The organism is Streptomyces sp. YIM 98790, from assembly GCF_011421595.1.
Taxonomy (GTDB): domain Bacteria; phylum Actinomycetota; class Actinomycetes; order Streptomycetales; family Streptomycetaceae; genus Streptomyces.
The window spans coordinates 1-45,248 of sequence record NZ_WTLH01000028.1 but is presented as its reverse complement, the minus strand read 5'-3'; the positions used below and the strand labels follow the sequence as shown (position 1 = coordinate 45,248).

Annotated in this window: 47 protein-coding genes and 2 pseudogenes; 19 read left to right on the top strand and 30 right to left on the bottom strand. The window is 72.5% G+C overall.

Features of this window, described 5'->3' with window-relative positions; translation table 11 throughout:
- Positions 1-160: 160 nt before the first annotated feature.
- From GQS09_RS07750 to GQS09_RS07740, 3 genes are all read left to right on the top strand, one after another.
- Positions 161-997, top strand: coding sequence for a class I SAM-dependent methyltransferase (locus GQS09_RS07750; RefSeq protein WP_165985247.1), 837 nt, complete (start codon positions 161-163; stop codon positions 995-997).
- Between the two features lie 86 nt (positions 998-1,083).
- Positions 1,084-1,581, top strand: a complete 498-nt coding sequence (locus tag GQS09_RS07745; protein ID WP_165985246.1) for a hypothetical protein — start codon at positions 1,084-1,086, stop codon at positions 1,579-1,581.
- 182 nt (positions 1,582-1,763) lie between these two features.
- The gene (locus tag GQS09_RS07740; RefSeq protein ID WP_313896040.1) at positions 1,764-2,489 is read left to right on the top strand and encodes a Crp/Fnr family transcriptional regulator; all 726 of its coding nucleotides are present in this window, start codon (positions 1,764-1,766) and stop codon (positions 2,487-2,489) included.
- Here GQS09_RS07740 and GQS09_RS07735 read toward each other — a convergent pair.
- From GQS09_RS07735 to merA, 9 genes are all read right to left on the bottom strand, one after another.
- Positions 2,446-3,186, bottom strand: coding sequence for a CDP-alcohol phosphatidyltransferase family protein (locus GQS09_RS07735; protein ID WP_313896039.1), 741 nt, complete (start codon positions 3,184-3,186; stop codon positions 2,446-2,448). The two genes, GQS09_RS07740 and GQS09_RS07735, sit on opposite strands and share 44 nt — an antisense overlap.
- Entirely contained in the window at positions 3,183-3,500 is a 318-nt protein-coding gene (locus GQS09_RS07730; RefSeq protein WP_313896038.1) for a zf-HC2 domain-containing protein, read from the bottom strand. Before GQS09_RS07730 ends, GQS09_RS07735 begins: the two co-directional genes overlap by 4 nt.
- Positions 3,497-4,069: a sigma-70 family RNA polymerase sigma factor gene (locus GQS09_RS07725; protein WP_165985244.1), complete on the bottom strand. Its 573-nt coding sequence runs from the start codon at positions 4,067-4,069 to the stop codon at positions 3,497-3,499. The genes GQS09_RS07730 and GQS09_RS07725 overlap by 4 nt, the downstream gene beginning before the upstream one ends.
- A 93-nt stretch (positions 4,070-4,162) precedes the next feature.
- Positions 4,163-4,480 (bottom strand): DUF427 domain-containing protein, encoded by a 318-nt coding sequence (locus GQS09_RS07720; protein ID WP_165985243.1) that lies wholly within the window; start codon positions 4,478-4,480, stop codon positions 4,163-4,165.
- An 83-nt stretch (positions 4,481-4,563) separates the two neighbouring features.
- Complete coding sequence (locus tag GQS09_RS07715) at positions 4,564-6,423, bottom strand: glycoside hydrolase family 15 protein (protein ID WP_313896037.1); 1,860 nt, start codon at positions 6,421-6,423, stop codon at positions 4,564-4,566.
- A 157-nt stretch (positions 6,424-6,580) separates the two neighbouring features.
- Complete coding sequence (locus GQS09_RS07710) at positions 6,581-7,141, bottom strand: hypothetical protein (RefSeq protein WP_165985241.1); 561 nt, start codon at positions 7,139-7,141, stop codon at positions 6,581-6,583.
- Positions 7,138-8,832 carry a multicopper oxidase family protein gene (locus tag GQS09_RS07705; RefSeq protein ID WP_165985240.1) on the bottom strand — a complete coding sequence of 565 codons (1,695 nt, stop codon included), beginning with the start codon at positions 8,830-8,832 and terminating at the stop codon, positions 7,138-7,140. The genes GQS09_RS07710 and GQS09_RS07705 overlap by 4 nt, the downstream gene beginning before the upstream one ends.
- Positions 8,833-9,120: 288 nt before the next feature.
- Complete coding sequence (gene merB / locus GQS09_RS07700; protein ID WP_207957562.1) at positions 9,121-9,639, bottom strand: organomercurial lyase; 519 nt, start codon at positions 9,637-9,639, stop codon at positions 9,121-9,123.
- Positions 9,640-10,039: 400 nt separating this feature from the next.
- Positions 10,040-11,470, bottom strand: a complete 1,431-nt coding sequence (gene merA / locus GQS09_RS07695) for a mercury(II) reductase (protein WP_313896041.1) — start codon at positions 11,468-11,470, stop codon at positions 10,040-10,042.
- Between the two features lie 127 nt (positions 11,471-11,597).
- On the opposite strand from merA, the gene GQS09_RS07690 reads away from it, so the two are divergent.
- The 5 genes from GQS09_RS07690 to GQS09_RS07670 all read left to right on the top strand — a co-directional run bounded on the left by GQS09_RS07690 (position 11,598) and on the right by GQS09_RS07670 (position 14,859).
- Positions 11,598-11,981, top strand: coding sequence for a helix-turn-helix transcriptional regulator (locus GQS09_RS07690; RefSeq protein WP_165985238.1), 384 nt, complete (start codon positions 11,598-11,600; stop codon positions 11,979-11,981).
- A 118-nt stretch (positions 11,982-12,099) separates the two neighbouring features.
- The gene (locus GQS09_RS07685) at positions 12,100-12,606 is read left to right on the top strand and encodes a hypothetical protein (RefSeq protein ID WP_165985237.1); all 507 of its coding nucleotides are present in this window, start codon (positions 12,100-12,102) and stop codon (positions 12,604-12,606) included.
- Between the two features lie 25 nt (positions 12,607-12,631).
- Positions 12,632-13,198: a redoxin domain-containing protein gene (locus GQS09_RS07680; RefSeq protein WP_165985236.1), complete on the top strand. Its 567-nt coding sequence runs from the start codon at positions 12,632-12,634 to the stop codon at positions 13,196-13,198.
- Positions 13,199-13,206: 8 nt separating this feature from the next.
- Positions 13,207-14,094, top strand: coding sequence for a cytochrome c biogenesis CcdA family protein (locus GQS09_RS07675; RefSeq protein WP_165985235.1), 888 nt, complete (start codon positions 13,207-13,209; stop codon positions 14,092-14,094).
- Positions 14,095-14,241: 147 nt separating this feature from the next.
- Complete coding sequence (locus GQS09_RS07670) at positions 14,242-14,859, top strand: haloacid dehalogenase type II (RefSeq protein ID WP_243761200.1); 618 nt, start codon at positions 14,242-14,244, stop codon at positions 14,857-14,859.
- An 818-nt stretch (positions 14,860-15,677) separates the two neighbouring features.
- On the opposite strand, the gene GQS09_RS07665 is transcribed toward GQS09_RS07670, so the two are convergent.
- A complete protein-coding gene (locus GQS09_RS07665; RefSeq protein ID WP_279577711.1) occupies positions 15,678-16,058 on the bottom strand; it encodes a nuclear transport factor 2 family protein in 381 nt (126 codons plus the stop codon).
- A 335-nt stretch (positions 16,059-16,393) separates the two neighbouring features.
- On the opposite strand from GQS09_RS07665, the gene GQS09_RS07660 reads away from it, so the two are divergent.
- The 5 genes from GQS09_RS07660 to GQS09_RS07640 all read left to right on the top strand — a co-directional run bounded on the left by GQS09_RS07660 (position 16,394) and on the right by GQS09_RS07640 (position 19,674).
- Entirely contained in the window at positions 16,394-16,732 is a 339-nt protein-coding gene (locus tag GQS09_RS07660) for a four-helix bundle copper-binding protein (protein ID WP_165985234.1), read from the top strand.
- 154 nt (positions 16,733-16,886) lie between these two features.
- A complete protein-coding gene (locus tag GQS09_RS07655; protein ID WP_165985233.1) occupies positions 16,887-17,609 on the top strand; it encodes a deiodinase-like protein in 723 nt (240 codons plus the stop codon).
- A complete protein-coding gene (locus GQS09_RS07650; protein WP_165985232.1) occupies positions 17,606-18,211 on the top strand; it encodes a vitamin K epoxide reductase family protein in 606 nt (201 codons plus the stop codon). Before GQS09_RS07655 ends, GQS09_RS07650 begins: the two co-directional genes overlap by 4 nt.
- Before the next feature lie 225 nt (positions 18,212-18,436).
- Positions 18,437-18,940 (top strand): hypothetical protein, encoded by a 504-nt coding sequence (locus GQS09_RS07645; protein ID WP_165985231.1) that lies wholly within the window; start codon positions 18,437-18,439, stop codon positions 18,938-18,940.
- 248 nt (positions 18,941-19,188) lie between these two features.
- Complete coding sequence (locus GQS09_RS07640; RefSeq protein ID WP_165985230.1) at positions 19,189-19,674, top strand: hypothetical protein; 486 nt, start codon at positions 19,189-19,191, stop codon at positions 19,672-19,674.
- 273 nt (positions 19,675-19,947) lie between these two features.
- On the opposite strand, the gene GQS09_RS07635 is transcribed toward GQS09_RS07640, so the two are convergent.
- Positions 19,948-20,490 carry a hypothetical protein gene (locus tag GQS09_RS07635; RefSeq protein WP_165985229.1) on the bottom strand — a complete coding sequence of 181 codons (543 nt, stop codon included), beginning with the start codon at positions 20,488-20,490 and terminating at the stop codon, positions 19,948-19,950.
- Between the two features lie 424 nt (positions 20,491-20,914).
- Here GQS09_RS07635 and GQS09_RS07630 point away from each other — a divergent pair, with 424 nt between their 5' ends.
- Both GQS09_RS07630 and GQS09_RS07625 read left to right on the top strand, forming a co-directional pair.
- Positions 20,915-22,279, top strand: a complete 1,365-nt coding sequence (locus GQS09_RS07630; RefSeq protein WP_165985228.1) for an NAD(P)/FAD-dependent oxidoreductase — start codon at positions 20,915-20,917, stop codon at positions 22,277-22,279.
- A gap of 340 nt (positions 22,280-22,619) precedes the next feature.
- Positions 22,620-22,799, top strand: a pseudogene (locus tag GQS09_RS07625) (DNA-binding protein); the annotation flags it as partial.
- A gap of 67 nt (positions 22,800-22,866) precedes the next feature.
- Here the strand turns inward: GQS09_RS07625 and GQS09_RS07620 are convergent.
- From GQS09_RS07620 to GQS09_RS07610, 3 genes are all read right to left on the bottom strand, one after another.
- Positions 22,867-24,306, bottom strand: coding sequence for a hypothetical protein (locus GQS09_RS07620; protein WP_207957560.1), 1,440 nt, complete (start codon positions 24,304-24,306; stop codon positions 22,867-22,869).
- An 8-nt stretch (positions 24,307-24,314) separates the two neighbouring features.
- Positions 24,315-25,808, bottom strand: coding sequence for a DUF4365 domain-containing protein (locus GQS09_RS07615; RefSeq protein ID WP_165985226.1), 1,494 nt, complete (start codon positions 25,806-25,808; stop codon positions 24,315-24,317).
- 335 nt (positions 25,809-26,143) lie between these two features.
- Positions 26,144-28,243, bottom strand: a complete 2,100-nt coding sequence (locus GQS09_RS07610; protein WP_207957559.1) for a UvrD-helicase domain-containing protein — start codon at positions 28,241-28,243, stop codon at positions 26,144-26,146.
- 225 nt (positions 28,244-28,468) lie between these two features.
- Between GQS09_RS07610 and GQS09_RS07605 the strand changes: the two genes are divergently transcribed.
- Complete coding sequence (locus tag GQS09_RS07605) at positions 28,469-29,185, top strand: CmcI family methyltransferase (protein WP_165985224.1); 717 nt, start codon at positions 28,469-28,471, stop codon at positions 29,183-29,185.
- A gap of 116 nt (positions 29,186-29,301) precedes the next feature.
- Here the strand turns inward: GQS09_RS07605 and GQS09_RS07600 are convergent, their stop codons facing one another.
- The 9 genes and pseudogenes from GQS09_RS07600 to GQS09_RS07570 form a co-directional block, all read right to left on the bottom strand.
- Positions 29,302-29,850: a hemerythrin domain-containing protein gene (locus tag GQS09_RS07600; RefSeq protein WP_165985223.1), complete on the bottom strand. Its 549-nt coding sequence runs from the start codon at positions 29,848-29,850 to the stop codon at positions 29,302-29,304.
- 177 nt (positions 29,851-30,027) lie between these two features.
- On the bottom strand, positions 30,028-30,168 hold the full coding sequence (locus tag GQS09_RS30615; RefSeq protein WP_313896036.1) for a LuxR C-terminal-related transcriptional regulator: 141 nt from the start codon (positions 30,166-30,168) through the stop codon (positions 30,028-30,030).
- Between the two features lie 41 nt (positions 30,169-30,209).
- A complete protein-coding gene (locus GQS09_RS30610) occupies positions 30,210-30,506 on the bottom strand; it encodes a response regulator (RefSeq protein WP_313896035.1) in 297 nt (98 codons plus the stop codon).
- Positions 30,485-30,670 (bottom strand): hypothetical protein, encoded by a 186-nt coding sequence (locus tag GQS09_RS30605; RefSeq protein WP_313896034.1) that lies wholly within the window; start codon positions 30,668-30,670, stop codon positions 30,485-30,487. Before GQS09_RS30605 ends, GQS09_RS30610 begins: the two co-directional genes overlap by 22 nt.
- Positions 30,667-31,959, bottom strand: a complete 1,293-nt coding sequence (locus tag GQS09_RS07590; RefSeq protein ID WP_165985222.1) for a sensor histidine kinase — start codon at positions 31,957-31,959, stop codon at positions 30,667-30,669. The genes GQS09_RS30605 and GQS09_RS07590 overlap by 4 nt, the downstream gene beginning before the upstream one ends.
- A 28-nt stretch (positions 31,960-31,987) precedes the next feature.
- The gene (locus GQS09_RS07585; RefSeq protein ID WP_165985221.1) at positions 31,988-32,797 is read right to left on the bottom strand and encodes an ABC transporter permease; all 810 of its coding nucleotides are present in this window, start codon (positions 32,795-32,797) and stop codon (positions 31,988-31,990) included.
- Positions 32,794-33,717 (bottom strand): annotated as a pseudogene (locus GQS09_RS07580) (ABC transporter ATP-binding protein). Before GQS09_RS07580 ends, GQS09_RS07585 begins: the two are co-directional and overlap by 4 nt.
- Positions 33,718-34,064: 347 nt before the next feature.
- Positions 34,065-34,829, bottom strand: a complete 765-nt coding sequence (locus GQS09_RS07575) for a hypothetical protein (RefSeq protein WP_165985220.1) — start codon at positions 34,827-34,829, stop codon at positions 34,065-34,067.
- A 173-nt stretch (positions 34,830-35,002) separates the two neighbouring features.
- Positions 35,003-36,028, bottom strand: coding sequence for a 6-phosphofructokinase (locus tag GQS09_RS07570; protein ID WP_165985219.1), 1,026 nt, complete (start codon positions 36,026-36,028; stop codon positions 35,003-35,005).
- A gap of 751 nt (positions 36,029-36,779) precedes the next feature.
- Between GQS09_RS07570 and GQS09_RS07565 the strand changes: the two genes are divergently transcribed.
- Positions 36,780-37,535, top strand: a complete 756-nt coding sequence (locus GQS09_RS07565; protein WP_165985218.1) for a hypothetical protein — start codon at positions 36,780-36,782, stop codon at positions 37,533-37,535.
- A gap of 66 nt (positions 37,536-37,601) precedes the next feature.
- Here GQS09_RS07565 and GQS09_RS07560 read toward each other — a convergent pair whose 3' ends face one another.
- Positions 37,602-39,113: a SulP family inorganic anion transporter gene (locus tag GQS09_RS07560; protein WP_165985217.1), complete on the bottom strand. Its 1,512-nt coding sequence runs from the start codon at positions 39,111-39,113 to the stop codon at positions 37,602-37,604.
- 395 nt (positions 39,114-39,508) lie between these two features.
- On the opposite strand from GQS09_RS07560, the gene GQS09_RS07555 reads away from it, so the two are divergent.
- A complete protein-coding gene (locus GQS09_RS07555; RefSeq protein ID WP_165985216.1) occupies positions 39,509-39,946 on the top strand; it encodes a MerR family transcriptional regulator in 438 nt (145 codons plus the stop codon).
- A gap of 75 nt (positions 39,947-40,021) precedes the next feature.
- Here GQS09_RS07555 and GQS09_RS07550 read toward each other — a convergent pair whose 3' ends face one another.
- The 6 genes from GQS09_RS07550 to GQS09_RS07525 all read right to left on the bottom strand — a co-directional run bounded on the left by GQS09_RS07550 (position 40,022) and on the right by GQS09_RS07525 (position 44,582).
- Complete coding sequence (locus GQS09_RS07550) at positions 40,022-40,261, bottom strand: hypothetical protein (RefSeq protein ID WP_165985215.1); 240 nt, start codon at positions 40,259-40,261, stop codon at positions 40,022-40,024.
- Positions 40,262-40,298: 37 nt separating this feature from the next.
- Positions 40,299-40,529: a hypothetical protein gene (locus GQS09_RS07545; RefSeq protein ID WP_165985214.1), complete on the bottom strand. Its 231-nt coding sequence runs from the start codon at positions 40,527-40,529 to the stop codon at positions 40,299-40,301.
- 339 nt (positions 40,530-40,868) lie between these two features.
- Positions 40,869-41,651: a hypothetical protein gene (locus GQS09_RS07540; protein ID WP_165985213.1), complete on the bottom strand. Its 783-nt coding sequence runs from the start codon at positions 41,649-41,651 to the stop codon at positions 40,869-40,871.
- 74 nt (positions 41,652-41,725) lie between these two features.
- Positions 41,726-43,330 carry a peptide chain release factor 3 gene (locus GQS09_RS07535; RefSeq protein ID WP_165985212.1) on the bottom strand — a complete coding sequence of 535 codons (1,605 nt, stop codon included), beginning with the start codon at positions 43,328-43,330 and terminating at the stop codon, positions 41,726-41,728.
- A complete protein-coding gene (locus GQS09_RS07530) occupies positions 43,327-43,797 on the bottom strand; it encodes a MerR family transcriptional regulator (RefSeq protein WP_165985211.1) in 471 nt (156 codons plus the stop codon). The genes GQS09_RS07535 and GQS09_RS07530 overlap by 4 nt, the downstream gene beginning before the upstream one ends.
- 107 nt (positions 43,798-43,904) lie before the next feature.
- Complete coding sequence (locus GQS09_RS07525; protein WP_313896033.1) at positions 43,905-44,582, bottom strand: TetR family transcriptional regulator; 678 nt, start codon at positions 44,580-44,582, stop codon at positions 43,905-43,907.
- 163 nt (positions 44,583-44,745) lie between these two features.
- Between GQS09_RS07525 and GQS09_RS07520 the strand changes: the two genes are divergently transcribed.
- On the top strand, positions 44,746-45,248 hold a 503-nt coding region (locus tag GQS09_RS07520; RefSeq protein WP_165985210.1), incomplete at its 3' end, for an MFS transporter.

Here is a 45,248-nt window from a genome sequence, read left to right as displayed (position 1 = left end):
TTCTGCGCCTACAACTCCGCCGGCTACCGCGAACAGGTCCGGGCGCAGCAGTCCGGCGTGCCGGTCGCCGACGTCGCGCCCAACGCCCTGCCGCTGGCCGACCGCCTCACCGACACCCCCCACGGCTCCAAAACCCTGCGCGACACCCCCGGTGACGGCCATGACCACGCCTGACGCCCAGCCTGACGCCCACGCGGCCGAGCAGCTCAAGTCCTGCTGCGCCGACGCCTACGCCCGCGATGTCGTGGTCCTGCTGCTGGGGGAGTCCTACCACCCCGGCGGCACGGCGCTCACCCGCCGCCTGGCCGACGCCCTCGGCCTGGCGCCCGGCCGCCGCCTGCTGGACGTGGCGAGCGGGCGCGGCACCACCGCGCTGCTGCTCGCCGACGCCCACCGCGGGATCACCGCCCACGGGGTGGACTACTCCCCCGCCCACACCGCGCTGGCCACCGGCGCGGCCCAGGCGGCCGGGCTCGCCGACCGGGTCACCTTCGCCACCGGCGACGCCGAGCATCTGCCCTGCCCGGACGGCGCGTTCGACGCTGTGATCTGCGAGTGCGCGCTGTGCACCTTCCCGGACAAGGCGCGGGCGGCGGCCGAGTTCGCCCGGGTGCTGCGGCCCGGCGGCCGGGCCGGCATCAGCGATGTCACCGCCGACGCCGGCCGCCTGCCCCCGGATCTCACCGGCCTCGCCGCCCGTATCGCCTGTGTCGCCGACGCCCGCCCCCTGGACGAGTACGCCCGGCTGCTGGCCGCCGCCGGGCTGCGCGTGCTGCGCACCGAACGCCACGACCAGGCCCTGCTGCGCATGATCGATCAGATCGAGGCCCGGCTGAAACTGCTGGCCATGACCGCCCCCGGCAAGCTGGCCGCCGCCGGGCTGGACGGCGGCCCGCAGGCCGCCCGCCCCGCCCTGGCCGCCGCCCGCCGCGCGGTGGCCGGCGGCCACCTCGGCTACGCCCTCCTCATCGCCGAGAAACCGGCGGCAGAAGCGTGAGCGCCGTCACATTCACTGCCCTGCCCCCCTTCTAGCGTCGGAAAGGAACGGAGCGGAAACTCCCGGACCGAGGAAGGAACCTCACCATGACTGCCACCACATCCCCGACCACCGTGCACGTCTCCCCGCGCACCGCCGTCCTTCCCGTGCACGCCCTGTGGGGCGCGGCCGGCGGCCTCGTCGGCGGGATCGGCATGGGCATCTGGATGTCCGTCTCGAAGCCGATGATGGACACCGCCATGATCACCATGGTCGCCGGGCTGCTCGGCTCCACCAGCGCACTCGCCGGCTGGCTGATCCACCTGGCCATCGCCGTCAGCGCCGGGGCGGGCTTCGGCGTGCTGCTCGGCCACCTGGTGCGCGGCCCGGTGCCCGGGGTGCTGCTGGGCCTGGTCTACGGCGTGGCCTGGTGGGTGCTGGGCGCGCTGTGGATCATGCCGGCGAATATGGGCATGCCGGTCTTCGAGCTGAACGACGTGACCCGCTCCAGCCTCGGCGCCCACCTGGTCTTCGGCGCCCTGCTGGGCCTGGCCTACGCCTTCATCGCCAAGGCCATGGCCGGCGGCCGTACGGGCGGCTCGTGATGAGCGGCGACGGCACAGGAACCGGTCCGGCCCCGCGGCGTGCGGGGCCGGACCCGGCAACCGGCAGTAGCAGGCAGGAGCTGCACTACTGTCTTCCCGGACACGCGGCGACGCTGGCCGCACCGGCCTGGGGGGCGGCGCCGCCGCCCTGGGCCCCCGGACGACGCGAGGAGATCAACCAGGTGAACGCAGCCCTGGACCCCGCCGGGCAGGGAGAGGACCCGGACCGCACCTGGTGCATGTCCGAGGTGGACATCTTCCGCGACCTCGACGAGACGGAGATGGCCGCCATCTCGGAAGCGGCGCCCATGAAGACCTACGCCGCCGGCGAACTGCTGCACACCCCGCACCAGCCGGTCGAGACACTGTTCATCCTCAAACGCGGACGGATCCGCATCTTCCGCGTCTCCGCCGACGGCCGAGCCCTGACCTGCGCCATCATCACCCCCGGCACCATCTTCGGCGAGATGATCCTGCTCGGGCAGCGGATGTACGACAACTTCGCCGAAGCCCTGGAGGAGGTCACGGTGTGCGTGATGTCCCGGGCCGACGTGCAGCGGTTCCTGCTGGCCGCCGCCCGCATCACCGCCATCCTCGGCCGCCGCCTGGCCGACCTGGAGCAGCGCCTGTCCGACTCCGTCTTCAAGACCGTGCCCCAGCGCATCGCCACCACCCTGACCACCCTCACCGCCGAACGGTCCGGGACCCGCACCGCCGCCGCCCTGCGGCCCGGAGCCCGCCACCCGCAGGTGGCCCTCACCCACGAACAGCTCGCCGCCCTCGCCGGGACCTCCCGGGAGACCACCACCAAGGTCCTGCACGACTACGCCGACCGCGGCCTGCTGAAACTCGCCCGCGGCCGGATCACCATCCTCGACCCCGACCGCCTGCGCGACCAGGCCGGCTGACCCCCGCGAGCTGCCGGGCGGCCAGCACCGCCTGCATGGCCGCCGCCGGGCGCAGCAGCACCGGCCGCGGGGCCTGCGCCATCCGCCCCCGGGCCACACTCACCGCGGTCACCGCGGCCACCGGAGCGGCCCAGGCCACCAGCGCGGCGGTGCGCAGGCGGCGGTCGGGCTCGCGTCGCAGCGCCAGGTGGGTCCAGAACGCGGCATCCGCCAGATGGTCGGCATAGGCGCCGAAGGGCGTGACCGTGCGGCGGTGGCGGGCCAGACGGCCGTCGGCCAGGTCCAGGCCGATCGCCAGCGCCCCGGCCCAGCGGGAACGTCCGGCGGGCAGCGCCGGAAGGTTCGCCCGGGCCAGGGTGAGGACATCCGCCAGGGAGAGATGGCTGCGCTCCTGAAGAAGCCCCAGATGCGTGGCGGCGAGCAGCCAGCTGCCCGCCACCCAGTACCGACCCCTGCCTCGGGTGGCGGCCAGGGCGGCGCCGTGCAGCACGGTCACCTCCAGCAGCGCGCCGGGCCGGAGGGCCGCCTGCACCACGGAGCGGCGGCTCGCCCGGCCGACGAAGCGCAGCCACGCTGAGGGGCTGCCCCATCCGTCGGCGCGCAGGCCCGCCAGCAGCGCGTCGGTCGCTGCCCGGCTGCCCGGCAGCAGGGCCACCGCCGCGGCCGACAGGCCCGCGCGGCCGGCGTCAGCGGTCACGCGTTCTCCCGCGGCCCGCTCCGGCCGCCACCGTCGCGCAGCAACGATTCCCCGAATGCCTCCAGCCGGGCCACCGCGTCCGGCGGCGGGGCCTGGCGGCGGGCCAGGGAGGCCTTGATCTCCCGGTAGACGGTGGCTTCCAGGCCGCAGCGGCGGCAGTCTTCGACATGATCGGCCACCCGCCGGGCGGTGGCCTCGTCGATCTCCCCGTCCAGGTATGCCTGGAGGACCTGCGCCACCTGGGCGCACTGCATCACGCGGCGGCGCCGGGCCGGGAAGCGGCCGCGCCACCAGGTTGTCCATCGGCTTGTCACATCGCACCCCGCCTCGTGCCTGTCAGCCCCGCCGCCTGAAGCCTCATCCTGATCCGCTTGCGCGCCCGGTGCAGTCTGCTCATCACCGTGCCCTCCGGGACGTCCAGCACCTGCGCTGCCTCGGCGTAGGACAGGCCCTCCACGTCCACCAACGCCACCACCTGCCGGTGCTTGACCGGCAGTGCGGCCAGCGCGGCGTCCACCACCGCGTCGAAGGTCTCCCCCACCACCACGTCCTCCGGGGTGGCGCCGGCCGCTCCCGGCGGCGGCCCTGCCAGCCGTTCCAGTTCCTCATCCGGGTCGTCCAGCAGGTAGGGACGCCGGCTCCGGTTCCGGCTGATCTCGGTGCGCCGCAGAATCGTCAGCAGCCAGGCCCGCGGGTGCCGGCCGTCGAAGCGGTCCACCGCCCGGTAGGCGCGGATGAGGGTGTCCTGCACCAGATCCTCGGCGTCCGCCGGCTGCGCGGTCAGCGTCATCGCCACCCGCAGCAGCACCTCCACCTCGGGCAGCACGTACCGGGCGAACGCCTGCTCACGCGCGGACGCCGCGGGGGAAACCGGTTCTTCCACGCACCGGGAACCCGCCGCGGCGTCTGTTCCATTCCCCGTCCCGTCCGCCTCATCGCTGTCCCCGCTGTCCGCCCGGGGCGCCTTTGCCGGCGCTCAGAGGGCGGATCGGTTGCCGGCCTCTTCCGGGGCTTCCTGGACGGTGACGCCGTGCCAGAAGGCGACGTGGTCCTTGATACGGCGGGCCAGCGGGCTGGGGTGGGGGTAGTACCAGGCGGCGTCCGGATTCACCTGGTCCCCGACGCGGAGGGTGAGGTAGCGGGCCTTGCCCTTCCAGAAGCACAGCGAGGTGGTGGGGCTGTCCTCGAAGAACTCGCGGCGCAGCGAGTCCGGCGGAAAGTAGTGATTGCCCTCCACCATCACGGTCTGGGGTGCCTCGGCGATCACGGTTCGCTGCCACACGGCGCGCATCATGTCGGCTGCTCCTTACGGTCCGGTCGGGTCCGGTTCTGCCGCCAGGGGAACGCGCCGCGGTCGTGTACGGCTTCCCTCCCGGCTCAGGCCGGTGCAGCTTCTGACGCGGTCTGTTCGGCCTGGTGGATGGCCCAGGCGGCGTTGACCAGGCCGATGTGGCTGAACGCCTGGGGGAAGTTGCCCAGCGCCTCCCCGGTGGCGGGGTGGGCCTGTTCGGAGAGCAGGCCCAAATCGTTGGCGCAGGCCGCGGCGGCCTCAAAGGTGGTGCGGGCGGCGGCGGTGCGGCCGGCCAGGGCCTGGGCCTGGGCGAGCCAGAAGGTGCACAGCAGGAAGCTGCCCTCCTCGCCGGGCAGCCCGTCCGCTCCGGGGCCGGTGAGGTAGCGGCGGACCAGGCCATGGCGGTCGGTCAGCCGCGCGGCAATCTGCTCCAGGGTGGCCAGGACGCGCGGGTCGGAGGCGGGCAGGAATCCGGAGATCGGCAGTACCAGGGCGGAGGCGTCCAGGCGGGCGCTGCCGAAGGACTGGGTGAAGGCGCCGGTCTGTTCATGGAAGCCCTTGGTCTCGATCGCGGTGCGGATCCGGTCGCGGGCCTGCCTCCAGATCCGCCTGTGGTGGTCATCGGCGCCGAGGCGGCCGGCCAGGTGCAGTGCCCGGTCCAGCGCCACCCAGCACATGAGTTTGGAGTGCAGGTAGTGCCGGGACTCTCCGCAGATTTCCCAGATGCCGTGGTCGGGCTGGTGCCAGGAGGCGGCAGCGGTGTCGGCCAGGCGGATCAGGAAGGCGCGCAGGGCGGGGTCGGCGGCGGGCAGCCGGTCGGCGAAACGGGCGGCGGTGGCCAGCAGTTCACCGTAGACGTCGAGCTGGTGCTGGCGCCAGGCGCCGTTGCCCACACGCACCGGGCGGGAGCCGCGCCAGCCGCGCAGGTGCGGCAGTTCCCGCTCGGTCAGGTCGTGTTCGCCGCCGATGCCGTACATGATCTGCAGCTGCGCCCCCGGCGAGGCGGTGGCCGCGGCATCGGCCATGAAGGTGAAGAACTCCTCCGCCTCGTCCGGGCAGGCCGCCACCCACAGCGCGTCCATGGCCAGCGCGGCGTCCCGCACCCAGGTGTAGCGGTAGTCCCAGTTGCGCTCCCCGCCGACCTCCTCGGGCAGCGAGGTGGTGGCGGCGGCCAGCAGCGCGCCGCTGGGCTGGTAGGACAGCGCCTGGAGCACCCGCCCGCTGTGCCGCACCAGCTCCGCCCAGGGCCCGTCGTAACCCCGGTGACCGTCGGACCAGGCACGCCAGCCGGTGATGGTCTCCGCCAGGCGGTGGGCGATCTTCTCCTGGCCGAGCAGCCTGGGTCGCGGGGCGGCCAGTGGCGCCCACTGCAGGGCGAAGTGGAGGCTCTGCCCGGCCCGCAGGGTGATGGTGCCGTGCGCGGTGCCATTGTCGGTGACGGTCAGCGGAACGGGGCAGGACAGGGCGAGCGCGGCCGGGCCGCCACGGGCCCGCAAGCCGCCGTCCTCGGGCCGCAGCACGGGCACGACCAGGCCGTACTCGGGACGCGGGCAGTACTCCACGGCCAGCTCCACCTCACCGGCGCTGCACGCGGCGGAGCGGATCAGCAGATGCGGGGCACCGGCGCCCAGCCGGTGCGGACCCTCGCCAGGACCTAGAGCCAGCGCATCCGTCACCTCAAGGGTGCCGGCCGGGGTGGTGAACGCCGTGCGCAGCACCATGGTGCCGGGCAGGTACTCACGGGTGCTCTGCGCCGGTCCGGCGGGGCGCAGGCTCCAGCGGCCGGCGCCCGGGTCGAGCAGCGCGCCGAACACCGACGGGCTGTCGAAGCGAGGAAAGCACAGCCAGTCCACGCCGCCGTCCCGCCCCACCAGGGCGGCGCTGTGCCGGTCCGACAGCAGCCCGTAGTCCCCGATCGAGGCCGTGGCGGTGCTGGTCGAGGTCACGGTCATGGCTCACCGCCGGTGACTGTGCGGCCGCCGGCCCGGCAGCCGCTGTCGGTTACGGTCCCGGCTGCACGAGTGCACCCGGTCCTCGCTCCGGAAACCCGCTCACGCCGCCCCTGCGTTCCCTGCGCTTGCCGTACGTCCGGGGCGCTCCGGTTCACGGTGGCGCGGACAGGGCGCTCTGGGGGATGCCGACGAGGAGGGTGAGGACGTAGGTGAGCGGGCTGCCGGTGTCCAGCCCGATGTCCTCGGGGTGCTCGGGCTCGGGGTCGGCGCGCAGGCAGATCGCCACCGACCCGAGGCCGGTGACGGTGTAGTCGAAGGTCTGCAAGGTGGCATAGCCGTCGATGCGGCCTTCGTTGGGCAGCTCGCCGCGGCCGGTGAGGACGGCGTGGGCGTGCAGCGGACGGAGCCGGTCGGCGGGGGCGGTGGGGCGGCAGTCCGGGCCGGTGTGGGGGTGCCAGCGGGCCGGGGTGGCGGGGAGCTGGATCTGGAGGCGGGCGCCGGAGGGCACGCTCTGCGGCAGCCAGGTGCCGTTCCACCACCACAGGGCGTCGCGGTGCTGCTGGGTGAACAGATACGGCTCACCAAAGGGCGTGATGGGCGGCGCGGCGGCGCCCGGGGCCACGGGCCCGGCCGGGCCGCCGGCCGCTGCGGGGCAGGCGGCCAGCAGGGCGGTGGCGGTCAGGGCCAGGGCGAGCGGGCGCCTCATGCTCATGCCGGGCCCCCGGGCGGGGCGATCAGGAGGGTGCCCATCATGCCGTTGTCCTCGTGGGGCAGGATGTGGCAGTGGAAGACCGTTTTGCCGGTGATGTCGGGCCGGAAGAAGGTGCGCAGGGTGAATTCCCCGTTCGGCGGCAGCCGGAAGGTGTCCCACCAGATCGCCGGGTCGGTCTGCCAGGAGGTGTCGCCGGGCGGGATGCCCTTGACGTCGATCACCTGGAAGGGATTGACGTGCAGGTGCACCGGATGCTGGAAGACGTCCTCGTTGACGATCCGCCACTCCTCCACCGTCCCGGCCTGCACTTCCTGGTCGATGCGGTCGGGATCGAAGAGCCTGCCGTCGATGGGGAACCGCACGCCCAGGCCCTCGCGGCCGGAGATGTCGCCGGAGAAGACCAGGGTACGGCGGCGGGCCACGGGCAGATCCGGCATGCGCGGCGGCTCCACCAGGCGGGTCGGGATGCGGCCGGCCGAGCGCGCGCCGGTCACGTGCAGGGTGCCCAGTTCAAGATCCGGCCGCTCCCCGCCGGGGTGGCCCTGGTCGTAGCCGCGGGCGTAGATGCGGTACCGGCCCGGCTCGCCGCCGCGGACGATGAACTCGGCGCGGTTGGCCGAGGCCAGCATGATGCCCGGCACGGGGCGGGGCTCGGCGAAGGGGATGCCGTCCTGGCCGATCTGGTACAGCAGGTGGCCCTGGATGTGCAGCCACATCGAGCGGTGCGGGGCGGCGTTCAGCACCCGCCAGCGCTGCACCTCGCCGGGGCGGATGGCGGCGACCGGCCTCAGCTGTCCGTTGAGCAGCGGCAGCATGGTGGTGGGCACGGCCGGCACGGTGGTGAAGGGGTTGTCGCCGCCGGTGGGCAGCACCACGGCGACGGGGTTCTCGCCGCGGGCGTCGATGCGGAGCATGGAGATCACCACCACCCGCTCGCGCATGGCGGCGATCTCCGGGACCTGGTCGATCTCGCCCTCCACCACCATCGGCCCGGCCAGCCCGGACCAGGCCTGGTGGGTGGTGGAGCCGTGGTGGTGCGGGTGGTACCAGTGCAGCCCGCCGGGCTGATCGGCCGGGATGTCGTACCCGTACTGCCACTCCTCGCCGGGGTCGATGCGGACGAAGACATTGTCGGCGTGGCCCTCGGGCGAGACCTGAAGGCCATGGGTGTGCAGGTTGGTGGCCACCGCCTGCTGGACGATGCCCTCCCCGGCGGCCAGGGCGTGGGCGGCCTCCGGCACACAGTTCAGCGCCTCGTCCGCCGCGCCGTGACCGGAGTGCGCGGAGCCGTCCTGCCAGGTCTCGGCGCACAGCGGCGGCAGGGCGTCCGGCGGCACGCCGGTGGGCACCATCCGGTTGCGCAGCAGGATCCGCACCCGGTCCCCGGGCGCGAACCGCAGCAGCTCACCCGGGATCTGCCCGTTGTAGGTGTCCAGGTGCAGCCGCCGCCCGCCCACCACCGGCCGTGCCGCGGCCACCGTCAGCGTGTGCTCCAGCACCCCGCCGCTGGAGCGGATCTCCGGCAGATCCTGCAGCGGCGCCCCCGCCCCCGTCGGGACACGCGCCTCGGCCGCCGGCCCGCCACGGGCCGCATACCACCAGGCGCCCGTACCGGCCAGCGCCGCCCCGGCACCGATCCCGCCCAGACCGCGCAGCACCCGCCGCCGGGACGGTGTCCTGTACCGGCTCATCTGTGATCGGACCTCCTTCCCCGTCGCCGCACCGCCCGGAACCTCCGGCCTTGCCGTGTGTTGTTCTGCGGTGTCCGGGCCGCGGGGAAACCCGGGGCGGGCGGACGGCCCTCTGCCGAGGGACCTGATTCACCCGTCCGGGGCGGCCTGACACCGGGAGGTGTCAGCACGGCGACAGTGAGGGCGAGCCGGGGCCGGTGCGCGGGTTTACCCGGCGTGCCGCACCCGGGCCCGGCGGCGCCTAGCTAGTCTTCGGCCTGGCCATGGCCGCCTCACTCGTCCTGGCCTTCACCGCGGTCCGGCGGCGCGACCTGGCCCGGCACCGCGCATGCTGAGCGGTTCCGCGCTCAGCAGCAGCCGGACGGGGCGGTGCCGCCGGTGAGGATCTGCCGGACGAGCGGCCGTGCCAGGTCGTGGGGCCTCGGCGGCGGACAGGACCCGGGAGCCCGGGTGGCCGGCCAGCCAGTCCCCGGCGGTCTCGGCGCCGGTGAAGAAGTGGATCTCGTTGCAGAAGCCGGTGCGCAGGGAGACCGGGGCCTGGCCGGCGGGAAGCGAGACGGCCGCGGTGGGCGGGTCCACACCGGTGGGCCCCTGCGGGGCCACGGTCAGCCGTACCGGCTCGCCGGTGGCCCGGCAGGGGGAGGTCACCCGGGCGGTGTGGCCCAGGACGGCGGGGAAGATCAGGGTGTCGAGCGCGCACCAGGTGTACAGCGTGCGGCCGTCGGTTTCGTAGCGGTGCGCGGTGGGGTTGAGGGTCAGGCCGTAGCCGGTGATGCGTCCGTCGGCGTCGTACTCGGTGTCGGGCATCACCGTCAGCGCCTGGCGGATCTCCCCGGTGGGTACGGCCGGCCTCGGCGGCGAGCCGGCTGGGGGGTGACGGGCTCACCGGCCGCCAGCAGCGTCAGTAGATGACGCAGAAGGGTCAGGTCCAGGCCGGGAGCGCTGGTGAGCGCGTCATGGAGCGGGCGGCAAGTTCTCGGTGCGGTGTCCACGGTTGGGGTCCTTCCTTGTACGGCAGGGTCCGATGTGACGGATCGCAGGGTCTGACCCCGGGGTGGGGTCAGACCCTCGGGGCACAGCGGGGCACCGGCCCGGCACAGATCCTGTCCGGCCGGCCGGTACCCCCGTCCCGTCCGGCGGGACGGTCGCCGACCGTGATCGGCCGGGTCCGGCTCGCACTCATGAACCGATTCCTTCCCGGGCGGCTTCAACTGGCGCAGCAGGACAGCTTGGTGATGTCGCGGGTGTAGGTCTGGGCGGCGAGCTTCAGCCCTTCGGCCATGGTCAGGTAGGGGCACCACAGGTCGGCCATCTGCTGCACGGTCATCTCGTTCGCCAGCGCGTAGACGGCGGTGGCGATGACGTCTCCGGCGCCGTCGGCCAAGGCGTGCGCGCCGAGCAGGCGGCCGGTGGCGGCGTCGGCGACGAGTTTGATCACGCCGCGGGTGTCGCGGTTGACCAGGGCTCGGGGCACGTGCTCCAGGGGCAGGACGCGGCAGTCGCAGGTGTGGCCGCGGGCGACGGCCTGCGCGTCGGTCAGGCCGGCGGAGGCGATGGCCGGGCTGGTGAAGGTGACCCTGGGCAGGTGGTGGTAGTCCACCGTGCGCCCGGCGCCGTCGAAGGCGTTGTCGGCGACCAGCGCGCCGTGGGCGGAGGCGACGTAGACGAACTGGGGGTGCCCGGTGACGTCCCCGGCCGCCCAGATCCGCGGGTTCGCCGTGCGCAGATGCTCGTCGACGACGACTTCGCCCCGCTCGCCTGTTCCGGCTCCGACCGCGTCCAGGCTCAGGCCGTCGGTGACCGGACGGCGGCCGGTGGCCACCAGCAGCTCGTCGGCGCGCAGCGGAAACTCGCGGTCGTCGCCGGTGCGGGCGGTGGCCACGATCCCGCGCGCGTCCCGGCGCACCGCGGTCAGGCGGGTGTGGGTGTGGACGGTGATGCCCTCATCCGCGAAGACGTCCTGAAGGGCGGCGGAGATCTCGGGTTCCTCGCCGGAGGTCAGGCGACTGCGCGCGATCACGGTGACCTTGCTGCCCAGGCGGGCGAAAAGCTGCGCCTGCTCCAGCCCGACATACCCGGCACCGAGGACCAGCAGGCTCTCCGGCCGGGCGTCCAGGTCCATCGCGGTGGTGGAGGTCAGGTAGCCGGCCTCCTGAAGCCCGTCGACGGGCGGCGCCCACGGAGCCGAGCCGGTCGCGATCAGGTAGTGCGCGGCCTCGATGCGGCGGCTGCCGCCGCCGTCGGCTGGCGCCACGTCCAGGGCGGGATTGTCCCGGTCACCGGTGAAGCGGGCGGTGCCCTCTAGGATGTCCCAGCCGTACTCGGCGGCCAGGTCCGTGTACTTCTCCGCCCGCATCTGCTGGACCAGCGCGTCCTTGCCGTCGATCAGCGCCTCGAAGTCCACCGGCCCGGTCCCGGTCCGGATGCCGGGGAAACGCCGCCCTTCGAGCGCGCTGCGGCGGGCCTCGGCCGCGGCCAGCAGCGCCTTGGACGGCACACAGCCGGTGTTCACGCACGTCCCGCCGGTAGCGGCCCGCTCAACCATCACCACCGACCGGCCCTTGCGACGGGCGGCGATCGCAGCGGCGAATGCCCCGCCCCCGGAACCGACGACCGCCAGATCGAACCCGTTGTCCACTGCGCTCACCGCAGCACCTCCTCGCTCGCGGGCCCCGTGAGACCGGCACCGTTCTATGCGCTTTCCCGAAGAGCACTTGAAGCCATACTATGCGGCTAGGCGAATAGTTCCACTTGTGGAGGCTCCGATGACCAACCGCACCACCGACCCGGCCCTTCCCGACCGGGGAAGCGCGCCGGAGGCGCCGTGTACCCACCTGGACACGGTGGCGAAGTTCTTCCGAGCCCTGGCCGACCCCACCCGTCTGAAGCTGCTGGAGTACGTCCTTCGCGGCGAGCGCACCTCCGCCGACTGCGCCGCCTACGCCGGCATCTCCCAGCCGCGCATCTCGGTGCACCTGTCCTGCCTGGTCGCCTGCGGCTACGTCACCGCCCGCCGTGACGGCAAGAAGCTGCGCTATTCCGTGGGCGACCCGCGCGTCGCCGACCTGATCGTGCTGGCCCGCTCCCTCGCCGCGGACAACGCCACCGCCCTGACCTGCTGCAGCCGCATCCCCGACAGCCAGGGCTGAACCACAGTAGGCACCCGGCCGTGACCGGTTGCGCAGTGGCCCCGCACCTACCGGAGCAGGCACGGCCGCCGCCGGGGCCGGTGCCGCCCTGTTCCTGTACTGCCCCGGACCGTCACGGGTGACCGGTTGCGCGGATCCAGGGCGCCACAAGGGGGCCTTCGGCCGGCTGCGCGACACCCGTGCCCCCTGTCTGTCCGAACCGGCGCTCGCCGTGCGCACCCCCTGGGTCACGCTCTTCCTCGGCCCGGTCAACCTGCTGCTGGGCGCGGTACTCGCGGCGACGGGCGGGGCGGGCCTGGCGGTGGCGCTGGCCGCCCGGGACGCCGCCGCCTGCCGCCTGCCGCGTGGCCGCACCGGCGCCGGGGCGGGGCTGCTGGGCGTGCTGCCGGCCTTCCTGCTCGGCTTCGCCTGCTGCGTGCCCGCTCTCCTCCTCGCCGTGGGCACCTCCAGCGCCGCCGCGGTCCTGCCCTTCGTCGTGCCGCTGCGGCCCGTCTTCCACCCGCTGTCCCTGGCACTGGTCATCGCCTCACTGGTGTGGAACGGCCGACGGCTATCAGCCGCCGCGGCGGTGAAAAGGTGGAAGCCGCAGAGCCGCCCGCGGGTTTCCGGGCCGTCAGATGCATGATCACCGACCGGAGGGACACCCACTGATGCGTACCGGAAAGCCCGTCGCCGTCCTGGCGGCCTCCGCCGCCGCGCTGCTCGTGCTCGCCGCCTGCGGCAGCGACGACCCGGCCGAGCCCGGGAGCGGCGCCGGCGCGCCGTCGTCGGCCACCGGCGGCACTCAGCCGGACGAGCAGCCCCAGGTGCCTGCGGAGCTGGACTTCTCCACCACCACGGTCACGGGTGAGGATTTCGAGGGCGCCTCGCTGGCCGGCTCCCCGGCGGTGCTGTGGTTCTGGGCGCCCTGGTGCGCGGTCTGCGCGGGCGAGGCCGCCGGGGTCCGGGCCGCGCAGGAGGAGTGGGGTGAGCAGATCACCTTCGTCGGCATCCCCGGCAAGGGCAGCCCCGAGGACGACCTGAAGTTCGTCACCGACCATCATCTGGACGGTTTCGAGCACGCCCGGGACACCGACGGCCTGGTGTGGAGCGGCTTCGGCGTGGTCTCCCAGCCCGCGTTCGCGTTCCTCGACGCCGACGGCAGCATCGAGACCGTGCCCGGGGCGTTGGACGAGGCCGAGCTGGACGCCCGGCTGGCCGCCCTGGCCGAGGGCTGAGGCCGGCGATGACCGGCGTACCGCTCGCCCTTGCCGTCACCGCCGGGATGCTGGCGGCTGTCAACCCCTGCGGCTTCGCTCTCCTCCCGGCCTACCTCGGGCTGTTCGTCGGCGGCGGAGCGGACAGGGCCGGGCGCGGTGCCGCGCTGCGCCGGGCGGCCGTGGCCACCGGTGCCATGACGGCCGGCTTCGCCGTGGTCTTCGGCACCTTCGGGCTGGTGGTCTCTCCGCTGGCGCTGTCGGTGGAGCGGTGGCTGCCGTGGGTGACGGTGGTGATCGGGGCGGTGCTGGTGGCCACCGGCGGCTGGCTGCTGTCCGGGCGGGAGCTGAAGCTGCCGCTGCCCAAGGCCGGGCCGGCGGGCCGCAACCCCGCCGACTCCGCCCGGGGTATGGCGCTGTTCGGCGTCTCCTACGCCATCGCCTCGCTCTCCTGCACCGTCGGCCCGTTCCTTGCCATCACCGCCACTGCTTTCCGCGGCGGGAGCCTGCCGGGAGTAGTGGCGGTCTTCCTCGGCTACGCGGCCGGTATGGGCGCGGTGGTCGGGGTGCTCACCCTGGCCGCCGCGCTCTCCCGGCGGGCGGTGGCCGCCGGGCTGCGCCGGGCCCTGCCGTATGTCACCCGTGTCTCCGGCGTGCTGCTGCTGCTCGCCGGGGCCTATGTGGCCTACTACGGCTGGTACGAGATCCGCCTGCTGCACGGCGGGAGCGCCGCCGTGCAGGATCCGGTCATCACCTGGGCCACCGGTCTCCAGGGCGATCTGACCCGGCTGCTGGACGACCTCGGCTTCTGGCCGCTCGCCCTGGCCGCCGCCGTCCTTGCAGCCGCGCCGGCGGTCGCCGCGCGCATACGGCGCCGCCGACGGCGCGGCGTCCCCGTGCCGGACCGCAGCAGGTGAGGCACCTGTGCGGTGGCGGGGTTCCGGCCCGCCACCGCACAGGTGCCGCGCGGCGCCGGCCCGCCCGGCGGGCTGCGGTCCTAGCGTGAGCGGTGCGGCGGCGGTACCGCCGCAAACGCCCCAGCCCCGCGCCCACCGGAGGTGGCCATGCCGCACCACGCCCGCCCGGTCCTGGTCTTCGACGTGAACGAGACCCTCAGCGACCTCTCCCCCCTGCGCACCCGCCTGGAGGAGACCGGCGCCCCGGGTGATCTGCTGCCCGCCTGGTTCGCCGGGGTGCTGCGCGACGGCTTCGCCCTGACCGTCGCCGGTGCCTACGCGGACTTCGCCGACCTGGCCCGCAGCGGGCTCCACAGGCTGCTGCTCGCCCAGCCCGGCTGGTCCGCAGATGCCCGCGAAGCGGCCCGGCACGTGGTGGAGGGCTTCCAGGAGCTGACCGTGCACCCGGACGTCTCCGACGGGGTGCGGGCCCTGCGGGACACCGGCTTCCGGCTGCTCACCATGACCAACGGCAGCGCCGCCCTCACCGCCCGGCTGCTCGGCCGGGCCGGCCTCGCCGACTGCTTCGAGGCACTGCTGGACGTCGGCGGCCCCCGCTGCTGGAAGCCCGCACCGGCCGCCTACCACTACGCGGTGCGGCACGCCGGCGTGGCACCGGAGCAGGCCGCCCTGGTCGCCGCCCACCCCTGGGACATCGACGGCGCCCGCCGCGCCGGCCTGGCCGCCGCCTGGATCCGCCGCGGCGCCCCGCCTATCCGCAGGTGATGACCGAGCCCACCTGGACCGCCGACGACCTGCGGGAACTGGTCAATGTCCTGCTCGCCGCCCGCGACAGGCCCGCCGCCGGATGAGGCGTTGGCCCGGGGTTTTCCGCCAACACGCCGCGACCCTGCACCATTGAGGCGTTGCGGAGCCGTCACGTCATGCCGACCTGCCCGGTCGGACGGCGTTTCACCGGCGAATATCGGGGCCGGTTTCGATGATCCGGCATACGACGGCGTCGCCGCCGGCCTTGCGGATGTCGTCGGCGGTGCGGCGGGCGGCGAGCAGGGCGCGGCGCAGCTGACGCAGTTCGGCCAGGGTGCGGTCGATGTGCTCCAGGTGACCGCGTGGAGCATCAGCCGAAGGTCCTACCGGCGGGTCAAGCAGAACGTCGCCCTGGCCTTCACCTTCAACGGCATCGGCGTCCCCCTGGCCACCACCGGCCCGGCCTCCTCCGCCAGACCATCGCCGGGGTCGGCCGCACCACCCGCGTCCCCGCGCCCCCGGTCGGCAACCGGACACCCCGCATAACAGCCTCCGCGGAAGTCGGCCGCCCTGCGGCTGCATCACCACCCGGCGCGATGGCAGGAAGCTGCGCTGCTCCGTCTCCATCGGCGACCCGCGCGCGGCCGGCCTCATCCTTCTGGCCCGCTCCCCGGCCGCGGCCAATGCCACCGCCCTGACCTGCTGCACCCCATCCCCGACAGCCAGGGCTGACAGACATCCCATGCGCTGAGGTGTCAAGCAGCGAATGGTTCGCTGAGCAGTCCCTTCGGCGCGCGCCCTGCCGCATGCACAGTCCGCGCGCGCCTTCGCCCGGCTCACCGGAAGCCGAGCCGGAAGGGCTGGAACCACCGGCGCCGCAGACCCTTGGGCTTCCTGTGCGGCGGATGCTGCCACCGCTCGATGGTGCAGTGGATTGTCTGGCCGGTGATGCGTCCGTCTCGGATCAGGAAGGAGTCGGCTCCGTCACGCACCCGCCCCGCCGCGGATTCGGCGGTCCATTCCAGGAAGGCCGGCTCGCCGTCCACCAGTAGTACCGTGCGGTACGCAAACCGTGCATCAGGCAGTTCCTGCTGCAATCGTTGCGCCAGTTCTTTCGCCCCGGCATGCCCCCGCGACACCCCGAGCGTGCACAGGACCACAACGTCCTCGGCATAGTTGCGCCGCAGGTCTTCTTCGACCGAGCCCGCCTGCGACAGGTGCAGATGGTCGTCGAGAACCTGCCGTGCGCTGCGCCTTCCTGACCCATGCGGTCCTCTCCTGCCGTGTCCGTACTCCCTCTACGGCTACCAGCGGCTGCCCCGGACCGCGACCCACGCCGGGACTGAAGGGCTTACGCAATTCTTGTCCGGTCCGGCCGGCTGCCGCTGCCGCCTCGGCCGTCTCTGCGGCGCCAGGAGACTCCTGCCGGTGCGGCACGGCGGACGGGCGGCCGGGCGCCACCCGCACCGAAGAGCCAACCGTGTGAAATCCCGGACAAACCCCGGCTGCGCCGCCCCGAAAAGGCCCCCACCCCCGAAAAAGGAGAGCCGCCATGGCCACAGCCCTGGCCCCCCAGGAGACCCGTGAGTGCATCGACGCCTGCAACGACTGCGCGGTCGCCTGCCACGCCTGCGCCGATCACTGTACCGAGGCCTCCGACCCGCAACTGCTCGCCTGCATCCGGAACTGCCTGACCTGCGCCGACGCCTGCCTGGCCTGCCTGCCCTCCCTGGCCCGCGCCACCAACTACGAGGAGCTGTGCCGGGCCTGCGCCGAACTGTGCGACGCCTGTGCCGCCGAATGCGAACGCCATGACGACCAGATGATGCGCCAGTGCGCCAAAGCCTGCCGCCGCGCAGCGCGGGCCTGCCGCCAAATGGCCGGCGCCTGACCGCCTGCCCGGCCACCGCCGGACAGCGCAGGCGGAAACGCCGGGCCGCAGACACCACGCCCCATGGGAAACGGGAAGCCGCCCCCACGCCCCTCCTGCCCTGACCGCCCTCACCAGCGGGTTCATTCCGGGCCGGCAGGGAACCCCGAGGGCTATGACCTACCGATACCCCCACTTCCACACCCGCCTGGTCCTCGAGGACCTGCGCTTCACCACCGGCCCGCGTCCCGGTGAGGCGATGCCGGACTTCGACCTGCCCACCACGGACGGCGGGCGCGTCCGCAAGGAGGACTTCCTGGGCAGGAGGCCGCTGCTGCTGACCGTGGGATCGGTGACCTGCCCGATGACGGCGGCCGCCGACCCTGCCCTGAAACGGCTCCACGCCGATTACGGGGACCGGGTGGCTTTCGTGACGCTCTACGTCCGCGAGGCGCACCCAGGCGACCACTACCCGCAGCCCGACACCATGGAGCGCAAGCTCGCCCATGCCCGTGACCTGCGCAACCGTGACGGACTGCCGTGGCCGGTCGCCGTGGACGACATCGACGGCACCCTGCACCAGCGGCTCGACCCCAAACCGAACCCGGCCTACCTGATGGACACCACCGGCACCGTCGCCTTCCGCACCCTGTGGTCCGACGACCGCGCACCCGTGCTGCGCAAGGCGCTCGACGCGGTGCTGGCCGGGAAATCCCCGGTGGGGCAGCGCCAGGGCCGGATGGTGCCGATGCTGCGCGGCGTGGCGGAGATGGACCGGATGCTCACGCTGTCCGGCCCGACCGCGCGGCGTGATGTGCGGCGGGGCGCCCCGCCCATGTACGCCATGGCCCGGCTGATGGGCGCCGCCAGACGCCGCCGCACCGAGGAGCACGCATGAGGCGCCACCGCCCGGACACCGGCGGCCGGGAACGCCGCGGGCCGTCCTCCCGCGAGATCCGCCCCGGGCACCAGGGTATCGGCCGCCGCTCCCCCGCCGCGGCGGAACAGGTCAGCGACGACCTGCGGCTGGGCAGCGGCGACCTCCTACAGCAGCGGCGGCGCGTCGCGGCCCTGGGCCTGGGGGCGGCGACCGCCTACGCCGTGGTCGCCCTCTACCAGTTCGGCCTGGTCAAGCACCTGCCCGAACCGCCGCTGCCGGGCGTGGACGCGGACCGGGTGGACGCCAGCGGCGAGGCCTACGCCCTGCTGCACACTCCCGACGCGGCCCTCGGCCTGGCCAGCGTGGGCGCCACCCTCGCCCTGACCGGGGCCGGAAGCAGACGCAGGCACCGGGAACGGCCCTGGCTCGTGTTCGCGGCCACCGGCAAGGTCGCCGCGGACGCCGCCATGGCACTCTGGCTGACCGCCGAGCAGCTCACCAAGCACCGCAGGATCTGCTCCTGGTGCACCCTGGCCGCCGCCTGCCACCTCGCGGCCGTCCCGCCCGCCGCCGCCGAGGCCCGCGCTGCCCTCTCCGCCGCCCGCCGACACCGGCCATGACAGGCCTGGCCCGCAACACGTCCGCGGCCGCCGCCGCTGCTTGCCGGGCAACCCAGAAAACGGAAGGGGCGGCAACCACCGGAAAGTCAGCTTCCCGAAACGCCGTGGACCTGCACGGCGAAATCGAGCAGCAGCCCGGAAACAGGCGTGAACACCGCGGAAGGCCGCTGCCCACCGTACACGGCGAACCTCGGTGAGTATCACCGTCACGGAAAGGGAGACACGATGGGGTTCGAGTTCTGGCCGGCCGTGGTCGCCGGATTCTGCGGCGCTTTGATCATGACCGTGATGATGGTGATGATGCGGAGTGCCGGAATGACCCGGATGGACATGGCGCTCATGCAGGGAGCGATGTTCACCGGCGAGGAAACCAAAGCCAGAGCAATGGGCATGTTCACCCATCTGGTGATCATGGGTGCGCTCGTGTTCGGGATGCTGTATGCCGCCTTGTTCGCCCTGTTCGACACGTCGGCCGGTAACGCCTGGTGGGTGGGTGGGCTCATCGGGGTCGTCCACGGCCTGATCGCCGGAATGGCGATGGCGATGATGCCGGCGATGCACCCGCGGATGCGGAAGACGGCGGCCGCGCAGGAACCGGCACAGCCCCTCGAACTCGATCCGCCAGGAATGTTCGCGAGGAACTACGGCAGCGCAACACCACCCGGGATCATCATGGGCCATGTGGTGTACGGGCTGGTCGTCGGCGTGGTCTACGCCGTACTGACCTGACCGCTCCGCCGGTCCTCTCCCACGGGCCGCGGGAGAGCCGCCGGATGATGCGAGGAATTCTCATCCGGAGTTCCCGGCCCGGGCTCATGGCCGCTCACCGGCGCCCGTCAGCGGCGCTCACCGGTGGCCGAAGGAGGGTGGAGGGGAACACCTGCTCATCGCGTCGAAGGGAATCTGTCATGGCACAGCCACAGCCGCAGCCGCAGGGAAGAGCCGGCACGGCGGCTGTGCGGGGGTGGCGGGATGCGTTGTCGGATCTGCTGACCCGGGGCGTGGCGGCGGGGCTGTTCGCCGGGTTCGCGTTCCTGCTGGCGAACATGTGGTACGCCCTCAGCCAGGACAACCCGCCGGTGGGTCCGCTGCAGGTCATCTCCACCGTCTTCCACGGCTCCGACGCCCCGGACCCCTCCCCCGCCAACGCGCTGGTCGGGCTGGTGATGCACACGGCGCTGTCCATGGCCTTCGGCATGGGCTTCGCCGTGCTGATGCTGCTGGTGCCGATGCTGATGCGAACCTGGCCGCTGCTGATCGGCGCGGCCCTGGTGTACGGCCTTGCCCTGTACGTGGTGAACTTCCAGATCCTGGGCCGTACGGCGTATCCGTTCTTCACCGACCCGGCCGGCCCGAACCAGGTCCTTGAGCTCCTCGTCCACCCGCTGGTCTTCGGTCTCTTCCTCGTCCCCTTCTTCCTGCGCAGCCCCGGCTCCCCCATCCGGCCCGGACCGGGAGCCTGACCGACCGAGCCGCGGCCGCAGCAGCGGCGAACAGGCCCAGGTCCCCATGGCACCAGACCGCTCCGACGCGAGGACGCCCGCACGCGGCGAGGGGCTCGCGTGCCGATGCAGACCACACCGACCGGGCCTGACGCCTGGCAGCGGGCACCGAGCCGGCACCGCTCGTACACGCCCCGCCGCGGGTTCCGCGAGGAGGGTCCCGGGCCCGCCCTCCGTCTGGCCGCAGCGCCGAGGGCTGCTCCGTTTCTTGGACGGCGCAGAACGGCCCCCGGCTCATCGACGCCCGGGCACCGCGAGGAAGAAGGGAACCATCAGCAATCCGAAGACGAAGACGTGGGCAAGCCCACCGAAGACCTGGAACTCCACCGCGGACGGGGAGAAAGCGGTAAAGATGAACCTGCCCAGTACGTGCAGATTCACCACCCACAACACCAGGCCGAAGCCGAGCGCACCCGCCACCAGCCCTCTGACCGAGCGCAGCCACGGCACCAGCAGCAACCCGAACCCCATGCCGAATCCCAGGGACAGTGCGCCGTGCGTCACCAGACCCACTACCGCCTCTTCGGGGCTGTGCACCGGCACCTCCGAAGCGCGGAAGACGGTCGCCATGATGTACATCGGGGACAGCGCCGACATGCCCTGGCTCAACGCGAACCACATGTGCGCCAGCAGGAACACCACACCGGCCACAAGCCCGCCCGCCACGCCGCGGAGCAGCAGGCCCCCCGGATCGAGCGGGCGACGCTCCCCCGCACTGGCCACCCGCGGCACACCTCGCCCGCCCGGCCCGAAAAGCCGCTCCAGCAGCGCCGTCACACCGCACCGAATTTCCGGAGCAACATGCCCACCTCTTGCATATCCAGGACCTCCTCGGTCAGATAATCCGCCCGCTCGCTCATTGTTCGATTTTGTGACCACGGCCGTAACCCATCGGCACCGACGTATCGCCGTCTCAGGGCCCGTTCATTCCGCGTTGCCGGAAAACAAAGCCGAGAAGACCGGGAAATGAGGCCCGGCGGCAGCAGCCGCAGCCTCCGCCGAAAGCGCGGCGGTGCCGGCCGCCGGGAAACGCGGTCCGGAAAATCGAGCATGCGCAGGGCAGGTCCGGCACCATGAACTGCGGGGCCCGGCGGACCCGCGCGGCCTGCCGGGACCGGGCCGGCCACTGTGCATGACGGGGCCGGCCACAGCCGGCGACCGCCCCGGCCCGCGGGGCGGCCCGGACACCCAGGGAGCGGCGATGACAGAGCACTATGACGCAATCGTGGTCGGCATGGGCCCCGGCGGTGAGGTCGCGGCCTCCCGTCTCCTTGGCTCCGGGCGGCACGTCGCGATCGTGGAACAGGAACTGATCGGAGGGGAGTGCGCCTACTGGGCCTGCATTCCCTCCAAGACTCTGCTGCGGCCCCTCGAGGCCCGCGCCGCGGCCGGCCGGGCCGCCGGACTCGGCGACCCGTCCCTGGACTGGCCCGCGCTGCGCGACTACCGCGACTACATGATCCGCCGCCTGGACGACACCGCACAGGCGGACGGCTACCGCAAGCAGGGCGCCACCGTCGTCAGGGGAACCGCACGTCTGGCCGGACCCGGACGTGTCCTGGCCGACGGGCGGGAACTGACGGCCGACCATGTCATCCTCGCCACCGGCTCGGAACCTGTCCGGCCGCCCGTCGAGGGCCTGGACCGGGTACCGGTGTGGACCAACCGGGAGGCCACCACCCTGACCGAGATCCCCCGGCGCGCCGTGCTGATCGGCGGAAGCGCCGTCGGCGTGGAACTCGGCCAGTTCCTGTCCCGCATGGGCACCCGGGTCACCATCATCCAGCGCGCCGAACGCCTGCTCGACCGGGAGGATCCCCGCCTCGGCGAAAGCGTCGCAGGCCACCTGGCCGCCGAGGGCATCGAACTGCGGCTGGGCACCCAGGCTCGCAGCGCTCGCCGCCGCGGCGGCGAGACGGTGATCGAACTCAGCGACGGCACCACCGTGTCCACCGATGTCGTCGTCCTCGGCACCGGACGCAGGCCCCGCACCGGCGGCCTCGGCCTGGAGACCATGGGAATCCGTCCCGGGCCGCACGGCGAGCTGCCCATCGATGAGCACGGCCGCCTGGCCGACGGACTGTGGGCACTCGGCGACGTGACCGGGATCGCCATGTTCACCCACGTCGCCAAATACCAGGCCCGCATCGTCACCGACGCCATCCTCGGCAGACCCCGGGCGGCCGACTACACCGCCGTGCCCCGGGTGGTCTTCGCCGATCCCGAGATCGCCGCCGTGGGCCTGACCGAAGCCCAGGCCCGTCGGGGCGGCATCACCACCGCACGCGCCGAGCTCGACCTTCCCCGGGCCATCGCCCGCCCCTGGACCTACGAGACCGACCCCCGCGGCACCCTCGCCCTCCTCGCCGACGCCGACCGGCACACCCTGATCGGCGCCTGGACCGTCGCACCACAGGCCGGGGAATGGATCCACACCGCCGCCCTGGCCATCCGCCACCGGATCCCGGTCTCCGCACTGGCCGACACCATCGCCCAGTTCCCCACCTACACCGAAGCCCTCACCCAGACCGCCGGACGCCTGGCCCGCGACCTCCGTCCGCGGTGAGAGAGCCCACACCGGCCCTTTCCCCCGGCCCCTTCCCGGCGGGCGAAGGGCGGCGGGACAGCCACCGGAACCCCGCGCCTCCCACACACCGCCATCGCCGCCGGCATGCCGCCATCCGACTGTTCATCGGAATGCCACCCGCGCAGGGCGAGCGAGTCTTCCCGGAGCCGGCCGCACCCTGCGAGACCAGGAAGCCGAATGCGGCAGACTCTGAGCGCGCAATTTCCGCACTCCCCACCGAGGAGGATTGACGGTAGGGTACCTGGCTTGCCTGAGCCTACTGGCAAGTACTCGATCACCATGCCAGGGGACGGGCGGAACGAACGCCGCGTGAGCCGCCGTCGCCCGCCACGCCGCGCCCCTCCTGGCCGACGCCGGCGTGCACGGCCACAAGTACGCCATCGACGCCATGCTCAGCGCCACCGCCCTCGCAGCCCCCGGCCCCGTCACGATCCTGACCTCCGATCCGGAGGACGTCACCATGCTGTGCGGCGGGCGTGCCGCGGTCATCAAGATCTGATGTGTCAGCCGGTTACCGCTTGCGGCCGATATGTCTGCCCTTCTCGGCAGCCGCCCTGCGGTGTGCCTTACATGTAGTGGGCGTAGCGGGTGGCGACAGCCTGGTCGGGCGGGCAGAAGCGCAGGACTGACTTGACCTGGTTGGCGGTGCGCAGGGTGACGGGGAGCCGTCCGTCCAGGCGGGTCTGGTTCCAGTTCATCTTGGTCAGGGCGAGGACTTCGGCCGCCAGTTCTCGCGGGTCCCGCGCGGCAATGACGGGTCTGATGCCGATCGGGCGCGGGATGTACATGCCGGGGTAGGTCCGGTAGAACTCGATGCTCCCCGTGGCGTACAGCGCGAGTTCGCGTTCGCCGAAGACGGCGAGGGTGCCGCGCAGGGGCGGCGCGTCGCCGGGGCGGAAGGTGGCGGCTCCTTCGCTGCTGGTCACCCAGCTCATCTCCAGCGCGTCGATGAACCGTTCGTCCGCGGCATCCTGGAAGCCGCCTGTCTCCTCACTGGTGAAGGCTGAGGTCTTGTGCAGCACGATGCGGGCGGGCGCTGTGTGGTGTTCGCGCCGGTAGGCGTCCAGTGCCTGGAGCAGGAGGGCGTGCGCGTCGGCGCGTGCCAGGTGGGGCTGGCGGTCGGTGCGGCTGATCCGTGCCGGTCCTCCGCGCACGATCACCCCGTCCCCGCGTTCGTTGAAGACCTGGGCGACGGAGGTGTTCAGGGCGTTTCCGTCGTCACTGCGGTAGAACGCGATGCCGACGTAGCAGGTGGTGAGATCGGTGGGGCTGCGCAGGAGGCGCCAGGGGACGCCGCCGGCCTTGTAGTAGAGGGCGACGTGGAGGTTCCAGGCGCGGCTGGCCTCGTCCTGCCTGCTGTGGCCCTCGGGAGGGCGGGTGGCTTCGTCCCAGGTGCTGCGCCGGATGATCTGGATGGGCTGGCGCAGGTTCAGCAGCCGGGCTTTGAGCAGGTCGTGGAAGTTGGCGAACTGGCCTGGCGGCGGATCGTCAGGGGCGTCCTCCGAAAGACCACCGGTTTCGTCCGGACGGCCTGGTGCTCGGCGGGTCGTCTCGACGAGTTGCTCGGGTCTGGCGACCAGGAAAACGTCGACCCGGTTTTCGTCGGCCAGTGCCCTGATCTCTTCCGCGTAGATGCTCACGGCCCTGGTCAGGGCTGCCGGCTGGCCGGCGGTCCCGATGGCGCGCAGGTCCCTGCTGCTGATCGGGCGCGTGTTCCGGTCGCTGAAGACCAGGGTGGTGTGCAGGCCGCGGTCGGTGTCGCACCCCGGGAATTCCGGGAAGAGATGCGGATACTGCTCGTCCTTGGCCGCGATCGGCTCCCGGCAGCGCTCCAGCCACCGGCGCAGCCCCTCGAGCTGGTCCGCAGGCCCGACCAGGCCCACACGAATCGCCCGTGGAGCATCGGCCGCGCCGAGATCGGCTGGACCGTAGTTCGTGATGCCGAACCTCGGGTCGATGTGCCGGGCCGCGCCGCCGAACTCCAGTTCGGGCTCGTCAAGGATCACGGAGTACATCACTGGCCTCGCCCCGCGCTGTTCGATCCTCCCCGACGGGACGACCGTCGCCCTGCGGACCTGGCCTTGTTTCCGTGGCTTCTTCGTCGCGGAGCGCCGGGATCACCCTCGCTGTCGCCATCCTGGAGCAGGCTGAGAAGATCTTGGGTGTCCGTGTCCGCGGCGGCCAGCACGGCGTCCAGACTTTCCTGACCGTCGGCGGACGAGACCTGGTCGTCCTCGGTGGCGGCGCCGGACGGGGCTGGCCCCCACCACCGGTCGTCGATCCCCCGGTCAACGGTCATGGTGGCGAGTCCGCCGAACTGTACGGGCCGTGGTTCGGTGAACAGGTCGGCGTGGTTGAGGTAGTTGGCCCACGCGCGGGTCCAGCCCCGGACGGCTGGGTGCCGGTCCAGGCGTTTGATCCCCGCGAGCAGCCGGTTAGCGTAAGGGTGCTCAGTGTGACCGTCGGTGGTGAAGCAGTAGTCCGGCTCCAGCTGGCAGTACCAGACTCCGCCCAGGCGCCGGAATCGTGTGCGCAGCGCGGCGTGGTGGTAGAAGCCGACGCGCTGCGGATCGGACTTGGAGGCGTGCGGTCCGAACACCGTCCGGCCCCGTGATCCCGGTCCCTTGCCGGCCTTACGTGGCCCCAGGTGCGAGGTCGCCCGGAAGTGCATATGTTTGCGGTCCTTGTGCCACCGCAGGTCCGGGTAGGAGCCCTGGACGGTCCGGGAGAGCAGGTCGGCAAAGCGGTGCTGCGTGTCCAGGTCGTCGCTGCCTGCCCACTCGACGGTCTCGTGGCGCTCAGGGTCTCCGGCGCAGAGCACCCGCAGGGGCGCATCCCGCAGACTGTGGAACGACAGGACCAGTCCGTCCCGCAGGATCCAGCCGGACGCGCGCTGGCCCTGTGCGTCCAGTGCGGCGCCGGCGGCGCGGTAGTCGGTGAATGCCGCGGGGGCCAGATGCACCGTCGGCGGCATCTCGGTGACCGGCAGCAGGTTCGTGGTGAGCACTTCGGTGATCGGCGTGGGCCGCAGGTACAGGCCCGCCGTCCGGGGCACGGCGAGATGCAGCAGTGCTTGGGCTGCGTCCCGGTCGAAGCGCTGGGTGTGCTTGTCGATGTGCACGACGCGCTTGGCACGGCTGGCCGCGTCCGGGAACGCTGCCTTGACCTCCGTCCACCACGCCTCGTCCCTCTCGGGGTGGGAGAAGACCAGGATGACGGGCGAGTTGCCGGCCAGCCAGTGATCAAGATCGCGCTGGTCGCAGACGTAGTGGAACGCGTCGTCCGTCTCGCCGGAGAAACGCCTGTCCTGGGCCTTGCTCTGGACCAGCAGGGTCAGATTGAGAACGGCCCCGCTGCCGGGTTCCACAAGGTCGATGTGCCCGTCGATGCCGTGATCGACCCGCCGGGGATGAAAGAGGTGGCCCATCTCCAGGCACCGGCGCTCGATCAGGGCGATGCCCTTCTCTCCGATGAACGTCTGGCGCGTCACGGTCTTGCGATCAGCCATCACCACACCCTCCCGGCTGGACGCGGCACGGCTACGAACCACCGGCCGAGCCGCTGCTCAGTCAGGCTACGCGGCACCACTGACAACCGGGTCCGAGCACGACCAGGGGCTCCAGCGACGGCCCCGAGCCTTCCGGTAGCCGCCTACGTAGGAGACGGCATCCAGCAGATCCCGCACCTGGTACGGGGTGGCCGCCACCCGCGGATCCACCGCCACCGCCGGTTTCGTCTTCGCTCGGTGGGAGTCGTTGTGCGGCCGAGGCCGGACTGCCGTCGCCCGCCCGGCCGGGGTGCGCCTGACCGGTGGCTCGTGGTTCTCCCCGTGATTCGTGGGCTTCACCGCGCGGCGATGCGGCTCTGGGGCTCTCCGGCGAATTCGAGGAAGCGTGATACGGGTCCGAAGTGGGTGAGGTGGAGTTCGTGCATGGCTCTGGTGCAGGCGATGTAGAGCATGCATTTGTCGATTTCGCCAGAGTAATTGGTGTCGTCCGCGTGGGGGACGATGACGGAGTCGAACTCCAGCCCTTTGGAGATGTGGGCGGAGGTGATGACGATACCGCCGGTGAACGCCGTGCTGTCGTAGTCGAGGAAGGTCAGCTCGACGCCGGCGTCCGACAGGGCGCGGTGGAGGGTTTTCGCGTGGGCGACGGTCTTGCAGACGATGCCGAGGGACCGGTGCTCGCCGTGCTGGTGCTCCTTGATGAGGGTGAGGATCTGCTGTTCCTCGTCCCGTTGGTCCGCGCAGGCGATGATCTGTGGCGGCCGGCCGTGGCGTTCGATGGGGACGAGCTTGTGGTTTCTGGAGATGCGCTGGGCGAAGTCGGTGATCTCGGTGGTGGAGCGGTAGCTCTTGCACAGCTCCAGGCAGTCGGCTTCGGGGAAGATGCTGTGAATGGTGGACAGCGATGAGGAGCTGAACGGGTTGACGGACTGACTGGAGTCTCCCAGGATCGTCATTTTGCAGGAGAAGAGTCTGCGCAGGACCGCGTACTGGATGGGTGTGTAGTCCTGCATTTCGTCGACGACGAGGTGGCGGATATGGCTGTAGCTCTCCTGCCGTGCTGTGCTGATCATGGTGTAGATCAGCGGGAAGACGTCGGCGTACTCGATCTTCTTCCGGCCCAGTGGCTTGAACAGACCGCGGCGGTCGGGCTCGTTGTAGTACGCCTTGTACAGGGCGAACGCGTCCTTGTAGGGGAACATGGCGCGCACTTGCCGGCGGACGCTGTTGGTGTCGGCGGCCGTCCACCTGCCGCCGTGGTCCAGGGCTTCGCTCTTGAGCAGGTGGACGGCGCTGTTGGCCAGGTGGTCGAGCCGGGTGAAGACGGGGAAGGCCCGTGATTCGTCGAAGAGGCCGGCGACCCGCTCGGCCGAGAGCCGCTTGTTCTTCTGTTCGATCTGCGCGGGGGTGAATTCCGCGTCGGCGCGCGAGGTGATCCACTCGTCGAGGCTGGTGACGAATTCGGGTGTCGACTTGTGGCGCATGCGTTCGGCCGCCGCCGGATCGACGCGGTCGAGAAGACCGGTCACCTGTTCGCTGAATGTCTCGTACTCGGTGACCTTGGCGAGGAATCGGCCGGCGATGGTGTCGAAGTCGATCTCCGCGATCTGCTCCTCGCCCAGTTCGGGAAGCACGTTGGCGATGTAGTCGCCGAAGACCTTGTTGGGCGAGAGGATCATGATGTTGTCGGAGGAGAGGGTGTCCTTGAAGCGGTAGAGCAGGAATGCCACCCGGTGCAGGGCGATCGAGGTCTTCCCGGAGCCGGCCACACCCTGCAGGATCAGCACCCGCGCCGTTTCGTTGCGGATCACGGCGTTCTGCTCGCGCTGGATGGTCGCCACGATGTTCTTCATCTTGTCGTCGGCGGACCGGCTGAGTTCCCGCTGCAGGATGTCGTCACCGATGTTGAGCGCGCTTTCGAACATGTACTCCAGGCACCCGTCCCGGATCTTGTACTGGCGTTTTCCCGTGATGTCACCATGGGCGGTGCCCGTGGGGGTCTGGAAGTGCGCTTCTCCGGTCTCGAAGTCGTAGTAGAGGCTGGAGACGGGGGCCCGCCAGTCGTGGATCAGGATGTCCTGCGTCCCGGGGTCGGAGAAGTCGTGCACGCCGATGTAGTAGGCCCTGGCCCCGCCATCGCCGTTCCTGTGGAAGTCGACGCGCCCGAAGTAGGGGGACTGCAGAAGCCGCTCGATGCGCTCGCGTGTCGCCACCGCGTGCTCGCCGAGCGTGACGGACATGTTGACCGCGGTGCGGAAGTTGGCCTTCTCGGCACCGTCCATGTCACGCCAGTGCTCCCACATGTGCTCCTTCTGCTCCTGGATGGTTCGCGCGGAGTCGTCGATGGAGGCGGCCAGACGCTCCAGCTCCTGCGTCAGCAGCCGCACCGTCTCGGCCAGGTACCGGCGTTCTTGTTCTTCATCTCGGATCTGCACGTCCGCCAAGGCCATCTCCGGTTCGGGTTTCTGCTCGACTCTACCGCCACGTCAGGGTAGAACAGTGGCCGCCGCCGGGCGGACGCAGCCTCCGGCCGGGGAGCGCACGGGAACCGAGGGCCCGGGCCCGCGTCGCGGCCCGGACACCCGTGGCGACCACGCCGTTCGCTCTCGCGCCCGGTGCCCGCCCGGTGCCTGTCACCGGAGGGAGGGAGAACACCGGGCATGGACACCGGAGAGGACGAGCAGTTGCCGCCCCGTGTCGAGGCGGAGCTGGAGCAGCCACTGGTCACGTACTGGCACGCGCGCGAGCGCCAGCACCTGCGGGATGTGTACGCCGGGGTGCGGATCAAGAAGTTCCCCGAGGATCTGCGGCTGATGGAGCACCTGATGTGGCTCTCCCGCAGCCAGGCCGTGGTGGAGCTCGGCACCCACTTCGGCGGGGCCGCCCTGTGGTTCCGCGACCGGCTGCGTGCTCTCGCCGGGTACGGGCGTGTCCCGGCGGAGGTGCGGGTGGTCTCGGTGGATGTGCGGCAGGACAAGGCCCGCGCCGCCCTGCCGGCGGCCGACCCCGGATACGGGCGGGAGATCACCCTGCTGGAGGGCGACATCACCGCCCCGGACACCGCCCGCCGCGTCGCCGCCGCGCTGCCGGCCGGCGCGCGGTGCCTGGTCGTGGAGGACACCCTCCACACCTACGACACCACCCTCGCGGCGCTGCGGCACTTCGCCCCGCTGGTGCCCCTCGGCGGCTTCTTCATCGCCGAGGACGGCATCGTGGACGTGCCCGGACTCCGCCCGCCGGGCATGCCCGGCGGGGTGCAGCCCGCCGTGCGCGACTGGCTCGCCAGTGCGCAGGGGGCCGCATTCCGGCAGCGCCGGGACCTGGAACGCTACGGCCTCACCTGCCACCCGGGCGGCTGGCTGCAACGGGTGCGGTAGTGCGGTGGGCCGGCGGGAGAGCCGCGACCTCCCGTGCCGGCGTCCCTGCTCCCCCTGCCCGGCGGCCGGGCGGGTGCCGGGTGCCTGGTGTTCTCGGTGCCCGGTCAGGGTCGGGGTCAGGGTGTGTGCGGCCCGGTGTCCGGCGGGGCGGGCGGGCGGATGTGCAGGAAGGCGGGTGGTGTGGCTTCCCACTCCGGGGCGCGCAGGGTGTTGAGCGCGTCGGTGAGGGTGCGCTCCTCGAACCGGAAGTGGGATTCCAGGATGGCCGTCTGGCCGTCGAGTTCCCCGCGCAGCCGCCGGGCCTCGCGGGGGTTGTTGCGGGCCCGGGGCGTCAGGTCCTTGATCAGGTGCTCCAGCCGCCGCAGGATGCCGGAGACCAGCCGGTGGTCCTCGCGCAGCTTGTCCAGCACGGCGGCCAGCCCGGGGTGCTGCCCGGCCAGCGCGGGAAAGGCGTCGTGTTCCTCGCTGGTGTGGTGGCGTTCCAGTGCCGAGCAGAAGGCCAGGCAGTGGGCTTGCAGATCAGCGGGCGGCCGGGCGCCGCCGTCGAGGAAGTCGTCCATCTCGTCGCTGATGCGTGTGAGTTCGCTGCGGAGCCGGCGGTGGACGTCGATCAGTTGGCTGCCGAATGCGGTCAGCCGGGCGTGGATGTTGTCCTGGTTTTCCATTCCGGTCTCATCCTGGGCCGCTTCGCGTTCCCGGTCAACGCCGGGGAGGGGCGGCTCGTTCACCGGCGGGCCGGAGCCGTCCGCTGGTTCGCTGGTTGGTCGGTTCGTGCGCAGCACCCGGTGCCGGCCTCGGGCTGTGTCCCGGGCTGCCGGTGTCCGGCCGGCGCCGTTACCGGTTCAGAGCCAGCCCGCGTCGTGGGCGAGGATGGCGGCCCGGACGCGGTTGGCCAGGCCGAGTTCGGCGAGGATGCTGCTGACGTGTGCCTTGACGGTGGCCTCGCGCATGCCGAGGGCGCGGCCGGCCTCGGCGTTGGACATCCCGCGGACCACGGCCAGCAGTACGGCGCGTTCGCGTTCGCTCAGGGGGTCGAGGCGGCGGGCGGCAGTGGCGGTGTCCCGGGCGCCGCGGTGGCGTATTTCTCCAGCAGGCGTCTGGTCACGCGCGGTGCCAGCAGGGCATCGCCCTGGTGGAGGGCGCGGACGGCGTTGATCAGGTCGCGGGGCGGGGTGTCCTTGAGCAGGAAACCCGTTGCGCCGGCGCGCAGGGCCTGGTGGACGTAGGTGTCCAGGTCGAAGGTGGTCAGGATGAGGACGGCGGGTGGCCGGGGCAGGGCGGCCAGGCGCGTGGCCGCGGTCAGTTCGTCGGTGCCGGGCATGCGGATGTCCAGCAGGACCACGTCGGGGGCCAGTTCCCGGGCCAGGGCGAGGGTTCGTCTCCGTCGCCGGCCTCGCCGATCACCTCGATGTCGTCGGCGGCGTCCAGGATCATCCGCAGGCCGTGACGGACGAGCTGTTCGTCGTCGGCGATCAGCATGTTCACCGGTGGGGCTCCTGTCCGGGCGGTTCACCGGCCGGCAGGGCGGCATGCAGGCGCCACATGCCGGGCGGATGCGGCCCGGCGGTGAACGCGCCGCCCAGCAGGGTGATGCGTTCGCGCAGTCCGGTCAGGCCGTAGCCGCCGGTCCGGGCCCCGGTGCCGGCGGGAGGTGCGGGGTTGACAGCTGTGACGGTGAGCTGCCGCGGGCCGTGGTGGAGGGTCAGGCGGAGGGGGTGACCGGGGGCGTGTTTGTCGGCGTTGGTGAGGGCTTCCTGTGCCACCCGGTAGGCGGCGCGTTCCACCGCTGCGGCCAGCGGCCGGGGGGTGCCGGTGGCGGCGTAGTGGACGGTCATCCCGGCGGTGCGCCATTCCTGGATCAGGTGGTCGAGGTCGGCCAGGACCGGCGGGGGCGCGGTGGGGGCGCCGGTGTCCGCTGCGTCGTGGAGCGCTCCCAGGACGCCGCGCAGTTCGCCGAGCGCCTCGCGGCCGGTGAGGCGGATGCGTTCGGCGCAGGCGGCAGCGGCCGGGTCACCGGTGGAGAGCTCCAGGCCGCCGGCCTGGAGCACCATCAGGCTGACCCGGTGGGCGACCACGTCGTGCATTTCCCGGGCGATCCGGGTGCGTTCGGCGGCCGTGGCGCGTTCGGCCAGCAGCCGCTGCTCGCGCTCCAGATGTTCGGCACGTTCCCGGAGGGTGGCCACGAGCCGGCGGCGGGTACCGGCCCACAGGCCCAGGCTGACGGGGGTGAGGAGGGCGACCAGATACACCGCCGGGGTGGACCAGCCCACGGCGGCGGGGTTCCCCAGGCCAGCGGCGAAGGCCGCCGCCGCGGCGGCCGACCAGGCGGCGAGCCGGCGGCGGTCGGTGAACCAGGCGGCGTAGCTGTAGAGGGCGATCGCGACGGGGGCGATGTTGCCGAACAGCAGCAGCCACAGCACCGCCAGCGCCAGCAGCCATTCGGGCCGGTTACGCCGGTCCAGCGCGGCCCAGGCGGTCAGCCCCGGTACGCAGAACAGCACGGTCAGCGCCAGGGGCCAGTGGCCGAGCAGCGTGGTCAATGCGCCGGGTCCCTCCCCGGCAGGGCCGGGAAGGTGCCGGAAGGCCAGGCTGGGCGCCTGGCTGCGGACCCAGCTTCCCTCGTGCTCCTCCACCCAGCCCCGGGTGAGCGTGAGCAGGACGGTAAGGGGCCAGGTCGCGGCGGCCACGGCCCGGTCCACCCGCCGCTGCCGGTCCGCCGGGGACCGTACCGCCCCGGCGGGCCGTCCCGGGGCGGTGCGGCGGGGCCACGGCATGAGGGCCACGAGAACAGGGCCGGTCATATCAGATGTCCCGGCGCCGGAACGCGGCGAACGCCGCGGCCAGCACGGCGGTGGTGAAGGCGCACAGCACCGCGAACCCGGTCCAGGGGGCCAGTCCGTCCTGGCTGTGCAGGACGAGCTGGAGCCCGGCGTTGGTGGGCCAGTACCGGTCGAAGGTCTGTGCCCAGGCCTCGGGCAGTGCGCCGCCCAGGGAGGGCACCAGCACGATGATCGCCACCATGATGCCGACGGCGCCGGCGGTGTGACGGGTCAGGGTGCCGATGGCCAGGGCCAGCAGCCCCAGTGCCGCGCAGTACAGGCCCACCCCGGCGACCGCCCGCACCACCCCGGGATCGTTCCAGCTACCGGGGGCCAGGTGGGGCATGTTCTGCCGGGCGAACACGGCCTGGCCGGCCAGGAACATGCCGGTCCCGGTCAGGGTTCCGGCCAGCAGGCCGACACCGGTGAACGCCACTGTCTTGGCTGCAAGCAGCCGACTGCGGCGGGGCACCGCAGCGAGACTGGGGGCGATCATCCCGCTGGCGTACTCGCCGGTCACCACCGAGATACCGAGCACGGCCAGGGCGAGCTGGGCGAAAATCAGACCGAACAGGGACATGCTCAGCGGAGAGAACCCGGCCTGCTCGGCGGCGGACATCTCCGGGTAGGCAACGGCATTGCCGATGCTGATCAGCAGGGAGAGCGTCACCCCGATCACGGCGAAGGCGAGCAGTGACCACCGGGTGGAGGGCAGAGTGCGGAGCTTTGTCCACTCCGCGCGCAGCGCGTGGGTGAACAGGGCACGCGGAGGTGCGATGGTCTGCGCACTCATCGGGCGGCCCCCTCCCCGGTGGCGTACTCCAGGTGTTCGCGGGTGGTCTCCATGAAGACCTCCTCCAGTGTGCCGGTCTGCGGGGTGAGCTCGGCGAGGGCGACACCGCCGCTCGCGGCGAGGGCCCCGATGCGGGCACTGTCCAGTCCGCAGACCCGCAAGGCTCCGTCCGGGCAGGTGCCGACCTGGCCGCCTGCCCCGGTCAGGCGGGCGGCGAAGGCGGGGTCCGGCCCGTGGGCGAGACGGACCAGCACCGCGCGCCGGCCGCCACGCTGCAGAAACTCCCTTGTGGGGGTGTCGGCCAGGAGCCTGCCGCGGCCGATGACGATCAGGTGGTCGGCCGTCAGCGCCATCTCATGGAGCAGGTGACTGGAGACCAGGACCGTGCGCCCCTCGGCGGCCAGCGTGCGCATCAGGTCCCGGATCCAGCGCACGCCTTCGGGGTCGAGCCCGTTGACCGGCTCGTCGAACAGCAGCACGGCCGGATCGCCCAGCAGCGCGGCGGCGATGCCCAGTCGCTGCGCCATGCCCAGCGAGAAGGTACCGGCGCGCCGACGGGCCGCATCCCCGAGGCCGACCTGCTGAAGAACCTGCTCCACCCGGCGCCGTCCGATGCCGTTGCTCTGCGCCAGGCACAGCAGATGGTGCCAGGCCCTTCTGCGGCGGTGGAACGCCGAGGCGTCCAGCAGCGCACCCACCTGGTGCAGCGGAGCGGGCAGCTCCTCGTACCGCTGTCAGCAGACGGTGACCGTGCCGGCAGTGGGACGCTGCAACCCCATGATCATCCGCATGGTGGTGGTCTTCCCGGCCCCGTTCGGCCCCAGGAACCCGGTCACCTGCCCCGCCTTCACCGTGAAGCTCAGCCCGTCCACCGCCCGCAGGCCCCGGTACTCCTTGGTCAGGGCGACTGCTTCGATCACCGTGGTCTCCTCCCTCGTGCCCGCCGCTCCCGTGCCGCTCACGGTCCGGCGCTCCTGCACCGGGCGCGGCTGCTGCCGAGGCTAGGCAGCGGCGGGTGCGGCGCCATCGCCCCGCGTGCCGAGCTTCGGCACCGACGATCGGAGGGGCCGGCCGGGCCGCACTACGACTTCCGGCCGAGGGGGCACCGGGCTCGCCGCAGGACGCACGGCCGGCGGGCGGCCCGACGCGGTGCGAGGGGGACCAGTGCGGTGACCGCGGCGGTGGGGGAACTGACGCACTCGGCCGTCGGAGCCGGGGACGGTGCTCGCGATGCCAGGCCGTCACCAGGCGGTGGAGCCGGTGCGGGTCATGGCGTGATGAGATGCAGGCGCCCGGGCAGCGCCTCGACCCGCAGCGGGCCCGTCAGGCGGGTGGTGTGGGTGCCGTCCAGGTCGAGACGGAAGTCCGCGCTGCCGGCCCGGCACACGATGCGGTCGGCGGTCCGGTGCCGTGGATCGTCGCCCAGACGCAGGGCGAGACGGCCGTCCGGGGTGAGGGTGAGGTGGGCCGCCGCTCCGGCGGGCGGCAGGAGTGGCTCGCCGTCGAGGTCGAGGCTCAGACGGCCGGCCCCGGGAAGGACCGGGTAGACGGTCAGGCGGTGCACGGCGATGTCCCGGGCCTCGCCGGGCCGCCACGCGGCCATGACGGCGCGGCGCCGTGCCCGGAAGACCGTGCCGGTCTCCTCCTCGCCGGGCGGGAGGTAAGGGCTGAGCAGCGGCAGCTGCCACTGGGCGGCCAGGCGCAGCGCCTGCAGCGGGCGGAAGTCCCCGTCGTGCAGCAGCAGGTGGACCCGGGGCCGCGGGAAGGGCTGCGTGCCGCGGTGGTCCGGCTCCGGCGGGAGCGGTCCGAGATCCCGGCTGGTGATGCCGTGTGCGGCGAGATGGCCGCGCAGGGCATGCGTCTGTTCGCGGTCCCGGGCGCCCGCCCCGCGCAGGATGCCCACCACGAGCCGGTGTGCGGCCCCGGTCTCGGCAAGCCGGGCGGCGGCCGTGAGCAGCCGGCTGTGCGCCGCGTCGGCCCCGGGCCGGGGAGCACGAGGGTTCTTGAGCGGTGCACCGGGGTGGTGTGTCATCTCAGGGCTCCTGACCGGCAGGCTGGGCGCGGATGACTCCAAAGCACCACCAGCGCGGACTCCAACCTTAACGCAACGTAAGAGTATGCGGTGGGTCGTGCGCGCCATTGGCCGAGGCGGTCCCCGCCGGTCCTGGCCCCGGCCACGACCCCGGGAGGACGGGGCGCCGGGCCTCAGAGCACGCAGGCGGCTTCGGCGCAGCGGGCGGCCGGGACGGTTTTCCGGGCGGGGACGGCATCCGCGAGGGGCACCGTGATGATCTGCGTGCCGCGCAGGGCGGTCATGGTGCCGAAGTCGCGGCGGTGGGCGGCTTCGACGGCGTGCCGGCCGAAGCGGGTGGCGAGGATGCGGTCGTATGCGGTGGGGGTGCCGCCGCGCTGGAGGTGTCCGAGGACGACCGGCCGGGCTTCCTTGTCCAGGCGGCGTTCCAGTTCCCGGGCGAGCTGGCGGGCGATGCCGGCGAACCGGGGATGGCCGTGGACGTCGGTGCCGCCCTCGTCGAAGTCGATCGTGCCGGGGGCGGGTGTGGCCCCTTCGGCGGCCACGACGATCGCGAAGCGCTTACCGGCCGTGAAGCGGTCGCGGACCTTCGCGGTCAGCTCCTCGATATCGAAGGGGCGTTCGGGGACGATGACGGCGTGGGCGCCGGCCGCCATGCCGCAGTGCAGGGCGATCCAGCCGGTGCGTCGGCCCATGACCTCCACGATCAGGATGCGCTGATGGGATTCGGCGGTGGTCTTGAGCCGGTCCAGGGCCTGGGTGGCGACGCTGACGGCGGTGTCGAAGCCGAAGGTGACATCGGTGAGCGCGATGTCGTTGTCGATGGTCTTGGGCACCCCGATCAGCGGCAGACCGCGGTCGGCCATCAGCCGGGCCGCGGTGAGGGTGCCCTCCCCGCCGATGGCGACGACCGCGTCGAGGCCGTGCTCGGCCAGGCGGCTCCCGACCCGCTCCGCCCCGTCCGGCAGCCGGTCGGGCCGGACCCGGGAGGCTCCGAGGATGGTGCCGCCACGGGCGAGGATGCCGCTGACCGCGTCGAGGTCGAGCTTGAGGTGGTCGCCGTCCAGCAGACCCCTCCAGCCGTCCCGGAAACCGATCACCTCGTCACCGTGGCCGGCGACGGCGCGGTGCACCATGGAGCGGATGACGGCGTTGAGACCCGGACAGTCGCCGCCGGAGGTAAGGACACCGATACGCATGACTGACAGACTCCTGCAGGTGCGGGTGCAGTGACGGACCCCGGCCGCCACGGTGCGGCCCGGGGGCGGCGGACCGCGGCACCGCCGCCGGCAGGAGAACAGCCCGGCCGGGGCGCGGGGCCCGCGAGAGCGCCGGATCGGCGCGTACCACCGCCCGTAAACCTACCCCAACGGCAGAGTCGCCCCACAGGCCCGCGGCGGTCCGGGCAGGAGCGCACGGTCATCTCTCCCGCGCCGCCCCGGGAGACGCGGCGGCGGGGCAGCGGCTCGGGCGGTTCCCGCACCCGGGCCCCCCGCGCGGAGTCTCCCCCTTCGACTCCCCGGCCAGGCGAGGCCTCGCCGGCCACCAGCACACGGGCGCCGCCAGACCCGGGCGGAAGGCTGCGCAACAGACGGCGGCACCGGGCTTCCGGCCCGGCCGACCGGCACCGATACCGCTCCAGACCCTGCCGCAACGGATGAGTCGAACCCGTGAGGTGTTCCCGGCAGTGGCTGCTTCACAGCGGGGCTACTCTCCCGCTAGGTTAGAGATGTGCGGCCGGGGCTCCGCGTGCATCCTGCCCGCTCGCCCCGAGCGGGACGGCCAGCCTCCCCGCAGCGTGCCGGCCGCCGCCCGCGGGCCCCCGTTTCCCCCGGCCGGGGCTCGCGGGCCCACCGCCCGCCCGGCCTGCCTGCCTGCCTGCCTGCGGATCGGGCACCGGTCGGCCGCCTCACATTCTTTCTCTTCCTCGCCACAGCACGGGAGCCCTGCATGCGCACCTGGTCCGCAACCGAGCCCGCTCCTGCCCAGCACAGCCAGGAACGCCTGCACACCGCCGCGGTGCGGCTGGCCCGGACACTGCCCTCCTCGGACACCCCGCCGGTGGTGGGAGTGGTGCGCGGCTGGAGCCGCGCCGACCGCGACCGGGCCCGTACGCTGCGCCGGTTTCTGGCCGCCCACGGGGTGCGCAGCACGGACGTCACCCCCGTGCCGCGGAGGGCACAGCACGCGTCCGGACAGCACGGCCCGGACCGTCCCGAAGCCGACCTGCTCGTCCACACCGGGGGACCCGGGCCGGAGGAGGCCATGCGGGCCGCGGCACTGTGGCGGCTGCCCCTGCTGATCGGACACCCCGGACAGCACGGCCACCCGGAACAGGACACCCTGCGCGCATACCGCCGGCCCGTCATCGCCGCCCGCCTCGCGCAGGGCCAGTCCGAACTCGGCGTACGCGAGGCGGCGGTGATTCCCCTGCAACCCGCCGCGGACAGGGCAGCGAACCTCCTCCTGGACGAGGAGAAGATCACCCTCCCGGGAGACCAGCCACTGCGGATCCGCCTGACCGACAACGACGACCTGCTTCAGGTGGACGGCCCCGCCTTCGGTGTACGCCGGGTCCGCGCACTGTCCCTGGACGGCACCTGGGGAGCCTGCCGCCTGGACGTCGACGGCCTCCCCGCCCGCGATGTCCGCGAGGGCCTGCACATGGAATCCCAGCCGGGCCGCCTGCACCTGCTGCACCCCTGAGCGGCCCCCGCCCGCGTCCCCGCGGGCGGCGCCGCTTCGTGCGGTGACGGCCGGCCGTTCCCCGGTTCAGTGGGTGCCGGTGAGCTGGCCCGCCAGCTTCTTGTGCATCTCCGCGCTGGGTTTGTTGAGGCCGATGATGGTCACCTTCTTGCCCCGCGCCGCGTATTTGGTCTCGATGGCGTCCAGGGCGGCGACGGAGGAGGCGTCCCAGATGTGGGCGTCGGAGAGGTCGATCACGACCTCGTCGGGGTCGTTCGCGTAGTCGAACTGGTAGACGAGATCGTTGGAGGAGGCGAAGAACAGCTCCCCGGTGACCGCGTAGACCACCTGGCTGCCGTCGGGGTCGACCACGCCGGTGACCTGGGCGAGGTGGGCGACCTGGCGGGCGAAGACCACCATCGCGGTGATCACCCCGGCGATGACGCCGATGGCGAGGTTGTGGGTGGCCACCACCACGGCGACGGTGACCGTCATGACCACGGTCTCGCCGATCGGCAGGCGGCGCAGGGTCTTGGGGGCGATGGAGTGCCAGTCGAAGGTGGCGAAGGAGACCAGGATCATCACCGCGACCAGGGCGGCCATCGGGATGTCGGAGACCACGGGTCCGAAGGTGATGCACAGCACCATCAGGAAGACCCCGGCCAGGAAGGTCGAGGCGCGGGTGCGGGCCCCGGCGGTCTTCACGTTGATCATGGTCTGGCCGATCATGGCGCAGCCGCCCATGCCGCCGAAGAAGCCGGTGACGATGTTGGCGATGCCCTGGCCGATGGATTCGCGGGTCTTGTTCGAGTGGGTGTCGGTGATGTCGTCCACCAGCTTGGCCGTCATCAGCGATTCCATCAGCCCCACCAGCGCGAAGGCGAAGGCGTAAGGCGCGATCGTCGTCAGCGCCTCCAGGGTGAAGGGCATGTCCGGCAGGCCGGGGACCGGCAGGGCAGAGGGCAGTTCGCCCTTGTCGCCGACGGTGGGCACGGCGATCCCTGCGGCGACGGTGATCACCGTCAGGATGACGATGGACACCAGCGGGGCCGGAACGGCCTTCGTCAGCCTCGGGAAGAAAATCATCATGGCCAGGCCGGCCACCACCAGCGGATAGACCGGCCAGGGCACATCGGTCAGCTCCGGCACCTGGGCCAGGAAGATCAGAATCGCCAGGGCGTTGACGAAGCCGACCATCACGCTGCGCGGCACGAACCGCATCAGCCGGGCCACCCCGACCGCGCCCAGCGCGATCTGCATCAGCCCGCCCAGGATCACCGCGCCGATCAGGTGGCCCAGGCCGTAGTTGTGGTTCAGCGGCGCGATGACCAGGGCCATCGCCCCGGTGGCGGCGGAGATCATCGCCGAGCGCCCGCCGACGACCGAGATCACCACCGCCATGGTGAAGGACGCGAACAGCCCCACGGACGGGTCGACCCCGGCGATGATCGAGAACGAGATCGCCTCGGGGATCAGCGCCAGCGCGACCACCAGGCCCGCCAGCACCTCGGTGCGCAGCACCTTCGGCGAGGCCAGGAACGAGGGACGGTAACGCAGGGACAGGCGCGGCTTGGCAGCCGGAGGCAGCGCAGAGGACATACGTCCGTTTCCGTTCGGGCGCACGGCGGCAACCGGCCGCGCGCAGGCGTGCGTCCGCTCCCCGCAGGGAGCGGTGTGGAGAAAAATCCGGGATTCGCGGGAACCCGCATCGACGCGGACCCGCTGGGAGAACCGGGAAGAGTCGGCGGCCACCGGCCGCCGGTCGGGCATCATTGCCCGCAAGCTGTCGGGCGCCACCCGGCGGCATAGGGTGGGCCGCCCCGGGTGACGGGACACCGCCACCGGCACCAGGCCGGAACAGGATGTCCGCCGATCACTCTACCCTCACCAAGGGGGAGAGATCGGCGACAGAGCTGTGAAGCACAGGTAAAACCGGGAGCAGAGCCTGTGATTGATCTCACCGGGCCGCCACCGCCACCAGGGGCGCCACAGACATGCGGCATGACAGAGACGAGAGGACCCAAGGCGTGACGAGCAAGCAGCGGCGGATGCAGATCGGTGAAGTCGCCGAGCGGACCGGTCTGTCGCTGCGGACCATCCGCCACTACGAAAGCGTCGGCCTGGTGACACCCTCCGCCCGCAGCAAGGGCGGCTTCCGCCTCTACACCGAGGCCGACATCGAACGGCTGATGGTGGTACGGCGCATGAAGCCGCTGGACTTCTCCCTGGAGGAGATGCGCGAACTCCTCCAGCTTCTCGACCGCCTCACCGCCGACGACGCAAGCCTGGACGCCGGTGAATGGGAACGGCTGCACGAACGCCTGGACGCCTACCACAAGATCACCGAGGCCCGCTGCGAAACGCTGCGCGCCCGCCTGCTGGCCGCCGAGGACTTCGCCGCCACCCTCCTCCGCCGCCTGCACACCACCTGACCTGGGCCGGGGCCCGGCGAGGTCGGGTGCCGCGCTGATGAAGGGCCCAGGCGTCGGCCGGGAGTGCTGACGCGGTCAGTAGCACCACCAGGGGCCGGCCGTGGGCTGGCGGGTCCAGGCGGGGGTGCCGTCGGTGGCGGGGCCGCGGCGGTAGACGGCGGTGACGTCCTCGGCACGGTAGCGGGCCAGGCGCGTCCAGTCGGTGTCGGTGGTCCCGGTCTCGAAAACGATCTCTCCGGCACGGGTGTGCGCGGCGAGGTCGGCTTCGACGACGGTGTTGCTGCCGTCCTTCAGGTCGATTCGGAACTGGGTCATCGCTGTGGGCTCTCTAAGGGTGTCCGGCCGGCGCGGGTCAGTGTTCGACCGGGATGTGGGGCAGGTCTTCCCAGAGCTGGCGCAGGGTGGTGTAGCGGCGCTGCTCGGGCAGGGTGCGCAGGATGGTCAGGACCTCGGGCCGGGCGCAGGCCGCGGCGGCCAGCAGGGCGTCGCGGTCCAGTCCGCCGTCCTGGGGGAAGGCGCCGGCCAGGTGGTCGGCGATTTCCATGCGGGTGACCTCGGGCGCGGTGGTGGCGTCGTTCGTCATGCCTTTCCTCGGTTCAGGTCCAGTGGCGGGGGCGGGGGTGGTGCGGCCGTTCCCGGGCAGCACACGGAGGGTTTGCGGAGGGCCGCCCGGGAACGGCTGCCGGAAGCAGGCCGATCCTGTCGGCAAGCGCCTGCCACTCTAACGCAAGTGGAGAGTTGCCGGAGGCGCAGGGCCGGCGCGGCAGCCGCAGCACAAGGGGATCACGGCCAGGCCGACCGTCACTGAACGGGCAGTGTCTTACGCGGGGATAGGGTGTGAGCGGTAGCGCCGTGGACTGGTGCAGCCGCGGGGGGTGGTCCCGCCAGGGGTCGCCCCCCGGTTCTTGCCGGCCGTCGGGGATCAGTGGCGCAAGCGTGCGGCGGGGTCGGAGGTAAGCCAGCCGTGTGCTCCCCAGAAGTCGGCGGCCCGGCACAGGGTCTCCCGGGAGCGCTGTGCGGCCTGGGCGTCCCGGTCCTGCCAGACGCGGGCGAACCAGGCCGCCAGGTTCTGCGCGGCGTCCGCCTCGTCCAGGACCGACAGCCGGGCGGCGGAGCCGAGGTGGGTGCCCAGCAGCAGCATCGCGGTGTGATCGACATCTCCTGATGCCTGGGTGAGGAACGCCTGGATGGCCTGGCGGACGGTCGGCACCGTGGCCGGGTCGGCCTTGGGTTGCGGCGGGAGGGAGCGGCGGGTGCGCGGGGGCGCCTTGCGGTCGGATGCCGACGGTGGTGCGGCGGTCGGCGGGGGCGGAGAAACCGGCGGCAGAGCAGGTTCGGGTTTCCACTGCGGCGGCCGGGCAGCGGCCGGGCGGGTGTCTTGTCCGGGGTGGAGGGCGGCGGCGACGTAGGAGGCGGGCACCGGCTGGTTGCCCTCCAGGGACGCCTGGAGCGCCTGGGCGTCGCAGTGCGGGCACAGCGGCAGCTGCCGCCAGCCGATGATGGACAGCTGAGTGCCGCGCGAGTAGCGGGTCATGGCCTGGGGCCGCTCGACGAGATCGGCCCGCCCGCAGGTGGCACAGCGAAGGCCGCCGCGTAGCCACTGCGCACCGCAGACGCCGCAGGTGACGAGGATGTCCTCCCCGCGCGGGGTGCCGGTCAGATCCTCCTGCTCGTCGCAGGAGGGACAGCGCAGCGCCGATGCCATGGCTCTCCTGTGCTCTGTCCCGCCGCGGTCCGGGAACGCGGTCGGCCTCTTCCGTCGCGTCAGGGTAACGCGGGCTACTGGTGGGCGGCGAGGAGTGGTTCCAGGGGGCTGTCGGGGAAGGCTCGCTCGAAGGAGGCGGCCTGCCAGGTGTCGGGGAAGAGGGCCAGCACCTGCTTGTCGCGGCGGCGGACCAGGGCTTCGCCGCGCACCAGGCGGGAGCGGTTGAGCTGCTCTCCCCCGGTGGCATCGGTGGCGCGGGCGAGGCGGTAGGGCAGCGTCTCCAGGGTGATGGGGGCGGCGAACTCGCCGGCCATGCGGTGGGCGACGACGTCGAACTGCATGGGCCCGACCGCGGCCAGCACCGGGGCCTGCTCGCCCCGGGCGTCGGAGACCAGGACCTGCACCACGCCTTCCTCGTCGAGCTGGTCGATGCCGCGGCGGAACTGCTTGGACCTGCCGATGTCCTTCGGCCGGGCGATGGCGAAGTGCTCGGGTGCGAAGGTGGGCAGCGGCGGGAACGCGGCCGGCGGCCCGGCGTGCAAGGTGTCACCGACCCGCAGGGCGGTGGCGTTGACCAGGCCGACCACATCGCCCGGGTAGGCGGTGTCCACCATGGAGCGGTCCTGGCCGAAGACGCTGTGCGCGTACTTGGTGGCGAACGGCCGCCCCGAGGCGGCGCGGGTGACGGTCATGCCACGCCGGAAAACTCCCGAGCACACGCGCAGGAAGGCGATCCGGTCGCGGTGTGCGGGGTCCATGTTGGCCTGCACCTTGAAGACCAGGCCGGAGAACTCCTCCTCCAGCGGGCGCCGCCCGCCGCCGGCCAGTTCCCGTGGCGCGGGCGCCGGGGCCAGGTCCACGATGGCGTCCAGCAGCAGCCGCACCCCGATGTTGGGCAGGGCGGCGCCGAAGAACACCGGGGTCGAGGCCCCGCCCAGGAAACCGTCCTGGTCGTGCACCGCGCCGTCGGCCGCCAGCAGCTCCAGCTCCTCGGCCGCCTGCGCCCAGTCCGCGCCCTCCTCGAAGGCCGCCCGCTCGGCATCGACCCGCTCCTCGACGGCCTGCTGCGCGCCGCCCGGGGTGCGGGCGTAGCGCAGCATCGCATCCGGCTCGCGCACATCGACCAGCCCGCGCAGGTATCCGGCGATCCCAACTGGCCAGGTCACGGGGGTGGGCCGCAGACCGAACTCGCGCTCGATCTCATCCAGCAGCTCCAGCGCCTCGCGGCCGGGCCGGTCCCACTTGTTGATGAAGGTGATCACCGGGATGCCGCGGTGCCGGCAGACGTCGAACAGCTTGCGGGTCTGCTCCTCCAGGCCCTTGGCGGCGTCGATCAGCATCACCGCGCAGTCCACCGCCGCCAGCACCCGGTAGGTGTCCTCGGAGAAGTCCGCGTGGCCCGGAGTGTCCAGCAGATTGAGCACCCGGCCGCGGTAGTCGAACTGGAGCACCGCGGAGGTGACCGAGATGCCCCGGGCGCGCTCCATCTCCATCCAGTCCGAGGACACCCCGCGCCGCCCGGCCTTGCCGTGCACCGCACCCGCCTCGGTGATGGCACGGGCGTGCAGGGCCAGCGCCTCGGTCAGGGTGGACTTGCCCGCGTCCGGATGCGAGATCACCGCGAAGGTCCGCCGCCGGGCCGCCTCCCCGGCCGCCGTCCCCGGCCCCTGCCCGCTCACCGGGCGGCGCCTTCCGCGACCGTGCCCGGCACAGCGGCACCCGGACCCGCGACCGCGCGGGCCAAGGCGATGTGCAGGGAACGGGCCACCTGCTCGGCCGCAGCCAGCTCCCGCCGCAACTCCTCGCAGCGCGCATCGGCCGCCACCCAGTACGAACGCAACATGTCCACCAGTTCCTCGCGTGTCTGCTCCGCCGCCGGCGCGGCGGTTTCCACACCATGCTGCTCGGGCGGCAGACCGTCCAGGACGGCCAGCAGGGCGCGAATGTCCCGTAGGCCGAAACCCAGCAGCCGCATCCGGCGGGCCAGGGAAAGCCGCCGCACATCGGCCTGCGCATACAGCCGGAACCCGCCCGGCCTGCGCGACGCGGGGACCACCACACCGACGTCCTCGTAATGGCGCACGGTCCGCACCGACAGCCCCGCCAGCCGTGCCGCCTCGCCGATCCTCATCAGCCGCCCGGCCATGGCCACCGTCCCGTCACTCGCCCGTCCGGCATCCTCACCGACAAACAAAACCTACCCTCACGTCAGGGTAGATTCACAACCCGTCGAGCAGCGGGCGGCCCTGCGGCTCAGGGCAGATCCAGGGCCAGGGCGGCGGGGATGGCGTCGAAGGACTCCTCCACCCGGCGGGCGAGCAGGGCCGGTCCGCCGTGGCCGGGGCGGCGGGCGGCCACCGGGGTCTCGTGCTCGCCGCGGCCGGCGACCCAGTTGCGTGCCCCGCAGCGCCAAGCGCCCAGTGCCAGTTCGCCCAGCAGCCGCAGCCGGACGTCTTCACGGCTGTCGGTGTCCAGGCGCCGCTCCAGCACCTCGATGAGCCGCTGCGCGGTCCGCATGGAGGAGACCAGGCTGTGGTGGTGCAGCACCGGGGTGCCCGCGGCCAGCCGGCGGGAGGCGACAAAGCGGCGGTCCCAGCCGGCGGGCATGGCCAGGATGGTCTGCGTCAGACAGGCCCGCAGCGCCGTGAGCGCCGGCCCGGGACCGGTGTGCCGGGCGAAGCGGGCCACATAGGCGTCCCACAGCTCGCCCTCGGCGGCCATCGCCACATCCTCCTTGCTCGCGTAGTAGCGGAAGAAGGTGGTGCGGCCGACCTCGGCATGGGCGGTCAGTTCCTCCAGCGTCACCCGGTCGAAGCCGCGTTCGCCGAACAGCCGCAGCGCGGTGTCCGCGAGAAGCCGGCGGGTGCGCTGCTTCTTGCGCTCCCGCAGGCTCAGGCCGCTGCCTTCCGGTTCCGGGTGCCCGCTGTCCACCGGCACAGGCTAACGGACACCTGCTGATCGGTATCCGATTCCATACGGAACTGATGACTAATCGGTACTGGATACCGTAATTTAGCGGCCGGGGGTCTGCCCTCCCGACCCTCCTCACCCATCAGCTCACCGCGCCGCATACCGGAGGAGAGGAAGTAACCGGATGAACCCCTCAGTTGACCAGACCCCGCCGCAACACAAGACCGGCACCGCCGCAGGTGGCACCCGGCCCGGCCGCCCGGCGCTCACCGTGCTGCTGCTGGCCTCCACCCTCGGGGTGATGGGCGGCATGACCATCGCCCCGGTCATCGAGGTCATCCGCAAGAGCCTGGAACTGAGCGGCGCCCAGGCCGGCCTGGTGCTCACCACCCACAGCCTGGCCATCGCCCTGACCAGCCCGCTCGCCGGCCGCCTCACCGACCGGCTCGGCCCCCGCCTGCCACTCGCCGCCGGCCTGGTCCTGTACGGCGCCGGCGGAGGCGCCGGCATGCTCACCGACACCTACCCCGCCCTGCTGGCCACCCGGCTGCTGCTCGGCGTGGGCGCCGCCGCCGTCTTCACCTGCTCCACCGCCGCCCTGCTCGCCCTCTACCGGGGCAGCGACCGCGACCGGGTGATGGGCTGGCGCACCACCGCCACCACCGCCGGCGGCTTCGCCTACCCGCT

Excerpts from the sequence above, each read along its gene's own strand:
- GQS09_RS07590 (WP_165985222.1), bottom strand. The coding sequence starts at position 31,959 with ATGCCGTGGCCCCGCCGCACCGCCCCGGGACGGCCCGCCGGGGCGGTA.
- GQS09_RS07600 (WP_165985223.1), bottom strand. The coding sequence starts at position 29,850 with ATGGAAAACCAGGACAACATCCACGCCCGGCTGACCGCATTCGGCAGC.
- GQS09_RS07545 (WP_165985214.1), bottom strand. The coding sequence starts at position 40,529 with ATGACGAACGACGCCACCACCGCGCCCGAGGTCACCCGCATGGAAATC.
- GQS09_RS07615 (WP_165985226.1), bottom strand. The coding sequence starts at position 25,808 with ATGGCTGATCGCAAGACCGTGACGCGCCAGACGTTCATCGGAGAGAAG.
- GQS09_RS07630 (WP_165985228.1), top strand. The coding sequence starts at position 20,915 with ATGACAGAGCACTATGACGCAATCGTGGTCGGCATGGGCCCCGGCGGT.
- GQS09_RS07550 (WP_165985215.1), bottom strand. The coding sequence starts at position 40,261 with ATGACCCAGTTCCGAATCGACCTGAAGGACGGCAGCAACACCGTCGTC.
- GQS09_RS07750 (WP_165985247.1), top strand. The coding sequence starts at position 161 with ATGACCACGCCTGACGCCCAGCCTGACGCCCACGCGGCCGAGCAGCTC.
- GQS09_RS07565 (WP_165985218.1), top strand. The coding sequence starts at position 36,780 with ATGCGCACCTGGTCCGCAACCGAGCCCGCTCCTGCCCAGCACAGCCAG.
- GQS09_RS07645 (WP_165985231.1), top strand. The coding sequence starts at position 18,437 with ATGGGGTTCGAGTTCTGGCCGGCCGTGGTCGCCGGATTCTGCGGCGCT.
- GQS09_RS07660 (WP_165985234.1), top strand. The coding sequence starts at position 16,394 with ATGGCCACAGCCCTGGCCCCCCAGGAGACCCGTGAGTGCATCGACGCC.
- GQS09_RS07530 (WP_165985211.1), bottom strand. The coding sequence starts at position 43,797 with ATGGCCGGGCGGCTGATGAGGATCGGCGAGGCGGCACGGCTGGCGGGG.
- GQS09_RS07710 (WP_165985241.1), bottom strand. The coding sequence starts at position 7,141 with ATGAGCATGAGGCGCCCGCTCGCCCTGGCCCTGACCGCCACCGCCCTG.
- GQS09_RS30610 (WP_313896035.1), bottom strand. The coding sequence starts at position 30,506 with ATGCCCGGCACCGACGAACTGACCGCGGCCACGCGCCTGGCCGCCCTG.
- GQS09_RS07650 (WP_165985232.1), top strand. The coding sequence starts at position 17,606 with ATGAGGCGCCACCGCCCGGACACCGGCGGCCGGGAACGCCGCGGGCCG.
- GQS09_RS07720 (WP_165985243.1), bottom strand. The coding sequence starts at position 4,480 with ATGATGCGCGCCGTGTGGCAGCGAACCGTGATCGCCGAGGCACCCCAG.
- GQS09_RS07605 (WP_165985224.1), top strand. The coding sequence starts at position 28,469 with ATGGACACCGGAGAGGACGAGCAGTTGCCGCCCCGTGTCGAGGCGGAG.
- GQS09_RS07655 (WP_165985233.1), top strand. The coding sequence starts at position 16,887 with ATGACCTACCGATACCCCCACTTCCACACCCGCCTGGTCCTCGAGGAC.
- GQS09_RS07675 (WP_165985235.1), top strand. The coding sequence starts at position 13,207 with ATGACCGGCGTACCGCTCGCCCTTGCCGTCACCGCCGGGATGCTGGCG.
- GQS09_RS07540 (WP_165985213.1), bottom strand. The coding sequence starts at position 41,651 with ATGGCATCGGCGCTGCGCTGTCCCTCCTGCGACGAGCAGGAGGATCTG.
- GQS09_RS07560 (WP_165985217.1), bottom strand. The coding sequence starts at position 39,113 with ATGTCCTCTGCGCTGCCTCCGGCTGCCAAGCCGCGCCTGTCCCTGCGT.
- GQS09_RS30615 (WP_313896036.1), bottom strand. The coding sequence starts at position 30,168 with ATGTCCAACGCCGAGGCCGGCCGCGCCCTCGGCATGCGCGAGGCCACC.
- GQS09_RS07745 (WP_165985246.1), top strand. The coding sequence starts at position 1,084 with ATGACTGCCACCACATCCCCGACCACCGTGCACGTCTCCCCGCGCACC.
- GQS09_RS07585 (WP_165985221.1), bottom strand. The coding sequence starts at position 32,797 with ATGAGTGCGCAGACCATCGCACCTCCGCGTGCCCTGTTCACCCACGCG.
- GQS09_RS07575 (WP_165985220.1), bottom strand. The coding sequence starts at position 34,829 with ATGACACACCACCCCGGTGCACCGCTCAAGAACCCTCGTGCTCCCCGG.
- GQS09_RS07680 (WP_165985236.1), top strand. The coding sequence starts at position 12,632 with ATGCGTACCGGAAAGCCCGTCGCCGTCCTGGCGGCCTCCGCCGCCGCG.
- GQS09_RS07570 (WP_165985219.1), bottom strand. The coding sequence starts at position 36,028 with ATGCGTATCGGTGTCCTTACCTCCGGCGGCGACTGTCCGGGTCTCAAC.
- GQS09_RS07670 (WP_243761200.1), top strand. The coding sequence starts at position 14,242 with ATGCCGCACCACGCCCGCCCGGTCCTGGTCTTCGACGTGAACGAGACC.
- GQS09_RS07705 (WP_165985240.1), bottom strand. The coding sequence starts at position 8,832 with ATGAGCCGGTACAGGACACCGTCCCGGCGGCGGGTGCTGCGCGGTCTG.
- GQS09_RS07555 (WP_165985216.1), top strand. The coding sequence starts at position 39,509 with ATGCGGCATGACAGAGACGAGAGGACCCAAGGCGTGACGAGCAAGCAG.
- merB (WP_207957562.1), bottom strand. The coding sequence starts at position 9,639 with ATGCCCGACACCGAGTACGACGCCGACGGACGCATCACCGGCTACGGC.
- GQS09_RS07690 (WP_165985238.1), top strand. The coding sequence starts at position 11,598 with ATGACCAACCGCACCACCGACCCGGCCCTTCCCGACCGGGGAAGCGCG.